The organism is Bradyrhizobium sp. CCBAU 45389, from assembly GCF_028128625.1.
GTDB lineage: Bacteria > Pseudomonadota > Alphaproteobacteria > Rhizobiales > Xanthobacteraceae > Bradyrhizobium > Bradyrhizobium liaoningense_B.
In genome coordinates this window covers 1-54347 of the sequence record NZ_LBIY01000097.1, presented here as the reverse complement: position 1 = coordinate 54347, position 54347 = coordinate 1, and the positions used below count along the sequence as shown (strand labels likewise).

The 54347-nt window shown below is 65.1% G+C and carries 60 protein-coding genes, 2 pseudogenes and 1 riboswitch (1 of these 63 running past the window's edge); of the genes and pseudogenes, 33 read left to right on the top strand and 29 right to left on the bottom strand.

Annotation, left to right across the window (positions count from 1 at the left end):
• Nucleotides 1–430: the 3' portion of a TetR/AcrR family transcriptional regulator gene (locus XH79_RS33065; protein ID WP_212343092.1), read on the top strand. Its footprint begins 233 nt before the window's first position; 430 of the gene's 663 nt are visible here — the last part of the coding sequence; the start codon falls outside the window, past its left edge; it ends in the stop codon at nucleotides 428–430.
• A gap of 104 nt (nucleotides 431–534) precedes the next feature.
• Nucleotides 535–1287 carry a hypothetical protein gene (locus XH79_RS33060; RefSeq protein ID WP_271584394.1) on the top strand — a complete coding sequence of 251 codons (753 nt, stop codon included), beginning with the start codon at nucleotides 535–537 and terminating at the stop codon, nucleotides 1285–1287.
• 260 nt (nucleotides 1288–1547) lie between these two features.
• On the opposite strand, the gene XH79_RS33055 is transcribed toward XH79_RS33060, so the two are convergent.
• Entirely contained in the window at nucleotides 1548–3230 is a 1683-nt protein-coding gene (locus XH79_RS33055) for a tetratricopeptide repeat protein (RefSeq protein WP_271584393.1), read from the bottom strand.
• A gap of 270 nt (nucleotides 3231–3500) precedes the next feature.
• The gene (locus tag XH79_RS33050; RefSeq protein WP_271584392.1) at nucleotides 3501–4700 is read right to left on the bottom strand and encodes a TrmJ/YjtD family RNA methyltransferase; all 1200 of its coding nucleotides are present in this window, start codon (nucleotides 4698–4700) and stop codon (nucleotides 3501–3503) included.
• Between the two features lie 351 nt (nucleotides 4701–5051).
• On the opposite strand from XH79_RS33050, the gene XH79_RS33045 reads away from it, so the two are divergent.
• Both XH79_RS33045 and XH79_RS33040 read left to right on the top strand, forming a co-directional pair.
• A complete protein-coding gene (locus XH79_RS33045) occupies nucleotides 5052–6266 on the top strand; it encodes an NADP-dependent isocitrate dehydrogenase (RefSeq protein WP_212343084.1) in 1215 nt (404 codons plus the stop codon).
• A gap of 97 nt (nucleotides 6267–6363) precedes the next feature.
• Complete coding sequence (locus tag XH79_RS33040) at nucleotides 6364–6864, top strand: DUF3455 domain-containing protein (RefSeq protein ID WP_271584391.1); 501 nt, start codon at nucleotides 6364–6366, stop codon at nucleotides 6862–6864.
• A gap of 4 nt (nucleotides 6865–6868) precedes the next feature.
• On the opposite strand, the gene XH79_RS33035 is transcribed toward XH79_RS33040, so the two are convergent.
• Together XH79_RS33035 and alaS are read right to left on the bottom strand one after the other, a co-directional pair.
• On the bottom strand, nucleotides 6869–8095 hold the full coding sequence (locus tag XH79_RS33035) for a cyclic nucleotide-gated ion channel (RefSeq protein ID WP_271584390.1): 1227 nt from the start codon (nucleotides 8093–8095) through the stop codon (nucleotides 6869–6871).
• Nucleotides 8096–8102: 7 nt separating this feature from the next.
• Nucleotides 8103–10781, bottom strand: coding sequence for an alanine--tRNA ligase (gene alaS, locus XH79_RS33030; protein ID WP_271584389.1), 2679 nt, complete (start codon nucleotides 10779–10781; stop codon nucleotides 8103–8105).
• A 220-nt stretch (nucleotides 10782–11001) separates the two neighbouring features.
• Nucleotides 11002–11092, top strand: a riboswitch (glycine riboswitch).
• A gap of 147 nt (nucleotides 11093–11239) precedes the next feature.
• On the opposite strand from alaS, the gene gcvT reads away from it, so the two are divergent.
• Genes gcvT through gcvP form a run of 3 tightly spaced genes read left to right on the top strand, consistent with a single transcriptional unit; the run spans nucleotide 11240 to nucleotide 15649 of the window.
• Nucleotides 11240–12385 carry a glycine cleavage system aminomethyltransferase GcvT gene (gene gcvT, locus XH79_RS33025; RefSeq protein ID WP_271584388.1) on the top strand — a complete coding sequence of 382 codons (1146 nt, stop codon included), beginning with the start codon at nucleotides 11240–11242 and terminating at the stop codon, nucleotides 12383–12385.
• A gap of 10 nt (nucleotides 12386–12395) precedes the next feature.
• Nucleotides 12396–12764: a glycine cleavage system protein GcvH gene (gcvH, locus tag XH79_RS33020; RefSeq protein ID WP_271584387.1), complete on the top strand. Its 369-nt coding sequence runs from the start codon at nucleotides 12396–12398 to the stop codon at nucleotides 12762–12764.
• Nucleotides 12765–12781: 17 nt separating this feature from the next.
• Entirely contained in the window at nucleotides 12782–15649 is a 2868-nt protein-coding gene (gene gcvP, locus XH79_RS33015; protein WP_271584386.1) for an aminomethyl-transferring glycine dehydrogenase, read from the top strand.
• 153 nt (nucleotides 15650–15802) lie between these two features.
• Here gcvP and XH79_RS33010 read toward each other — a convergent pair whose 3' ends face one another.
• Both XH79_RS33010 and recA read right to left on the bottom strand, forming a co-directional pair.
• The gene (locus XH79_RS33010) at nucleotides 15803–16795 is read right to left on the bottom strand and encodes a hypothetical protein (protein WP_271584385.1); all 993 of its coding nucleotides are present in this window, start codon (nucleotides 16793–16795) and stop codon (nucleotides 15803–15805) included.
• 103 nt (nucleotides 16796–16898) lie between these two features.
• Nucleotides 16899–17987: a recombinase RecA gene (recA, locus tag XH79_RS33005; RefSeq protein WP_166815157.1), complete on the bottom strand. Its 1089-nt coding sequence runs from the start codon at nucleotides 17985–17987 to the stop codon at nucleotides 16899–16901.
• An 827-nt stretch (nucleotides 17988–18814) separates the two neighbouring features.
• On the opposite strand from recA, the gene XH79_RS33000 reads away from it, so the two are divergent.
• The 5 genes from XH79_RS33000 to XH79_RS32975 all read left to right on the top strand — a co-directional run bounded on the left by XH79_RS33000 (nucleotide 18815) and on the right by XH79_RS32975 (nucleotide 21605).
• Nucleotides 18815–18964 carry a hypothetical protein gene (locus XH79_RS33000; protein WP_212343068.1) on the top strand — a complete coding sequence of 50 codons (150 nt, stop codon included), beginning with the start codon at nucleotides 18815–18817 and terminating at the stop codon, nucleotides 18962–18964.
• Nucleotides 18965–19840: 876 nt separating this feature from the next.
• Nucleotides 19841–20023 carry a hypothetical protein gene (locus XH79_RS32995; protein ID WP_271584384.1) on the top strand — a complete coding sequence of 61 codons (183 nt, stop codon included), beginning with the start codon at nucleotides 19841–19843 and terminating at the stop codon, nucleotides 20021–20023.
• Between the two features lie 137 nt (nucleotides 20024–20160).
• Nucleotides 20161–20361 (top strand): hypothetical protein, encoded by a 201-nt coding sequence (locus tag XH79_RS32990; RefSeq protein ID WP_245003799.1) that lies wholly within the window; start codon nucleotides 20161–20163, stop codon nucleotides 20359–20361.
• A 140-nt stretch (nucleotides 20362–20501) separates the two neighbouring features.
• Nucleotides 20502–20681 carry a hypothetical protein gene (locus XH79_RS32985; RefSeq protein ID WP_271584383.1) on the top strand — a complete coding sequence of 60 codons (180 nt, stop codon included), beginning with the start codon at nucleotides 20502–20504 and terminating at the stop codon, nucleotides 20679–20681.
• A gap of 756 nt (nucleotides 20682–21437) precedes the next feature.
• The gene (locus tag XH79_RS32975; protein ID WP_271584381.1) at nucleotides 21438–21605 is read left to right on the top strand and encodes a hypothetical protein; all 168 of its coding nucleotides are present in this window, start codon (nucleotides 21438–21440) and stop codon (nucleotides 21603–21605) included.
• An 820-nt stretch (nucleotides 21606–22425) separates the two neighbouring features.
• Here the strand turns inward: XH79_RS32975 and XH79_RS32970 are convergent.
• Complete coding sequence (locus XH79_RS32970; RefSeq protein WP_212343063.1) at nucleotides 22426–22665, bottom strand: DUF2798 domain-containing protein; 240 nt, start codon at nucleotides 22663–22665, stop codon at nucleotides 22426–22428.
• A gap of 313 nt (nucleotides 22666–22978) precedes the next feature.
• On the opposite strand from XH79_RS32970, the gene XH79_RS32965 reads away from it, so the two are divergent.
• Entirely contained in the window at nucleotides 22979–23167 is a 189-nt protein-coding gene (locus tag XH79_RS32965; protein WP_271584380.1) for a hypothetical protein, read from the top strand.
• Nucleotides 23168–23330: 163 nt separating this feature from the next.
• The gene (locus XH79_RS32960; RefSeq protein ID WP_018642771.1) at nucleotides 23331–23564 is read left to right on the top strand and encodes a DUF6894 family protein; all 234 of its coding nucleotides are present in this window, start codon (nucleotides 23331–23333) and stop codon (nucleotides 23562–23564) included.
• Between the two features lie 20 nt (nucleotides 23565–23584).
• Here XH79_RS32960 and XH79_RS32955 read toward each other — a convergent pair whose 3' ends face one another.
• Together XH79_RS32955 and XH79_RS32950 are read right to left on the bottom strand one after the other, a co-directional pair.
• On the bottom strand, nucleotides 23585–23842 hold the full coding sequence (locus tag XH79_RS32955) for a hypothetical protein (RefSeq protein ID WP_212343061.1): 258 nt from the start codon (nucleotides 23840–23842) through the stop codon (nucleotides 23585–23587).
• Between the two features lie 102 nt (nucleotides 23843–23944).
• Nucleotides 23945–24241 (bottom strand): hypothetical protein, encoded by a 297-nt coding sequence (locus tag XH79_RS32950; protein ID WP_212343060.1) that lies wholly within the window; start codon nucleotides 24239–24241, stop codon nucleotides 23945–23947.
• Between the two features lie 340 nt (nucleotides 24242–24581).
• Between XH79_RS32950 and XH79_RS32945 the strand changes: the two genes are divergently transcribed.
• Together XH79_RS32945 and XH79_RS32940 are read left to right on the top strand one after the other, a co-directional pair.
• On the top strand, nucleotides 24582–25046 hold the full coding sequence (locus XH79_RS32945) for a PaaI family thioesterase (RefSeq protein WP_212343059.1): 465 nt from the start codon (nucleotides 24582–24584) through the stop codon (nucleotides 25044–25046).
• 140 nt (nucleotides 25047–25186) lie between these two features.
• On the top strand, nucleotides 25187–25429 hold the full coding sequence (locus XH79_RS32940) for a PilZ domain-containing protein (RefSeq protein ID WP_212343056.1): 243 nt from the start codon (nucleotides 25187–25189) through the stop codon (nucleotides 25427–25429).
• A 390-nt stretch (nucleotides 25430–25819) separates the two neighbouring features.
• On the opposite strand, the gene XH79_RS32935 is transcribed toward XH79_RS32940, so the two are convergent.
• Nucleotides 25820–26044, bottom strand: a complete 225-nt coding sequence (locus XH79_RS32935; RefSeq protein ID WP_212343054.1) for a hypothetical protein — start codon at nucleotides 26042–26044, stop codon at nucleotides 25820–25822.
• Between the two features lie 152 nt (nucleotides 26045–26196).
• Between XH79_RS32935 and XH79_RS32930 the strand changes: the two genes are divergently transcribed.
• A complete protein-coding gene (locus XH79_RS32930) occupies nucleotides 26197–26601 on the top strand; it encodes a hypothetical protein (protein ID WP_212343052.1) in 405 nt (134 codons plus the stop codon).
• Between the two features lie 109 nt (nucleotides 26602–26710).
• Complete coding sequence (locus tag XH79_RS32925; protein WP_271584379.1) at nucleotides 26711–27040, top strand: hypothetical protein; 330 nt, start codon at nucleotides 26711–26713, stop codon at nucleotides 27038–27040.
• A gap of 149 nt (nucleotides 27041–27189) precedes the next feature.
• Here the strand turns inward: XH79_RS32925 and XH79_RS32920 are convergent, their stop codons facing one another.
• On the bottom strand, nucleotides 27190–27657 hold the full coding sequence (locus XH79_RS32920; RefSeq protein WP_271584378.1) for a DUF6691 family protein: 468 nt from the start codon (nucleotides 27655–27657) through the stop codon (nucleotides 27190–27192).
• Between the two features lie 5 nt (nucleotides 27658–27662).
• Nucleotides 27663–28136, bottom strand: a complete 474-nt coding sequence (locus XH79_RS32915) for a YeeE/YedE family protein (protein WP_271584377.1) — start codon at nucleotides 28134–28136, stop codon at nucleotides 27663–27665.
• A 145-nt stretch (nucleotides 28137–28281) separates the two neighbouring features.
• Here XH79_RS32915 and XH79_RS32910 point away from each other — a divergent pair, with 145 nt between their 5' ends.
• A complete protein-coding gene (locus XH79_RS32910; protein WP_271584376.1) occupies nucleotides 28282–29469 on the top strand; it encodes a GNAT family N-acetyltransferase in 1188 nt (395 codons plus the stop codon).
• Nucleotides 29470–29620: 151 nt separating this feature from the next.
• Here XH79_RS32910 and XH79_RS32905 read toward each other — a convergent pair whose 3' ends face one another.
• Nucleotides 29621–30286 carry a DsbA family oxidoreductase gene (locus tag XH79_RS32905; RefSeq protein ID WP_018642782.1) on the bottom strand — a complete coding sequence of 222 codons (666 nt, stop codon included), beginning with the start codon at nucleotides 30284–30286 and terminating at the stop codon, nucleotides 29621–29623.
• Nucleotides 30287–30455: 169 nt separating this feature from the next.
• On the opposite strand from XH79_RS32905, the gene XH79_RS32900 reads away from it, so the two are divergent.
• Nucleotides 30456–31256, top strand: a complete 801-nt coding sequence (locus XH79_RS32900; protein ID WP_271584375.1) for a thioesterase family protein — start codon at nucleotides 30456–30458, stop codon at nucleotides 31254–31256.
• Here the strand turns inward: XH79_RS32900 and XH79_RS32895 are convergent.
• Together XH79_RS32895 and XH79_RS32890 are read right to left on the bottom strand one after the other, a co-directional pair.
• Nucleotides 31244–32068 (bottom strand): helix-turn-helix domain-containing protein, encoded by an 825-nt coding sequence (locus XH79_RS32895; RefSeq protein ID WP_271584374.1) that lies wholly within the window; start codon nucleotides 32066–32068, stop codon nucleotides 31244–31246. The two genes, XH79_RS32900 and XH79_RS32895, sit on opposite strands and share 13 nt — an antisense overlap.
• A gap of 40 nt (nucleotides 32069–32108) precedes the next feature.
• The gene (locus XH79_RS32890; RefSeq protein WP_271584373.1) at nucleotides 32109–32930 is read right to left on the bottom strand and encodes a helix-turn-helix domain-containing protein; all 822 of its coding nucleotides are present in this window, start codon (nucleotides 32928–32930) and stop codon (nucleotides 32109–32111) included.
• A 101-nt stretch (nucleotides 32931–33031) separates the two neighbouring features.
• On the opposite strand from XH79_RS32890, the gene XH79_RS32885 reads away from it, so the two are divergent.
• Both XH79_RS32885 and XH79_RS32880 read left to right on the top strand, forming a co-directional pair.
• A complete protein-coding gene (locus XH79_RS32885; RefSeq protein WP_271584372.1) occupies nucleotides 33032–33262 on the top strand; it encodes a hypothetical protein in 231 nt (76 codons plus the stop codon).
• A 31-nt stretch (nucleotides 33263–33293) separates the two neighbouring features.
• On the top strand, nucleotides 33294–33692 hold the full coding sequence (locus XH79_RS32880) for a hypothetical protein (RefSeq protein WP_271584371.1): 399 nt from the start codon (nucleotides 33294–33296) through the stop codon (nucleotides 33690–33692).
• A gap of 162 nt (nucleotides 33693–33854) precedes the next feature.
• Here XH79_RS32880 and XH79_RS32875 read toward each other — a convergent pair whose 3' ends face one another.
• Nucleotides 33855–34418 (bottom strand): SET domain-containing protein, encoded by a 564-nt coding sequence (locus XH79_RS32875; RefSeq protein WP_271584370.1) that lies wholly within the window; start codon nucleotides 34416–34418, stop codon nucleotides 33855–33857.
• A gap of 194 nt (nucleotides 34419–34612) precedes the next feature.
• On the opposite strand from XH79_RS32875, the gene XH79_RS32870 reads away from it, so the two are divergent.
• Nucleotides 34613–35182, top strand: a complete 570-nt coding sequence (locus XH79_RS32870) for a hypothetical protein (protein ID WP_271584369.1) — start codon at nucleotides 34613–34615, stop codon at nucleotides 35180–35182.
• Between the two features lie 15 nt (nucleotides 35183–35197).
• Here the strand turns inward: XH79_RS32870 and XH79_RS32865 are convergent, their stop codons facing one another.
• Nucleotides 35198–35926 carry a TetR/AcrR family transcriptional regulator gene (locus XH79_RS32865; RefSeq protein ID WP_271584368.1) on the bottom strand — a complete coding sequence of 243 codons (729 nt, stop codon included), beginning with the start codon at nucleotides 35924–35926 and terminating at the stop codon, nucleotides 35198–35200.
• Between the two features lie 105 nt (nucleotides 35927–36031).
• On the opposite strand from XH79_RS32865, the gene XH79_RS32860 reads away from it, so the two are divergent.
• From XH79_RS32860 to XH79_RS32835, 6 genes and pseudogenes are all read left to right on the top strand, one after another.
• Nucleotides 36032–37429 (top strand): carotenoid oxygenase family protein, encoded by a 1398-nt coding sequence (locus XH79_RS32860; protein ID WP_271584367.1) that lies wholly within the window; start codon nucleotides 36032–36034, stop codon nucleotides 37427–37429.
• A 63-nt stretch (nucleotides 37430–37492) separates the two neighbouring features.
• Nucleotides 37493–37747 carry a hypothetical protein gene (locus XH79_RS32855; RefSeq protein ID WP_212343030.1) on the top strand — a complete coding sequence of 85 codons (255 nt, stop codon included), beginning with the start codon at nucleotides 37493–37495 and terminating at the stop codon, nucleotides 37745–37747.
• A gap of 76 nt (nucleotides 37748–37823) precedes the next feature.
• Nucleotides 37824–38398 (top strand): annotated as a pseudogene (locus tag XH79_RS32850) (hypothetical protein).
• 12 nt (nucleotides 38399–38410) lie between these two features.
• Entirely contained in the window at nucleotides 38411–38965 is a 555-nt protein-coding gene (locus XH79_RS32845) for an inner membrane-spanning protein YciB (protein ID WP_080139138.1), read from the top strand.
• Between the two features lie 106 nt (nucleotides 38966–39071).
• A complete protein-coding gene (locus tag XH79_RS32840; RefSeq protein WP_212343027.1) occupies nucleotides 39072–39368 on the top strand; it encodes a hypothetical protein in 297 nt (98 codons plus the stop codon).
• A 15-nt stretch (nucleotides 39369–39383) separates the two neighbouring features.
• Entirely contained in the window at nucleotides 39384–40304 is a 921-nt protein-coding gene (locus XH79_RS32835; RefSeq protein WP_271584366.1) for an SH3 domain-containing protein, read from the top strand.
• A gap of 110 nt (nucleotides 40305–40414) precedes the next feature.
• Here the strand turns inward: XH79_RS32835 and XH79_RS32830 are convergent, their stop codons facing one another.
• Nucleotides 40415–42070, bottom strand: coding sequence for a fumarate hydratase (locus XH79_RS32830; protein ID WP_271584365.1), 1656 nt, complete (start codon nucleotides 42068–42070; stop codon nucleotides 40415–40417).
• Between the two features lie 242 nt (nucleotides 42071–42312).
• On the opposite strand from XH79_RS32830, the gene XH79_RS32825 reads away from it, so the two are divergent.
• A complete protein-coding gene (locus tag XH79_RS32825; RefSeq protein WP_212343024.1) occupies nucleotides 42313–42786 on the top strand; it encodes a hypothetical protein in 474 nt (157 codons plus the stop codon).
• A 339-nt stretch (nucleotides 42787–43125) separates the two neighbouring features.
• Nucleotides 43126–43299: a hypothetical protein gene (locus XH79_RS32820; RefSeq protein WP_212343023.1), complete on the top strand. Its 174-nt coding sequence runs from the start codon at nucleotides 43126–43128 to the stop codon at nucleotides 43297–43299.
• Here the strand turns inward: XH79_RS32820 and XH79_RS32815 are convergent.
• Nucleotides 43287–43529 (bottom strand): hypothetical protein, encoded by a 243-nt coding sequence (locus XH79_RS32815; RefSeq protein ID WP_271584765.1) that lies wholly within the window; start codon nucleotides 43527–43529, stop codon nucleotides 43287–43289. The two genes, XH79_RS32820 and XH79_RS32815, sit on opposite strands and share 13 nt — an antisense overlap.
• Here XH79_RS32815 and XH79_RS32810 point away from each other — a divergent pair.
• Nucleotides 43417–44089 (top strand): annotated as a pseudogene (locus tag XH79_RS32810) (methyltransferase family protein). The gene XH79_RS32815 and the pseudogene XH79_RS32810 overlap by 113 nt on opposite strands.
• A 44-nt stretch (nucleotides 44090–44133) precedes the next feature.
• Here XH79_RS32810 and XH79_RS32805 read toward each other — a convergent pair.
• From XH79_RS32805 to flgB, 10 genes are all read right to left on the bottom strand, one after another.
• Nucleotides 44134–44841: a glutathione S-transferase gene (locus XH79_RS32805; protein ID WP_271584364.1), complete on the bottom strand. Its 708-nt coding sequence runs from the start codon at nucleotides 44839–44841 to the stop codon at nucleotides 44134–44136.
• 205 nt (nucleotides 44842–45046) lie between these two features.
• Complete coding sequence (locus XH79_RS32800; protein ID WP_271584363.1) at nucleotides 45047–45727, bottom strand: lectin; 681 nt, start codon at nucleotides 45725–45727, stop codon at nucleotides 45047–45049.
• Between the two features lie 145 nt (nucleotides 45728–45872).
• A complete protein-coding gene (locus tag XH79_RS32795) occupies nucleotides 45873–46889 on the bottom strand; it encodes a Tim44 domain-containing protein (protein WP_271584362.1) in 1017 nt (338 codons plus the stop codon).
• Nucleotides 46890–47332: 443 nt separating this feature from the next.
• Nucleotides 47333–49915, bottom strand: coding sequence for a cell cycle histidine kinase CckA (gene cckA / locus XH79_RS32790; RefSeq protein WP_212343014.1), 2583 nt, complete (start codon nucleotides 49913–49915; stop codon nucleotides 47333–47335).
• A gap of 156 nt (nucleotides 49916–50071) precedes the next feature.
• Nucleotides 50072–51151 (bottom strand): flagellar biosynthesis protein FlhB, encoded by a 1080-nt coding sequence (gene flhB / locus XH79_RS32785; RefSeq protein WP_212343012.1) that lies wholly within the window; start codon nucleotides 51149–51151, stop codon nucleotides 50072–50074.
• A gap of 10 nt (nucleotides 51152–51161) precedes the next feature.
• Nucleotides 51162–51932: a flagellar biosynthetic protein FliR gene (fliR, locus tag XH79_RS32780; RefSeq protein WP_212343010.1), complete on the bottom strand. Its 771-nt coding sequence runs from the start codon at nucleotides 51930–51932 to the stop codon at nucleotides 51162–51164.
• 17 nt (nucleotides 51933–51949) lie between these two features.
• Nucleotides 51950–52213, bottom strand: a complete 264-nt coding sequence (fliQ, locus tag XH79_RS32775; protein WP_011088555.1) for a flagellar biosynthesis protein FliQ — start codon at nucleotides 52211–52213, stop codon at nucleotides 51950–51952.
• A gap of 112 nt (nucleotides 52214–52325) precedes the next feature.
• Nucleotides 52326–52634, bottom strand: a complete 309-nt coding sequence (gene fliE, locus XH79_RS32770) for a flagellar hook-basal body complex protein FliE (protein WP_212343009.1) — start codon at nucleotides 52632–52634, stop codon at nucleotides 52326–52328.
• Between the two features lie 16 nt (nucleotides 52635–52650).
• Nucleotides 52651–53076 (bottom strand): flagellar basal body rod protein FlgC, encoded by a 426-nt coding sequence (gene flgC / locus XH79_RS32765; RefSeq protein WP_212343005.1) that lies wholly within the window; start codon nucleotides 53074–53076, stop codon nucleotides 52651–52653.
• Between the two features lie 19 nt (nucleotides 53077–53095).
• On the bottom strand, nucleotides 53096–53500 hold the full coding sequence (gene flgB / locus XH79_RS32760) for a flagellar basal body rod protein FlgB (protein ID WP_271584361.1): 405 nt from the start codon (nucleotides 53498–53500) through the stop codon (nucleotides 53096–53098).
• A 347-nt stretch (nucleotides 53501–53847) separates the two neighbouring features.
• Here flgB and XH79_RS32755 point away from each other — a divergent pair.
• Nucleotides 53848–54347 (top strand): flagellar biosynthetic protein FliO (locus XH79_RS32755; protein WP_271584360.1); only part of this gene is annotated, 500 nt, incomplete at its 3' end.

Sequence of the window (54347 nt, the reverse complement as noted above, 5' to 3'; positions counted from 1 at the left end):
GAGCGAAGGCAAGCAGTGGCGCGAATGGTTCATCGGCGCCATGGAAGCGGGCGGCGGCGACGCGCAGGCGAAGCTGACGCGGATCTTTCCGGCGCTGAAGAGTTGGTTCGCGGAGGAGCGCTTCTACGGCTGCCCCTTCATCAACGCCGTCGGCGAGCACGACAAGGACGCCAAGCAATTCCGCAACATCGCGCTGAAGCACAAGAAGATCGTGCTCGGTCATATCGAGAAGCTCGCCGGCGAGCTCGGCTCCAGCGACCCCGCGGTGCTGGCGCACCAGCTCGGCCTCATCATCGACGGCGCCATCGTCGCGGCGATGATCTCGCGCGACCCGGGCGTGGCCGATACGGCCGCGCTCACGGCAGGCCCCCTGCTCGGGCAATCCAGGGCGAAGAAGAAGCGCGCAGCGGATCAGCTCGAGGCGGTGTAACGGTTCTTACTTCGTAGCCCGCATGAGCGCAGCGACATGCGGGACACCGTCCCGGATTGCGCTCCGCTCCATCCGGGCTATGAGGACCGAGGAGAACAAATCCGATGCCTCAGATCATCATCGCCAGGCGCTTCTGCGGCCCTCCGAACTCCGGCAACGGCGGTTATGTCTGCGGCCGGCTCGCCCGTCACATTCCCGGGGCCACGGAGGTGACGCTGCGCGCGCCGCCTCCCCTGGACACGCCGCTCGATGCGGTCGCTGCAACCGACGGCTCATGGGAGCTTCGCGATGGCGCCAAGGTCGTTGCGACCGGGCAAACAGCGCATGTCGAGCTCGCGCAGCTCGAGACAGCCAGCTTGCAGGAAGCACGCGCCGCCGAGTTGCTGACGCTGTTCGAGCCGCACGAGCATCCGCTGCCGAACTGTTTCGTCTGCGGTCCCGCGCGTGCGCAAGGCGACGGCCTGCGCATCTTCACTGGGTCGCTCAAGCGTCGTGCGCAGAACGCCGTTCTCGCGGCGACCTGGACGCCCGATCCAAACTTGGCCGCCGAGGATGGCCGCGTCGCGCCGGAATTTCTCTGGTCGGCACTCGATTGTCCCACCGGCTTTGCCTGCAATTGCAATCAGCAGAGCGGCACCTACGACAAGACGCCGCTCCTGCTGGGACGGATGTCCGCCCGGATCGAGGCCCGCCCGCGCCCTGGTGAACCCTGCATCATCACGGCCTGGCCGACCGGCCGCGACGGCCGCAAGCGGACAGCCGACGCCGCGCTCCATGATGAAAGCGGCAGGTTGCTGGCGGTGGCGAAGACGACCTGGATTGCAGTCGACCGCGACGTGCTGCTCGGGCGCGGGTGAGAGGTGCGTAGGGTGGATTAGCCACGGCTGCGCGCAGCGCAGTCGCCGGCGTAATCCACCAACTTCGTCCGGCATTCGCTGAAGGGTGGTGGGTTACGCCTTCGGCTAACCCACCCTACAAACCACACACTCGGTCTCGTAGGGTGGGCAAAGGCGCGAAGCGCCGTGCCCACCATTTCTCACTCGGCGTCGTCGATAGACACGGTGGGCACGCTACGCTTTGCCCACCCTACGAGAGCTACGAGACCCCGCCCATTCGATCAGCGACTCGCTCGCAGCGCGCCAAGCTCGACGTCGGCGGCCGGCTTCTCGAGAAAGGTCTTCGGGCAATCGGCTGCAGCCTGCTCGAACAGCTTCAACGCCTCTTCCCTGGAGCCGCTCTGCAGGGCGCGCTCTGCGACATAGAAATTCGCCTCGCAGACCTGCCCCTTCTTCTTCGCCGGGTCGGCATCGTCCGCGGCGCCGCGCACTTGCTCCGGCGTCATCGTGCCAAGGAAGAGATTGACGACCGGCGCGGGCCATTTCGCCGCGTCGAGCTGTTTTGCCGCCTCGCCCAGCTGGCTCGGCTGGTCACTGCGCCTTGCAACAATTTCGCGCCATAAGACCGGGTAGGCATTCTTTGGATCGAGCTGGATCGCCTGATCGAGGTCAGCCAACGATTTGGCGAATGAAGCAATCTGCCAATAGAGCCTCGCACGATGAAAATAGGCGCGCGCATCCTTGGCATCGAGCTGCACGAGTTGATCGTAATCCGCGAGCGAACGGTCGAAGTCTCCCTTGGCCTTGTGCGCGTTGGCGCGGAGCCCGAGTGCGTCCTTGTCCTTGGGATTGATGCGGATCGCCTCATCATAGTCCGTGATAGCCAGATCAAGGTCTCCTCGTGCGGAGTACGCAGTTCCCCGAGCGCGGAATGCAGGACCGTCCCCCCAGCCGGGTGCAGTTGTGCCACCATCAAAAGACGCTGAAGCGAGATCGGCGTCTTGACCTTGAATCTGATGCGTCCCCTCGCCTGGGCTTCCCTGATCCCGATGGGCGAGCTGAACTGCCTGTGTGAAATCGGCAATGGCGTGGTCGTAGTCGCCTTTTCGAGCATAGGCGACACCCCGGCAGAGGTAGACAGCGCGACCTCGTGGGTTGAGCTCGATGATCCGGTCATAATCGGCGAACGCGCGGGTGAACTCGTCCAATTGAAGGAAGGATTCTGCGCGAAAGAAATAGAATTCCTCGCTCCTTGGCTTGATCTGCATGGTTTGATCGAGTGCGGCCAATGCGAGCTCTTTGTTGCCCCTGGCGAAGTAGACCCGACCGCGACACAACTGGCCCCCGCCGGTTTGCGGGCTCAGCTCGACCGCTCGGTCACAGTCAGCCATGGCACGATCCAGGTCTCCCTTGCGGATGAAAGCGAGACCTCGGTCGACAAGCGCTATGACATTGTCCGGATGGACCAGGAGGGCTTGATCATAGTCAGCGATAGCGCGGACCATATCTCCTTTGGCTTGGTAGATTCGAGCGCGCCCCAGGCGGGCATAGACAGCCTTGGGATCAAGCTCGATGACCTTGTCGTAGTCGGCAAGCGCAGCGTCGGTTTGTCGCCTCGCGGTTTGTGCAGCAGCTCTCTGAAGACGCGCGTTCAGATTGCCCGGATCGCGTTCGATGATCACGTTGTAGTCCGCGATCGCAAGGCCGACCTCACCTTTCTGGCGGTAAAGCATGGCACGGCGAAAGTGCGCCGCGATCACGCTCTGTTGCATGGCCTTCCCAGCCTCAATGATGGCGGTGCAGCCCGCAATGCGATCATCGAGCGTGATGTTGCCGAGCGCGTTGCATTTTGCGGCCAGGGGCATTTCCGCTCGGGCAGGCAATACTTCGATCAAGATTGTGAGCGCCAACGCGCTTAAGCTTGCTGCCGCACCAACGAGTGCGCGGCCCACCATTCCAAACATGCAGTCCCCATTTCAATTCCCAGGGACATCATAGCAACCGATTGCGCCTCTGCACAGCCCTTGGTTGCGGCGTTGGCGTGCAGCTCGGGTAATAGTGCGTGGCGTGGATCAGCCACAAGCGCGGTGCCGTAGGGTGGGCAAAGCGACTTGTCCGCCGTAGCTCGAAGAGCGAAGGCGGAAGCGTGCCCACCATCTCTCTCCGACACAAAGAGTGGTGGGCACGGCGCGATGCGCCTTTGCCCACCCTACGAGAGCTGCGCCCGACGAGACCTAACTGCCCTGCTCGATCATCCCCTGCAGCCGCACCAACTCCGCCTCAAGATCCCGCTCCACATCCGCCGCGCGGATGTCGAGCACGCGATAATCCCGCGCCTCGAGCCAGGTCCGCCGCCCTGCGCGGTCGGCGGCGATGGCTTCGCCCTCGCCGGGGTTCACCAGCTCGATCGCGATCCGGTGCGGGAACGAGACGAAGTCCGGGATGTGGCGTCCCACAGGGGTCTGGCGCTTGAACCCACCTGCGAAGCGGCGATCGCGGGTCAGGGCCTGCCAGAGCAGGCGCTCGGCGTCGGTCGGGTTGCGGCGGAGCAGGCGGGCGAGGCCGCGCACGGTGGAGCCGCTGTCGGGCACGCCGCCGCCCTGGCCGTGCTCGGCCAGCAGCGCGCGCAGGCGCGTCGCCTGCTCGCCGTCGAGCACGCCGCCCTTGGCCGGGCCCTTGCGCCCCTCCGCGATCGCCATGATGACTCCATGGAGGGTGTGCATGTCCTGCTTGGTCGGCTCCATGCGGCTAAAAATGTTGCGCAGGTTCACCAGCATGGTGTCGCGTTTCTCGGCCGGCCGCAGGAACTCGACCTTGTCGAGCTCGCGCACGAGATTGTCGAAGAAGGCCTGCATCTGGTGCTGCGAGGCGCGCTCGGAGCGCTCCGGCATGGCGTGCGGCAGTTCGCCGGATGTGGCCCGCTTGAACCATTCATAGCCGATCAGCAGCACGGCCTGAGCGAGGTTGAGCGAGGCAAAGCCGGGATTGACCGGAAAGGTGATGATGCGGTTGGAGAGCCCGACCTCCTCGTTGGTCAGGCCCCAGCGCTCGCGGCCGAACAGGATACCGGCCTTTCCTCCGGTCGCGACGTGCCCGGCGATCTCGCTGGCTGCGGCCTCCGGCCCGACCACGGGCTTGGCCTGGTCGTGGGGGCGCGCCGTGGTGGCGAACAAGAGGTCGAGGTCGGCGACCGCCTGCTCCACCGTGTCGAACAATTCGACCTTTTCCAGAATGTGGTCGGCACCGGCCGCCGCCCGCTGGGCCGCGATGTTGGGCCAGCCGTCCCTGGGGTTGACGATGCGCAAGGCGCCGAGGGCGAAATTGCCCATGGCGCGCGCAGCCATGCCGATGTTTTCACCCAGCTGCGGCTCGACCAGGATGACGATGGGACCGTCGAGGGAAAGGCCCGTCTTGCTCTTGTCAGTCCCCGACATCTCGCTTCGCTTTCACACTGTCTCTCAAGGCCTTGGCAAGGCCGCCTTAGGAAATGATTCAAGGCGGCCTTTTCGAGTCGGTCTTGGGCCGGCCGGCGCTGCCCGCCTGTCGTTTGCCTGTCCTGACAAAATTCTCAAGGGAAATAACGGGTTGGATTCGACTTTTGAATCTCGCTTGAAACCTCACCCCCGCCCCAGCCGTGGTGTCAGGCCCCGCTCCCCATCTGGGGAAGCTGGATGAGCTAAAAGTGCATAATCACTTGGCTTTCGCCCGCTGCTATCAGGTGCTAAGAGGCGGCGGATATTCACGTTGGCGCGACCAGCGCCGTTCCCAAGAGGGCTTCCCCGAACATGGCAAAAATCAAGGTATCCAATCCCGTCGTCGAACTCGATGGCGACGAGATGACCCGGATCATCTGGCAGTACATCAAGGACAAGCTGATCAACCCGTTCCTGGATGTCGAACTGCAGTATTTCGACCTGGGCATGGAGTACCGCGACCACACCAACGATCAGGTGACCATCGACGCCGCCGAGGCGATCAAGAAGGTCGGCGTCGGCGTCAAGTGCGCCACCATCACCCCGGACGAGGCCCGGGTGAAGGAATTCAACCTCAAGCAGATGTGGAAGTCGCCGAACGGCACCATCCGCAACATCCTCGGCGGCGTGATCTTCCGCGAGCCGATCATCTGCAAGAACGTGCCGCGCCTCGTTCCCGGCTGGACCAAGCCGATCATCATCGGCCGCCATGCCTATGGTGACCAGTACCGCGCCACCGACATCAAGTTCCCTGGCAAGGGCACCCTCTCGCTGAAGTTCGTCGGCGAGGACGGCACCGTGATCGAGAAGGAAGTGTTCAAGGCTCCGGGCGCCGGCGTCGCCATGGAGATGTACAACCTCGACGACTCCATCATCGACTTCGCCCGCGCCTCGCTCAATTACGGCCTGCTGCGCAACTATCCGGTCTATCTCTCGACCAAGAACACGATTCTGAAGGTCTATGACGGCCGCTTCAAGGACATCTTCCAGGACATCTACGACCGCGAGTTCAAGAAGGAATTCGAGGCCAAGGGCCTGACCTACGAGCACCGCCTGATCGACGACATGGTGGCCTCGGCGCTGAAGTGGTCCGGCGGCTATGTCTGGGCCTGTAAGAACTACGACGGTGACGTGCAGTCCGACACGGTCGCGCAGGGCTACGGCTCGCTCGGCCTGATGACCTCGGTGCTGCTGACCCCCGACGGCAAGACCGTCGAGGCCGAAGCCGCCCACGGCACGGTGACCCGCCACTACCGCGAGCACCAGAAGGGCAAGGAGACCTCGACCAACTCGATCGCCTCGATCTTCGCCTGGACCCGTGGCCTGTCGCATCGCGCCAAGCTCGATAACAACCCGCAGCTCGCGAAGTTCGCGGCCACGCTGGAGAAGGTCTGCGTCGACACGGTTGAAGAAGGCTACATGACCAAGGACCTCGCGCTCCTGGTCGGCGCCGACCAGCGCTGGCTCTCGACCACCGGCTTCCTCGACAAGGTCGCCGAGAACCTGGTCAAGGCGATGGCGGCGTAAGCCGACCGCAATTTTGCCCGACTGGGCCAGACATCATCACGGGCCGCGCCTTTGGGCGCGGCCCTTTTTTTGAGACCCCTCGCGCGGAGATGCGACCATGTCGACCAAGCTTGCCGTCCCCTGCCTGATGCTGCTCACAGTAATGGCCGGGCCGGCCGCCGCCGATCCGCTCCCCGAGGCCATCGCCGCACCTGGCGAGACCGCCGTGCTCAGCGTCCACGCCGAGGGCGCGCAGGTCTATGAGTGCAAGGCCGCCGCCGACGGCAAGCTCGCCTGGGCCTTCCGCGAACCGGTCGCAACGCTTCTCTCCGAGGGCAAGACCGTCGGCCGCCACTATGCCGGCCCGAACTGGGAGCTCGCCGACGGCAGCGCCGTCGTCGGCAAGGCCATCGGCAACGCGCCCGGCGCAACGGCTGCCGATATCCCCTGGCTGAAGCTTGAAGTCGCCTCCCGCCGCGGCAGCGGCACCCTGACGCCCGTCACCACCGTCCAGCGCATCAACACCCATGGCGGCAAGCTCGAGGGTTCTTGCGACAAGGCCGGCGAGTTCAAGAGCGCGCCCTACTCGGCTGATTATGTGTTTCTGAAGAAGGGCTGACCGCTCAGCGGTCCGTGTCGTCCCTCTCAGCCTGCGCCAGCTCCGCCGCCGCGAGATCGCCGCTGTCGGCGAGCCGCGCCTTCGCGGTGGTATGGACGTGATCGGCGAGCGTCGGCATGCGCGCGATCAAAGCGTGGAAATCCTGGGCGTCGAGCACGAGCAGGCGCGTCTTGCGCGTCGCCGTGACGGTGCCGCTGCGCTTGGTCTTGTGCAGCAGTGCGATCTCGCCGAAGAAGGTGCCGTCGGCGAGGCGCACCTGCTGGCTCGGCAGCGCGATCTCGACCTCGCCGGCGGTGATGAAATACATCGACGAGGCCGCATCGCCCCGCCGCACCAGGATCTCGCCCTGCTCGATGGTGCGGGCGCGCAGGAGGCGCATGATGTCGGCGATCTCCGCCGCGGACAGATGCGAGAACAGCGGCACCCGCGCCAGCATGCCCCAGGTGACGACGAAATCGCGCCGCTTCACCTCTTCGGCGAACGCCGAGGAGATGATCGCGACCGGCAGCGCGATCATGGCGAAGCCGCTGATGATGGCGAAGGTCGAGATGAATTTTCCGAGCGGCGTCACCGGCACGACGTCGCCATAGCCGACGGTGCCGAGCGTCACGATCGCCCACCACATTGCCTGCGGGATGGTGCCGAGCTTGTCCGGCTGCACGTCGCGCTCGATGGCATAGAGCAGCGAGGCAAAGGTCAGGACCGCGCCGATCAGGATGACGATGCAGCCGATCAGCGCGCGCCGCTCGGCATGCACCGCGGCGAGCAGCGAGCGCATCGCCGGCGAATAGCGGATCAGCTTGAAGAACGGCAGCACGCCGAGCCCGGCCAGCGTCGCGTGCCGGCCCGTGGCGAGCACGATCGCAGCCGGCAGGAACGCCATGAGGTCGATGATGCCGAGCGCGGAGAAGGCATAAGAGAGCCGGTCGGACAGCGCCGAGCCCCTGCGCTGGGTGTGCCCCGCCACCGTCCACAGCCGCGCCAGATATTCCAGCGCGAACACGATGACGGCGAGGACCGCGATTGCGCTGAACAGCGCATCGAACCGCGCGTCTAACTCCGGCACCGAGGCGAGGATCATCGCGACCACGTTGAGCACGATGACGGCGATGATCAGCTGGATGAAGCGCGACCCGACCGAATAGGCCAGGGGGTCGTGCTCCAGCAATTCGTAGAGGCGATCCCGCAAGTCGGGATCGCCAGGCCCACGTCCTCGCGGAACGAGGCCCATGGTGGCCTTAAGCGCCTGCCATCGCTTTTTCGATCGCCGCCAGCGCCGCGGTCGCGTTGGCGCCGTCGGGACCGCCGGCCTGCGCCATGTCGGGCCGGCCGCCGCCGCCCTTGCCGCCCAGCGCCTCGGAAGCGACGCGGACGAGGTTCACGGCGTTGAAGCGCGCGGTGAGGTCCGGCGTGACGCCGACCACGACGCCGGCCTTGCCGTCCTCGGTGACGCCGACGATCGCGACGACGCCCGAGCCGATCTGCTTCTTGCCGTCGTCGGCAAGGCCCTTGAGATCCTTCATCTCGATGCCTTCGACCGCGCGCGCCATCAGCTTGACGTCGCCGACCTCGCGCACGCCGCTCGCAGCGCCGTTGCCGCCGGATGCGCCGCCGCCCATGGCGAGCTTCTTGCGCGCGTCGGACAGCTCGCGCTCGAGCTTCTTGCGCTCCTCCATCAGCGCGGCGATGCGCGCCGGCACGTCGTCGATCGAGGTGCGCAGCTCGTTCGCGGCGGTCTTCGCCAGCGCCATGGTCTCGTTGGCGTGTTTTCGCGCGTAGTTGCCCGTCAGCGCCTCGATGCGGCGCACGCCCGAGGCGACCGCACTCTCGCCCGTGAGCGTGATCAGGCCGATGTCGCCGGTGCGCTTGACATGGGTGCCGCCGCAGAGCTCGACCGACCAGCCGAGCGCATTGGCGCCGCGCTCGCGCGCGGTCCTGCCCATGGAGACGACGCGGACCTCGTCGCCGTACTTCTCGCCGAACAGCGCGCGCGCCCCGGCCTCGCGGGCCTCATCCACGCCCATCACGCGCGTCGTGACCTCGTCGTTCTCCAGCACCACGTCGTTGGCGATGTCCTCGACGCGGGCAAGCTCCTCCGCCGTGATCGGCTTCGGATGCACGAAGTCGAAGCGCAGGCGGTCGGGCGCGACCATCGAGCCGCGCTGGGCGATGTGGTCGCCGAGCACCTGGCGCAGCGCCTCATGAATGAGATGCGTCGCCGAGTGATGCGCGCGGATCGACGATCGCCTGGAATGATCGACCTCGAGCTGCAGCGCGGTGCCGAGCTTGAGCTCGCCGCTCTCGACCGTGCCGACGTGGACGAAGAAATCGCCGAGCTTCTTCTGCGTGTCGGTGACGCGGAACTTGATGCCGCCCTCACCCGTCAGCACGCCGGTGTCGCCGACCTGGCCGCCGGACTCCGCATAGAACGGCGTCTGGTTCAGCAGAAGCGCGCCGGTCTCGCCCGCCTTGAGGCTGGCGACTTCCTGGCCGTCCTTGACCAGCGCGGAGACCACGCCTTCGGCGCTCTCGGTCTCGTAGCCCAGGAATTCGGTCGCACCCAGCTTCTCGCGCAGTGGGAACCAGATCGCTTCGGAGGCAGCTTCCCCCGAGCCCTTCCAGGACTCGCGCGCCTTGGCCTTCTGGCGCTCCATCGCGTCGGTGAACGCGGCCTGGTCGACGCCGATGCCGCGCGACTTCAGCGCGTCCTGCGTCAGGTCGAGCGGGAAGCCGTAGGTGTCGTACAGCGTGAAGGCGACGTCGCCGTCGAACATGTCGCCCTTCTTCAGGGACGCGCTCTTCTCGTCGAGGATGGCAAGGCCGCGCGCCAGCGTCTTGCGGAAGCGGGTCTCTTCCAGCCGCAGCGTTTCCTCGATCAGCTTCTCGGCGCGCATCAGGTCGGGATAGGCCTGGCCCATCTCGCGCACCAGCGCCGGGACCAGGCGATGCATCAAGGGCTCCTTGGCCCCGAGCAGCTGCGCATGGCGCATCGCGCGGCGCATGATCCGGCGCAGCACATAGCCGCGGCCCTCGTTCGAGGGCAGCACGCCGTCGGTGACGAGGAAGGCGGAGGAGCGCAAATGGTCGGCGATGACGCGGAACGAGGCAACCGTCTGCTCCTGCGGCCCGCTGCCGAGCGCCGACGACGTCGCGTCGATCAGGTGGCGGAACAGGTCGGTCTCGAACACGCTCTCGACGCCCTGGAGGATGCAGGCCATGCGCTCCAGGCCCATGCCGGTGTCGATCGAGGGACGCGGCAGATCCACGCGCTCCTCCTTCGTCACCTGCTCGTATTGCATGAACACGAGATTCCAGAATTCGAGGAAGCGGTCGCCGTCCTCTTCCGGCGAGCCCGGAGGTCCGCCCCAGATGTGCTCGCCGCGGTCGATGAAGATCTCCGAGCACGGGCCGCACGGGCCGGTGTCGCCCATCGCCCAGAAATTGTCCGAGGTCGGGATGCGGATGATGCGGTCGTCGGAGAAGCCGGCGATCTTCTTCCACAGGCCCGCCGCCTCGTCGTCGGTGTGATAGACCGTGACGAGCAGCTTGTCCTTCTTCAGCCCGAACTCCTTGGTGATCAGCGTCCAGGCGAGCTCGATCGCGCGCTCCTTGAAGTAATCGCCGAACGAGAAGTTGCCGAGCATCTCGAAGAAGGTGAGATGGCGTGCGGTGTAGCCGACATTGTCGAGGTCGTTGTGCTTGCCGCCCGCGCGCACGCATTTCTGCGACGTGGTGGCGCGCTGATACGGCCGCTTCTCAACGCCGGTGAAGACGTTCTTGAACTGCACCATGCCGGCATTGGTGAACATCAACGTCGGGTCGTTGCGCGGCACCAATGGCGAGGACGGCACGATCTCGTGGCCGTTCTCGGCAAAGAAGTTCAGAAAGGTCGACCTGATCTCGTTGACGCCGCTCATGTTCATCCAATCGGGTGTGCTTGGGCCCGCTCCCGCCGTCCAAACCGGAAATTAAGGCTGATATCTGCGGGCCAAAGCGCTTTTAGACAAGGCCAGCTTCGCTGTCCAGAAACTGTGCAAGCAGATCAGAGGGTTGCCGCAGGCGCTCAATCCCGTTGAAAGCCGCTGAAGTCGCGTTGACAGGCTTGGCTACCCTGTGGTCTGTACCCATCTGTATCGTACGGCCACGTCGGGAGAGACCGGCTTTAGGCAGCCGGCGCCGAAGGAGCAACCGCCCCGGAAACTCTCAGGCAAAAGGACCGCGTGGCTTTGACAGCATCTGGAAAGAGGCGCCGACGGGCTTGAGGCCCGGACTGCGTCCGCCGACGGGATAATACTCTCAGGCACAGCGACAGATGGGGCTTCGACTGGTGTCCATCGGGGAATCGTCCCCGGGGAACCGCCGAGGGCCCCTTAAGATGCTAGCGCACAACCAAGACTCCCCTAGACGTACGCCCCTCCACAGCCTCCATGTCTCCCTTGGCGGCAAGATGGTGCCGTTCGCGGGCTATGACATGCCCGTGCAGTACCCCGCGGGCGTGCTGAAGGAGCACCTTCATACCCGGGCCGCCGCGGGCCTGTTCGACGTCTCCCACATGGGCCAGATCGCGCTTCGGCCGAAATCGGGCAAGGTCGAGGACGCCGCCCGCGCGCTGGAACGGCTGGTGCCGCAGGATATCGTCGCGATTGCGTCGGGACGGCAGCGCTACGCCCAGTTCACCAATGCCGATGGCGGCATCCTCGACGACCTGATGGTCGCCAATTTCGGCGATCACCTGTTCCTGGTTGTCAACGCCGCCTGCAAGGCCGAGGACGAGGCGCATCTGCGCGCGAATCTCTCGGACGACTGCATCATCGATTCGCTCGCCGACCGCGCGCTGATCGCATTGCAGGGCCCGAAGGCCGAAGCGGTGCTGGCGAAATTCTGTGCGGCGGCCCCGGCCATGAAGTTCATGGACGCCGGCCCGCATGAGGTCGCCGGCATCAAGTGCTTCGTCTCGCGCTCCGGCTACACCGGCGAGGACGGCTTTGAGATCTCGGTTCCCGCTGCCGATGCCGAACGCCTTGCCAAGATGCTGCTGGACAATCCGGACGTGCTGCCGATCGGCTTAGGTGCCCGCGACAGCCTGCGGCTGGAAGCTGGCCTGTGCCTCTACGGCCACGACATCGACACCGCCACCACGCCGGTCGAGGCCGCCCTGGAATGGTCGGTGCAGAAGAGCCGCCGCAGCGGTGGCGCCCGTGCCGGCGGTTTCCCCGGCGCGGAAAAGATTCTGGCGCATTTCGATCACGGCGCATCCCGCCGCCGCGTCGGCCTGCGTGCCGAGGGCCGCGCGCCGGTGCGCGAGGGCGCGCTGCTGTTTGCCGATAGCGCGGGCGGCGAGCCGGTCGGACAGGTTACCTCGGGCGGGTTCGGCCCGAGCCTGAGTGCGCCGGTCGCGATGGGCTACGTGCCTGTGAGCCTGAGCGCGCTCGGCACAAAACTCTTCGCCGAGGTGCGCGGACAGCGCCTGCCGCTCGCAGTCGCCGCCATGCCCTTCGTGAAAAACACCTACAAACGCTGAGGACGAGACAATGACCACGACGCTGTACACTTCCGACCATGAATGGCTCGCCATCGACGGCGATACCGCCACGGTCGGCATCACCGACTACGCGCAGCAGCAACTCGGCGACGTCGTGTTCGTCGAATTGCCCAAGGTCGGCCGCACCTTGAAGAAGGCGGAAGCCGCAGCGGTGGTCGAGTCCGTGAAGGCGGCCTCCGACGTCTACGCCCCTATGACCGGCGAAGTGCTCGCGGCCAACGAGGCGCTGGCCGCCGAGCCGGCGCTGATCAATTCGGACGCGCAGGGCGCGGCCTGGTTCTTCAAGATCAAGATTGCCGACAAGAGCGAGCTCGGCGGCCTCATGGATGAAGCCGCCTACAAGGCCCACACGGCTTAAGGACGATGGAGCAGGCGATGACCGCGCACCGTAAATCCAGCGGCGAGACCGCCGCCAGTTTCGTTCGCCGCCACATCGGCCCATCAGTGCGCGATGTCACCGCAATGCTCGAAACGGTCGGCGCCAAAAGCGTCGACGCGCTGATGGCGGAGACGCTGCCGGCCTCGATCCGGCAGGCATCGCCGCTCGATCTCGGCAAGCCGCTCAGCGAGACCGAGGCGATCGCGCATATGGCCGAGCTCGCCGCGCAGAACCAGGTCTTCACCTCGCTGATCGGCCAAGGCTATTCCGGCACGATCCTCCCCGCGGTGATCCAGCGCAACATCCTGGAGAACCCGGCCTGGTACACGGCGTATACGCCCTACCAGCCCGAGATCAGCCAGGGCCGGCTGGAGGCGCTGTTCAACTTCCAGACCATGATCTGCGACCTCACCGGGCTCGACGTCGCCAACGCCTCGCTGCTCGATGAAGCCACCGCCGCTGCCGAAGCCATGGCGCTCGCGGAGCGCCACTCGCAGGTCAAGGCAAAGGCCTTCTTCGTCGACAAGGACGTGCATCCGCAGACGCTGGCGGTGATGCGCACCCGCGCCGAGCCGCTCGGCTGGACCCTGGTGGTCGGCGATCCCCTCACCGATCTCGCTAACGCCGACGTGCTCGGCGCATTGCTGCAATATCCGGGTTCTTCCGGCGCATTGCGCGACCTCAGGCCCGCGATCGCCGCACTGAAGGCCAAGGGCGCGCTCGCGATCGTTGCCGCCGACCTGCTGGCACTGACGCTGCTCGCCTCGCCCGGCGAGCTCGGCGCCGACATCGCGATCGGATCCGCGCAGCGCTTTGGCGTGCCGATGGGCTATGGCGGGCCGCACGCGGCCTATATGGCGGTGCGCGATGCGCTGAAGCGCTCGCTGCCCGGCCGCCTCGTCGGCCTCTCCGTGGATTCGCGCGGGGCGCCTGCCTATCGCCTCGCGCTGCAGACCCGCGAGCAGCACATCCGCCGCGAGAAGGCGACCTCCAACATCTGCACCGCGCAGGTGCTGCTCGCCGTGATTGCTTCGATGTACGCGGTCTATCACGGCCCTGAGGGCCTCACGCAGATCGCGCGCAACGTGCATCGCCGCGCCGCTGTGCTCGCGGCCGGCCTGCGCAAGCTCGGCTTTGCGCCTGATAGCGAGACCTTCTTCGACACGCTTAGCGTCGATGCCGACGCCAAGCGCGCCGAGATCCTCGCGCGTGCCGCTGCCGAGAAGATCAATCTCGGCGTTGGCGAAACGAACTTGCGCATCGCACTCGACGAAGCGACGACGCCAGCGACGGTGGAAGCGGTCTGGCGTGCCTTCGGCGGCACGCTTGCCTATGCCGAGATCGACGCCACTACGCGCGAGGCGCTGCCGGAGGCGTTGAAGCGCACCACCGCCTTCCTGACCCATCCCGTCTTCCACGCGCATCGCTCGGAAACCGAGATGCTGCGCTACATGCGCAAGCTCAGCGACCGCGACCTGGCGCTCGACCGCGCGATGATTCCGCTCGGCTCCTGCACCATGAAGCTGAACGCGACCACCGAGATGATGCCGCTGACCTGGCCGGAATTCGGCAGCTTGCATCCGTTCGTGCCGCGCGAGCAGGCCAAGGGCTATCACGCGCTGTTCGCGCGGCTGGAAAAATGGCTGTGCGACATCACCGGCTATGACGCGATCTCGCTGCAGCCGAATTCAGGCGCGCAGGGCGAATATGCCGGGCTGCTTGCGATCCGCGGCTATCATGCGGCGCGTGGGCAGAGCCACCGAAAAATCTGCCTGATCCCCTCCTCCGCCCACGGCACCAACCCGGCCTCGGCCGCGATGGTCGGCATGGACGTGGTGGTGGTGGCCTGCGAGAAGAACGGCGACGTCGACGTCAACGATCTCCGCGCCAAGGCGGAAAAGCATTCGAAGGACCTTGCCGCGGTCATGATCACCTATCCCTCGACGCATGGCGTGTTCGAGGAGCACATCCGCGAGATTTGCGACATCGTGCATGACCATGGCGGCCAGGTGTATCTGGACGGCGCCAATCTCAATGCGCAGGTCGGCCTTAGCAGGCCCGGCGATTACGGCGCCGATGTCAGCCATCTCAATCTGCACAAGACCTTCTGCATCCCGCATGGCGGCGGCGGCCCCGGCATGGGCCCGATCGGCGTCAAGGCGCATCTTGCGCCGTTCCTGCCTGGCCACCCGGCGACGCAAGCCGATGCTCCGGTCGGCCCGGTCTCGGCCGCACCGTTCGGCTCGGCCTCGATCCTGACCATCTCCTACATCTACATCCTGATGATGGGCGGCGAAGGCTTGAAGCGTGCCACCGAGATCGCGATCCTCAACGCCAACTACATCGCAGCGCGCCTCGATGCGCACTTCCCGGTGCTCTACAAGAACGCCAGGGGCCGCGTCGCGCATGAGTGCATCGTCGATCCCCGTCCGCTCAAGACGACGAGCGGCGTCACCGTCGACGACATCGCCAAGCGCTTGATCGACTATGGCTTCCATGCCCCGACCATGAGCTTCCCGGTGCCGGGCACGCTGATGATCGAGCCGACCGAGTCGGAATCGAAGGCGGAGCTGGATCGCTTCTGCGATGCCATGATCGCGATCCGGAAAGAAATCGCCGAGGTCGAGGCCGGCCGCTTCAAGATCGAAGCGTCGCCGCTGCGTCACGCCCCGCACACCGTGCACGACATCGCGGACGATGCGTGGAATCGTGCCTACTCCCGCAGCGAGGGCTGCTTCCCCGATGGCGTCTCGCGTACCGACAAATACTGGTGCCCGGTCGGCCGCGTCGACAACGTCTATGGCGACCGCAACCTGGTGTGCTCGTGCCCGCCCGTGAGCGATTACGCGGAAGCCGCGGAGTAACGGATTCGTAGGGTGGGTTAGCACGCGGCTGCGCGAAGCGCAGTCCGCTGGCGTAACCCACCTCTTCTGTCTCTACGGATACGAACCGTGGTGGATTACGCCGAGCGATGGCGCTTCGCGCATCGCACGGCTAATCCACCCTACAGTTTCGACTTAGGGCGCAACCAGCGAACGCCCCTGCGCATCCCAGCGCCAAAGCCGCTCGTTGGTAAGAAGCGTACCACCCCACCAGCGCCGAATCGGATTGAGCCGACGAAAATCCTCGCGGGCTTCAAGCACCGCTTTGCCAAACTCCGTCAGCGACAGCCGGCTGCTGCGAAAGGCAGCGTTGCGGCTTCTTGCATTATCCCGATCGAGTGTCGCCAGCTTGCCGTCCAGACCCGCAACGGCGGGCGCCGGGCCGAATGCGAGTCCTTCGAGCAGCGTACCCAACTCCCACGGATCGAACACGCGCGCTCCAAGCGTGCCAGGCCGAAACAGCTCATCGGTGCGATTGTGTCCACTTGCGATCAGCTCGAGAAGCCGCATCTCGGTCGCCCCCAGTCCCATCACCGGCGAGGGCAGTTCCGATAGCAGGTCTTCCATGGCCGGCTTCAGGAAAGACAGCTTGCCGAGCGGCCTGTCGAGCAGCCCGGCGCAAAGCTCGGGCGTCGGCGCGCGGTAGGCCTCCCAGGCCATTCCGGCGATCGCAAAATCACTTTCTGCGATATTGAACTGCCGCACGTCACGGTGACGAAGCTCTGCGGGATCTGCTCCGCGCAGATCGAAATCGACAAAGCGCAACTTCAGACGCTCGGCGACCGTCGGATGAGAACGCAGGTAATCGAGCATCCAGATCAACTGCAACTGACTGTTCGGCTCAGGATCGAACCACAGCTCGATGAGGTCTACACCGTAGGTCTTGCAGAACCAGACCAGTCCGGCACCCTTGTGCGCAAGGCCCGTCTGGGAAGACCGGCCGACAAGATCGAACCACATTACTGCCGGATTGCCTCTTACAGAGTCTCCTTCCAGGTAGGCGTCCAGGTGGTGCGCGTTGGGTAACACTCCCAAGACGAACCGAAAAATAAGCGGGACGACCATGTCGGCGCGGTTCGCATGAGCAAGACCAACGCCGGACGAACTGGTCAGGATCACACGCTTCATCGTCGGCGCGCCCCCCTCACGCAAGACGAAACGGGCACCGAAGACGTCGGCAACTCAACGTCCTCAGTGCCCGCTCCTCGCGAAAACTTTCCCGCGTTAAGGCTTATTCGTCCGCCGGCTCCTCGCCGTCGGCGTCGCTCTCGGGCGTGCCGGCCAAAATCTGCTCGGAGATCAGGCCGGAGTTCTGGCGGATCGAGGTCTCGATCTTGGCGGTGATGTCGGGGTTGGCCTTCAGGAAGGCCTTCGAGTTCTCGCGACCCTGGCCGAGGCGCTGGCTGTCATAGGAGAACCAGGCTCCCGATTTCTCGACGATGCCGGCCTTGACGCCGAGATCGAGGATCTCGCCCATCTTGGAGACGCCCTCGCCGTACATGATGTCGAACTCGACCTGCTTGAAGGGCGGCGCCAGCTTGTTCTTGACGACCTTGACGCGGGTGGTGTTGCCGACCACTTCGTCGCGCTCCTTGATCGCGCCGATACGGCGGATGTCGAGGCGTACGGAGGCATAGAATTTCAGCGCGTTACCGCCGGTCGTGGTTTCGGGCGAGCCGTACATCACACCGATCTTCATGCGGATCTGGTTGATGAAGATCACCATGGTGTTGGACTTGTTGATCGAGGCCGTCAGCTTGCGCAGCGCCTGGCTCATCAGACGCGCCTGCAGACCCGGCAGCGCATCGCCCATCTCGCCCTCGAGCTCGGCCTTCGGCACCAGCGCCGCAACCGAGTCGACCACCAGAACGTCCACCGCACCCGAGCGCACCAGCGTGTCGCAGATTTCCAGCGCCTGCTCGCCGGTGTCGGGCTGCGAGATCAGGAGCTCGTCGATGTTGACCCCGAGCTTGCGGGCATAGACCGGGTCGAGCGCGTGCTCGGCGTCGATGAAGGCGCAGATGCCGCCCTTCTTCTGCGCTTCCGCCACCGTGTGCAGCGCCAGCGTGGTCTTGCCCGAGGATTCCGGCCCGTAGATTTCGACGATGCGCCCCTTGGGCAGGCCGCCAATACCGAGCGCGATATCGAGCCCGAGCGAACCGGAGGACACTGCCTCGATGTCCATGGACCTGTCGCTCTTGCCCAGCTTCATCACCGAGCCCTTGCCGAACTGGCGCTCGATCTGGGAGAGCGCGGCAGCCAGAGCTTTACTCTTGTCCATGGAAGATCCTTCGACGATACGCAGGGCAGTTGCGGACATTGGGTCGTGCTCCTTATGGCGAGGATTCGCTAGGGGGACAAACGATTGAGAGGCGGGCCGGCGATAAAAACAGCGTACCCCATTTGTTCTCAGTTCGCAATATGTTCTTTTGCGATTTTGGGTACTGTCCGCCTCCGTGGGGTACCAGTCTAAGCGGCTGAGGAACTATCAGCCTAGCAGCGCATCTCTACGATGCCCCCAGCACGAAAGGTGCCCCCCCGACTGCTGGAGGAAAACCCCCCAGAGGGTTGGCGGCCCCCAGTTGGGGCCGTTTATATTCAAAGATGAGGCCGCCTCAGTTGGCGGCCTAATTAGGACAGCACCGATTTTGGGGACACCGGCAGAGGCAGATCAGGACACCCCACAAACAACAACGTCGCCCGCTTGCAATATGGCGGGCGACGTTGTTCCAGCCCCGGGAGGGAATCGCAAAATCCCGGATGTCGTCAATCTGGCTGAAAAGTCTGGAACGGTCTGTTCGATATCCGACACCCGCAGAGGGGAATTAGGACAACGTCGATTTTGGGGACTGTCCGTATTTGACCCCGAGTATCCTAGTTTAATGAAGCGGGTGTCCCAATTTGCTCTAGTGCGGGGATGCCCACCGACAAGCACCTCGACAAACCACCCATCCCTGCGCCCGATCCGGAGCGCACGGAAGCGGCTCGGAAAGTGGCTCAAGAGAACATCGACGACCAGATTGGCATCCTCAAAAAGCTTCGCGGTCCCTTGAGCTAAGGTCGTACCCAGCGGCTCGGAACGAATGTTCACTTTGGTACTTATGCCGCTAGCTTCCGCTGCAGGAGGTGGAGCTGCGGGGAAACGAAGTGCCGACCGCCGACCATTTGAAGCAAGCAGAGATCGCGGCGCGGATGGCTCTGACCGAGCCGGCCGCGGAGAAGGCCCGGCCGATGCACGTCATGGCGCTGGAATCAAAAGAAGCCCCAGCGCCGCCACCAATCATAGAGCGGCAGTAGATCGAATGCTGGGGATGGTGCTTCTACTAACGCTTGGGGGCGGTGCAGGCATAGCGATCATCATTGTCCTGTTTGAAGTCTTCGCCGCATTGGAGCGGCGCCGCTCCAATGGACAATAGGGCCGCAGCGAGGGCCCTGATCTTCCCCCTCCGCGGGGTGTCCAAAAGGCGGCCCCAACTCCGGGCAGGCTGAGTTGAGGCCAAAGGTACTGGGCCAGCCAAGGCTGACGCTAACCCAGGTCCAGCAACTTGCATCGGCGCCGGGTACCTGGCGATTGGGCAACCGACGTACCCCGGATTTGCAGCGTCCTGATCCGGCCAGTGTCCCAAGTTGAATCCGCCGTGTCCTCATTCGCTGGAGCCCCGTATCGGGAAAATCTGGCACAAACCGCATAGCCAGCCCGAACCGACCTAAGTTAAGATCAGGGCATGGGCAAAGAACTACTCGTGGGCGTGCTTGCAATTGGCGCCGGTGTTTTCACCGTGGCCGCCGCAACGGCGCTAGTCCTTAGCCTTTGATCTATCTCAAGTAGCGCACGCGATCCGCCTGCATCCTCCCATCTGTCGGGAGGCGACAATGCGGCCTTGGATGTTGCATGCGCTGGCGTGGGGCACGGCTGCTGCGGGCTTGATAGCCATCATCTCGATGAGCGTTTAGGACGACCGTTGAGTGCTGTTTGAAATCCGGCAGTCCCCGAGTATCCCGATGTATAGGTAGCGGCACGGTGCAACGCATGAAACCATGCGCACCATGAGAAACGAGACTGCCTGGATTGTGGTACCGGCCATGTTCGTAGCGGTGTTACTCGCGGCGATCCTGTTGCTGATGGAGCATGGATGATCGCGTCAGGAACGCGCGGCGGAGCTTCACCTTCCCTTGATCCAGCGCAAACATCATTCCCTCGTGCGGCAGACCATCCGGCCCATGACCGACCCTGGTAAGCCGACTGAGGGTAAGGACGCCAAGCCGTCGCGCTTGGACGCGGCGCTCCGGATCATTGAGGAATACGCCGCCGACCTCCGCGAGATCGTCAGGCAATTGCGCCGCAAGATGAATTGAGGCCGCCTTTCAGCCGCTCGCACCGACCGCATTTCCCTTATGACCGGGCATCTCCGGGAACTGGAACGCCAGCTACGGCATATTGGATTCGTGAAATTCAAGCCCAACGGTTAGGACCCGTCAGACGAGGTTGTGTCATGCAGCGACGCCGCCGTTTCACGCAAACCGTGTTCTTGGAAGAACGCCTTGCCGAAGAAGCAAAACGCCTCCGAGAAGAAGCCAGATCCCTCCCTCCCGGTCCGCTACAGGACGACGCCCTCCGCAAGGCCCGCCAGGCCGAGACCGGCTCGCATATGAGCCAGTGGCTGAGATCGCCCGGCCTACAGCCGCCCGACTAAGGCAGCACCCCCTAAGTTCAATAGTGAACCAAAGCGGCCCGTGGCAGTTTACCTGACATCACCGGCCGAGGCTCTGCCCGTAGGCGTCGGTGGCTGAGAGACCGAGCGCGCTCCCGCCTGCAAAGCGAGGGAGCGCCGCCATGGCCGACCACAATCACATTTCGCGCGTGCATTATGTGGCCGTCGAACTTGCCGCGCAGAACGCCCTCATGCGCGAGCTGGTGGCCGAGGCGGCGAAAGTGTTGCAACTGCCCATGCCGGACACGTTCCTCGGCCGCAAGACACAGGAGCCCTTTCCCTGGGAGAAGCCCCGCGCCTGAACCCACTCCCCTGTTTCTGCGTTATGGGGTCCATGGAAACAGACCCGCTTTTCCGGCGCGCCAACGACGCGCAAGAGACCGCTCGCAAGCTGGTCGAGGAAGCGCGACGAGTGCGGCAGGCGCGCGAACATGCCGAACGGCTACGACAACAGAGGCGGCGCGCAGCCGAACCGCTCTCGTGGTTCAACGAGGACGGGTGAGGCCGCCCAAGAACGTCGCCGAGAACGCTCTGTACACAATTGGACCGAACCGGATCCGACAATCTGGTTCAATGGGTCATCGCCGCACGGACCCTGGCAACTATCGGTGATGAGAACGCCGATTTGCGCTCCCGCCTTCCGCGCATGGAAAGGAGCGTGCCATGCCCACGCGACGACGTTTCAAGCAACAGCTGAGCCTTCAGGACCGGCTTGCTGCATGGGTGGAGCAGGTCCGGGATCAGGCCTTGCGCCTTCCCCCCGGTCCCAAGCGGGACGCCCTCCTCGAGAAGGCTCGCCAAGCCGACGTGGCCTCTCATCTGCACGACTGGATCGAGTCCACCGGGCTGCGACCTCCGAAGTAACGCGACATCGAATGCGCGCGATCGGCACGATACCCAACGACCGCGTCCAGCGACCGTTCGTCTTCAACCGAAGCTGACGCGCATCAAAGACGCAGCCGCCGCGTGCCGTCATGCTTACACAATCCTGCGGCATCGAACCTTTCGGTGCCCTGTGGCCTTCTCTGGGTTGGACCGCAACAATGGGGATCTCGGTCATGACGGAAAATACGCTGCACGATGCCACCAGGCGCAACCACCTGCTGGAGGCGGCGCTCAAGGAGATGATCAAGTTCGAGCGCAAGGAAAACGAGTTCCGTAAGAAGGACCGCGAGGAGCGTGCCGCCGAGCTCCGCCTCCCGCTGGACGCGATCAAGGTCCATTAGTCCCCGAGGACAAGGCTGCCGGCCGGGACCGAAGGTCACGCAGGCCTTGCGTATCCCGCGCCGGCTGAAACGCCCGCCCTAGCGACGATATCGGCAGTTGGAGGTATCTAGATACTACATCCAAGCCCTTGATTGCGCGAGACAATCGCACGGAGACCTACTGTGCATGGGGTTGTTTTGCAGCTTTTGCAGGACGTAAGGCGCCGCCATGGCGCGCCGGCCCGCGCGCGGGGCCATGCTGGCCCGGAGCCGGCCCGCCGTCTGCCTCTGCTGCGTGATCCTACAACAGCATCAGCAGCGCGATGCCGATCACCAACACCACGAAGCCAGCCGCTGTCGCGGCGGCAAACGACCGCTCTACGTTATCCATGATGCCACCCCGTTGCCGGCGTGCCACGTTCCCCCATGGCAGCACCGGACCCTGCGGAATCTTGCCTGCAGCTGTGGCTTGAGTGGTGCGATCGGGTGGCCAAATTGGGACCGGTGCGGGGCCAGTGTGCGGCCTGCTCAACATTGCTTTCGCTTGCCGCCGTCAGGCCTCTGTAAGCGAACTCGCCTAGTGTCGCTGAGCCCGGTGGACCAACACCGGGCCTCCATACCCAGTCGACGACCCCGCTCTCCCCGAGCGGGGTTTTCTGTTTGCGGGCCCGTGTGCTGTGACGCGGGGGGCCGATTCCAATCGCGAGCCTGTCAGGCTGCCGTAAGCTCAGCCGGATAGGCTCGCCTGGCTTATGGTGTTGCAGCCCAGCACCTCAGCCTCCAATAACCTTCTCCCCGCTTGGCTCTCCCCAAGCGGGGTTTTTTCATGCGCACCGCCGGTTCACGCGCCGCTCTCCTCCCGCGTCAGCCGCAGCGAGAAGGCGCGGATCGCGGGCGCCGCCAGCAGCACCATGGGCAGCATCGCGGCCCATGCGATCAGCCACGACATCATCCAGTGCCGAACGAACAGCATGGCGCCGTCAGCCGGAAAGCTGGCGATTCCCGCCGCGATCAGCGAGGTCAATCCGGACTGGATGACGCCGAACACGAAATGACTGTAGCGACGGGGAATGCCAAGCATGATGCGCCCTTGTTGCTTGCCGTCAGCGGCCAAGCAAGGCACGTGCCGACAGGCGCCTGATCGCTTGCGTCTCCGCGCCGCGCCTTTCCGAAGCCGGAGGCTGATCTGGATCAAGAGTCTTCGACCAGCATGAGCATTGAATGGGCTCCGTGGTTCTCCGGCCATGAACAGAGTTCCTGGCCGGTCGATGGCGCGTGCGCATCCGGGATTTCCATGAACCATCCAAGGCTTACCGCCGATTTTGCTTCTGCATGGGAATATTGTGACGGCCAACATGTTTGATGTGATCGAGGGTGAATCGTGGGAGGTGACCATGAATCACAGGGGCGTCGAGTTCACCGTCGCCAAGACGGCAAGTCCCGGAGTCTGGCAGTGGCAGTTCCGCATCGGGGAGCAGGTCAAGTCCGGCAAGACTGAGACCAAGATCGACCTCCTGGCGATCCGGCGGGTGCAGCTGCGCATCGATCGGGAACTGAAGGCCATCGAGCGCAAGACTGCCTGATCAAGACAGCCTGAGCCGGAATGATGTTGCAGGCATCCCTGCGCAGCGCGACATGCCCTGAGCATGTCCTCCGTAGACACCCGGAATTGATCTGCCGGGGGTTTGGGATTGCACTGCGCGCCCATGGCCTTGGGGTGGGCCCTTCACGCGACCGGTGCCAGCCATGCCGCTCTATTTCTTCCGAATCCGCAACGGCCGCTATTCCGGCTGTGCGGACCAGGCGACGGAATTTTCCGATCGCGATTCCGCCTGGAAGGAGATGACCAGCGTCTGCGCCGACATGGCCGCCGGGATCGCCCGCAAGCTCCAGGAAAATTCCGAGTGGCACATGGAGCTGCTGGACGAGGCCAAGGAGCCGGTGTTCCGCATCCGCATCGTCGCCGAGACGCTCGACTAGACGCGGGGCGCGCGGGCCCCTCAATCGGCGCTGGGCAGCCGACGCATGGTGAATTCGATATCGCCGCCGGGCAGTTCGCGCCAGGTCTCGACCGCGCTCATATAGCCGGCCTTGGGATAGCGGGCGAAGAAGGCCTCCGCCCTCGCCCGCGCCGCCGCACGCGGCAGCGTGAAGGTCTCGCGCAGATAGCCGTCACCGGAGCCCCCGCCCGGCGTGTTGCCGCCGGTCCTGCGCCGGCGCGCCATCCGCTCGGCGAGATCCCGCGGACGATCGGCCATGACCTACCCTCCTCTACGCAATACCTGCGCTTTAATGTAGGGAGTGGCCGGACCAAGGAGGAGTCCCGGCCGGAAGGCGCCTGCCGCCTCCGGCCGAAACGCTTAGTTCGCGGCCGTGCCGGTCTTGGTCTTCTTCGGCGCACTGGTGGCGGCCGCCTTCGGCGCCGCCGGCTGTTTCGGCGGATCGGAGCGCATGCCGCCCCAGGGATCGTTGGACGTCTTGGCGTCCGGAATCTTCTTCAGCGTTTCCTTGTAGGCCTTGTCGCGCTCGGCTTCCGCGGCCTTCTCCTCCGGGGTCTTGCCCGGACCTTCCTGCAGCAGATTGAGATTGGGCATTTGCGCGTAGGCCGGTGCCGCCAGCACGGCCAGCATCACCGCCGCCATACGGAAAAGCTTCATCTTTCACTCCTCAGATCATTTCATGGAAGCACGGATCGCCCGGCGCCTTGTCATCCCGGTGCGGCCGCTGCGGACCGCTACGAGCGGCACGATTTCGGCGCGTGCAGCCAATCGTCCCAGATCGGACCGCACCTGGTGCACCCGTTCAGCGCAAGACCGAGCGCCACCAGACAAAAGACGAGGACATACCGACGCAACATCGCCCACCCGTACCCAACCACGGCATCATATCGGGCCAAGTCGGGCATTTTCAAGCCGACGGGACCAGCCGGGTGACTTTGCCGCGCCGATGCGGGCAGAATGGCCGAAACATCCGGCAACAATGGAGGAAACGACAGCAATGCCATCGCAGCCAGAAGCCGAGTTCGGCATCGATGATGCCCGACGCATCCTCGGCGAGGTCTTCGCGCCCTGGGTCCAGGATCTCAACCTCTCGGTCGAGCGCATCGAGCACGCACCGCCGGCAGATGAGCCCGACTGGCAGCCGGGCGCAGTGTTGCGCATGGCCTTTTCGGAGCGGCTGTGCCGGAGCGGCGGGGTGGTCTGCGGCCAGGCGCTGATGGCCCTTGCCGACACGGCGATGGTGATCGCCATCCTTGCGGCCAATCGCGGCTACCGTCCGATGACGACGGTCGACCAGACCACGCATTTCATGCGCGCGGCCTCATCGTCCGACGTGCTCGCCGACGCCCGCGTGGTGCGACTCGGACGCACCATGAGCTTCGGTCGCGTCACGCTGCTGTCGGCCGCCGACAACAAGCCGGTGGCGATGGTGTCGAGCGCGTTCGCGATGTTGCCGGGCTGAGCTGATCCGAAAAGAAGAGAGCCGCGTGAGCGCAAGGCGCACCGCGGGTCTGAAGCGTGGTGCAAGTAGCGCCAGTATTGAGTTCATTTCAACGTAATTTCTATGCACTATCTCACAATCGTCACTTTGGATTAATGCCGATGATCGAGAAGCGCGCAGCACAGCGTCACCGTGTTTTCAAGGGCGGAACGATCAGCTTCGAAGACGGCGGCATTGCGTGCACGGTGCGAAACATGTCGGAAAGCGGCGCGGCGATCGACCTCGATGGCTCCGTCACATTGCCGCAATCGTTCACACTCTCGATCGCGCGCGACAATTTCGTACGGAATTGCCGCCCCGTGTGGCGCAACGACAAACGCATCGGCCTCGCTTTCGTGCAATAGCACACGCGATGTGAACGAACGTTCGCATCACATGCACAACACGATCATGACTGCTTGCTATGGTGGCACCGCGCCGGCGTAAGCTTGCGCGTATGCAAGCTTGCGAGCATGAGTGCGATGATCGCGAGTGTGACGGCAAATCGTCCGCGCGGACGATCGATCGCGCGCGACTCTAGCGATGACCGTGGCCCCGCCAAACGCAACATTGCTGTCGCCGATCGAGATGTTGGCCTCAGAATGACCGCGGCGTCCATCGCGATGTCGTGTGATGGCGAGAAGCGCGTCGCGCCATTGCCCCGAACTTTCCCCGGGGGGGGGGGCGCATGGCCGCACTGTAATCGGAACGAGGCTGGCGGAATTCGCGGACCAGTCAGCGAGGCCCGCCGTACTTCATTTCGGCTTCTTGGCGGGTTCGCTCGGGCGGGCCCCGCCCCACGGGTCGTACTTCTCCTTCGGCTCGGGAATGCGCTCGAGCGCGGCCTTGTAAGCTTTCTCGTCGACCTTCGGCTTGTTGTCCGCCGGCTTGGCGCCGTCGTTGGGTTGCCGCCGACCCTGCGCCTCGGCCGCGCCGCACGCCAGCGCCAGCACCGCAGCCGCTATGACCAAAATCTTCATTGATGCAATCCCCCTCGCGTGGGGTACAAACTAACCTGCAATCCCGTAATAGCAAATGCCGGGGGTTCCGCGCCTTCAGCAAATTTTGATCGGGGCGGACTTCGCCCGATCGCATTCGTGCCTATCTGTTCGCCGCAGGGGACCTTTCACGGATGTTGCGGATCATTGCCAATGCGGCGCTGCTGGCCGGCGCGCTCGCGCTCGGTGCTTGCGGCTTTGCCGACAGCCGGGCGCCGGTGCCCGAATTCATGCGCATCAAGGAAGCCGAGCAACCGCCGCCGGAGCCGCCCCCCGACGTCAAGCGCGTGGTGCGCGAGCAGATCGACGTGGTGTTTCTCACCACGTCCTATCCGCGTGAGGTGCATGTCGCCCCGCCCCATCACGAGGTGCGAGGACCGGGCTGGACCGCCTGCGTTCGCGCGCAGCTCACCTCCGCAACCGGCACGCCGCTCGGCGCGCAGACCTACATCGTGACCATCAATGGCGGAAAGGTCGTCGATCGCCGACGCGCCGAAGCCGACGACATTTGCGGGACCGAGACTTACGAGCCGATCTAGGAACAAACCTAACGAAGGTGCGGTTCCGAGAAAAACCAGTATTGCGGGTGGGAACGATCACCGCCTCCCCTTCTTGTTACCGCCGAGGGCAGTTTCGGAGGAGGACAGGATGAGGACGTTGACTATTGCGCTATTGGCGGGCGTGGGTGCTTTGGCCGGCGCATCGGGCGTGAAGGCTTCGGATATCTACACGAGCAGCGAATACACCAATCCGGATCTCGTCCAGCAGGTGCGACTTGTCTGCGACGACGCCGGCCGGTGCTATCGCACGCGCGGCGGTTCGCGTGTCATCGTGCGCGATTCCTATAACTACATGCCGCGCGAACGCTATTACGAGCGCCGGACCTATCACCGCGACTGGGATGACGGCCCGCGCGCCGGCGTCGGCATTCGCGCACCCGGCGTCAGCGTGGGCGTCGGTGTCGACGACCGCTGGTGACCGATGAACGCTTAACCGCTGGTCGTACATGAAGATTGGTGGGGCGGGACCGGACGAGATAACTCGCCCGGTCCTGCCGCTTCAGCGTGCCCGGTGAACGGGATCAGGCGGCGACCGATTGCTGCTGGAACTGCTCGTAGGCCGCGACGTCAGGTTTCGAGCGGATCGGCCGGCGTGACAAAGCGCGTCAATGACGGCAGGTGAGCGGTGAAGCGGGCGAGCACCATGCCGGCGCACATCGCCGCAACGAAGATGACCGCCGAGACCGAGCCGAATCCGAGCGCGGTCAGCGCCGGTCCCGGGCAGAACCCCGCCAGTCCCCAGCCGATACCGAAGATCGCGGGACCTGCAACGATCCTGGGATCGATGTCGCGTCGTGTTGGCAGATAAAATCGATCGGCGAAGAACGGACGCGGGAGCTTCAGGACGCGGCTGAAGCCGATGAAGGTCACGGCCACCGCGCCCGCCATCACGAAGGCGAGGCTCGCATCCCATGTCCCTGCCGGAATGCCGCCAACGTCCAGGAAGTTCAGCACCTTGGCCGGGTTCGACATGCCGGAGACGATAAGGCCGATGCCGAAGATCAAGCCGATCGCGAATTGAACGAGGATTGCCATTGCCATCAGCTCCAATGCCGCATCACGAAGACGGTCGCCATGCCGGCCGCCATGAAGGTCATGGTCGCGACCAGCGAGCGCACCGATAGTCGCGACAAGCCGCAAACGCCGTGGCCGGAGGTGCAGCCACTGCCCCACACCGAACCGAATCCCGTGAGCAATCCGGCGACGATCAGCACGACCGGCCCTGCCGCGATCGTCTGGGCCGGCAGGCTTCCGGTGACGAGCAACACCAGCACGGGTGCGGCGACGAGACCGGCGACGAAGACGAGGCGCCCGGCGAATTCGCGGTCCTCATAGGGCGGAAACAGCCGCGCCACGATGCCGCTGACGCCGGCAATCCGCCCGGTCGCCCACATCAGCAGAACGGCAGACAATCCAATCAGCGCTCCACCCAGCAGCGAGGTCATCGGCGTGAAAGGCGTGGTGATCATTGCGATTCTCCTGGTCGAGAGCGATTCTTGCGCATCCGCCGGCACAAGCGATTGGCGGTCGCCGGCATGGTCAATGAAACGTTAACATTACCACTCGAATTGACGCGGCGTCCCAACGGTATTTTCCAATCTTTGCGCTAAGCATGAGCGGTAGCACGGGCTCAGCTCGCGTGAACGGGGACGACGGGACGTGGTCGACATCGCGCACCAGGCAGCGATCAATCCGGCATCGGCAGAAGATGTCGCGCCAGCGCGCGCGCGCGTTCCAATTGCTGCGATCGACCCCGGCCAATGGCGCGCGCTCGCGCAGCGCGCGGTCGAGCCGAACGGATATTACCTGCCCGCCTGGGAGCTCGCCGTCAGCGCGACCGCACGCGGCCGCACGGATGCCTCGGCGCTGCCGGCATTCGACGGATCTTCGACCCGGCTGATCGGGCTGATGCCGGTGATCTCGCTCTGGCGCGCCTGGAAGATTCCCCTGCCCGCGCTGGTGAGCGCGCATCCCTATGGCACGCTGTGCAGCCCGCTGATCGACCGCGACGCTCCGCTCGAGGCGGCCGCGCGTCTGTTGCATCAAGCACGCGAAGCCGGCACGCATGCGCTGGTGCTGAACGACGTCGCGCTCGACGGCGCGGCGATGAAATCGCTCAATCAGGTTTTGAGCCGCGACGGCCTGAAACCACGCGTGCTCTCCTCCTACATCCGCGCCAGCCTCGACGCGACACAGGATGGCGAAACGCTGTTGCGCGACGCGCTTGGCACAAAAAAGTTCAAGGAGTTGCGTCGCCAGCGCCATCGTCTGGAGGAGCACGGCCCTGTCGTGTTCGAGGTCGCGCGCAGCGCCGACGAGATCAGGCCGGCGCTCGAAACATTCCTGCACCTCGAAGCCAGCGGCTGGAAAGGCAAACGCGGCACCGCACTGGTCCAGCATGCGGGCGATGCGACCTTCATCCGCAGAGCCGTACCGGCGCTGGCGGAAACCGCGCAGTGCGAGATCGTCACGCTTCGCGCCGGCACGATTCCGGTCGCCGCCGGCATCGTGCTGCGGCACCAGGACCGCGCCTTCTTCTTCAAGCTCGGCATCGACGAGCGCTTTGCAAGATATTCTCCAGGCGTGCAGCTCACGCTGGACCTCACCTGCCACCTCTGCGCCGATCCCGCCATCGCCAGCGCGGACTCCACCGCGAGTGCCGATCACCCCATGATCAATCCGATCTGGCGCGGACGCTTTGCGATCGGCGACGTGCTGATCCCGCTGCGGCGGCACGATCCGGTAGTGGCGCTTATCCACCGAGCGCTGGCTGCGTGCTATGTCGCACGCAACAAAGCCCGACGTGCCGTACACTCAATAAGACGAGTAAGTCGCCCCGCCAACTAGTTCGGAGCGCACCCTTCGACTGCCTCTACGAGATTCTGGAGCAACTCCTCGAGGCTTTCAGCCTGAGTGGCGCAACCAGGAAGAGAAGGGACCTCGGCCCAATACCCGCCCTCCTCTGCCTCGTGCACGATAATCTCGACCTTCAAGCTGCCTACTCCGCCGCCTGCGCGTTGATCTCTTCCGAGACCTGGCGGATGGCGCGGGCGAGCAGGTTCGGATCCTGCGCGCCGGAGACGGCGTATTTCTGCGCAAAGACGTAGGTCGGCACGCCGGAGATGCCCTTCTCGGCCGCCTCCTGCGCGTCGGCCGAAACGCGCGCGACGTCCTCGTCGGTGGCAAGGCGCTTGCGCACGTCGTCGGCATCGAGGCCGACATCGGCGGCCGCCTGCACCAGCACGTTCACATCGGTGAGATCGCCGCCGTCACGGAAATAGAGCTCCATCAGGCGCTGCTTCATCTCGGGCGCCTTGCCGATCGCTTCCGCCCACAGGATGAGGCGATGGCAGTCGGTCGTGTTGGGCTGGCGCGCGACCAGCTCGGGCTTGTAGACGAGACCCTCCTCGCTTGCGGCCGCGACGACGCGTCCCGCAATGCCCTTATAGGCCTCGACCGAACCGAACTTCTGGGTGAGATAGGCCTCGCGGCTGATGCCCTCGCGCGGCACCCAGGGATTGAGGAAGAAGGGGCGGAAATTCAGTTTCACCGGAACGTCGGGCACCAGCGCCAGCGCGCTCTCGATCCGATGCTTGCCGATGTAGCACCAGGGGCACACCACGTCGGAGACGACGTCGATCTGGAGCGGTTTGAGCGTGCTCATGTCAGGCGCCTCCTTCGGGCACTTCGAGGGTTCGCCCGAAGATAAGCCGAACCGGGGGCGGCGCAAGGCACCCCTCCTGCATGGCTCACGACTTCACCTCTGCGGTTATTGTGACCGGTCGCACCCGCCTCGATACTTGCGAGCACGATCAAGCCCGAGGGAGACCGCGATGACCGCCATTTTCAAGCCGGAAGGCCATCTGTTCCGGGCCACCGAGCATGCTGGCGGCCCTTGGTCGCCGGACATGTTGCAGGGAAGCGCCACCACCGCGCTGATGACCCGCGGCGTCGCGCGGATCGCGGCCGAGTCCGGCTTTGCGGTGCGGCGCTTGACCTTCGACCTGTGGCGACCGGCGGGCCTGGGCCTGTTCAGGACCGTCACCGAATTGCTGCGCGACGGCCGCAAGGCCAAAACGTTGCAGGTGCGGCTGATGGACGGCGAGACCGAGATCGGCCGCTGCACGGCGCTGCTGACGGCACCGAGTGGGGAGTCTCCCATCGATCCCTTCGCGAGTCCCGCGGCGGTCGACACGCCGCCCGAGGCCGGCAGCCCGCCGCCGGCCTTCGCGCAGAAATGGAGCCGCTATTTCCAGAACGTCTCGGTGCGCCTCATCGAGGGCGCGCTGGAGAAGCCGGGACCGGCGGCGGCCTGGATGCGGCTCGACGCGCCGCTGGTCGAGGGCGAGCCGAACACGCCGCTGCTCCAGGCCGTGCAGGCCGCGGACTTCGCCAGCGGCGTCGCACAGATCGTCGACATGCGCGACTGGACCTTCATCAATCCCGAGATCAGCCTCTATTTCTTCCGTCCGCCGGAGGGCGAATGGATATTGATCCGTGCCGCGACACGCGTCGGCGCCAGCGGCGCGGGCCTGACCATGGCGACGCTGAGCGACCTCAAGGGGCCGTTCGCGGAGGTGATGCAGGCCATGAGCTTCGAGCGGCGCGAAGCCGTGCAGGCTCAAGCGTCCTGAGCCGCAAGCGCGGTCAGGGCGGCCTCGGATGCGGCATCAACAGGCATGAACATCTCGACGCGAAGCTCCTGCAGCGTCACGTCCTGCGGCGTGCCGAGCGTCAGCACCGCACCGATCAGACCGATGCCGACGTCATCCTTGCGCAGGCGCACCTCGCAGAGCGGTCCGGGCACGGAATTGTCCTCGGTCGCAGCCGCAGGAAGCTCCTGCAGCCGCATCAATTCGCGCCAGGTCGATTGCAGGGCCTCGTCGAGCGGCGCCGCCATCGCCTCATGCCGCGCACGCGCCAGCAGCGCGGCTGCAACGGTCGGCCAGTTCTCGACGAACGGCTTGAGCTCGTCCGGCGCGAGGAACATGCGCATGTGATTGAGCGGCCGTTGCATGCGCGCCGGGCCAAGCAGCATGGTTATCAGGCGCGAGGCGGCGCGATTGGCCTGCATCACGTTCCAGCGCCGGTCGGTGACGATTGCGGGGAACGGCTCGTGACGGCTGAGCAGAAGATCAATGGCACGCCGCGCCTCGGCAAGCTCCGGCGCAGACAGATCGCGCTCGCCATATTGCCGCGCAAACCCGCCGGCCTCGAGCAGCGCATTGCGATCACGCAGCGACAGATCGAGAGCGGACGCAAGCTGCAGCAGGATGTCCCGGCTTGCCGCCGCCTTGCCGGTCTCGACATAGCTCAGATGCTTGATCGAGATCCCGGCCTCGAACGCCAGCTCCGCCTGGCTCAATGCACGGCGGGTGCGCCAGCCGCGCAGGAGATCACCGACGGGATTGGCCGGCCGCGATCGCCGGAACGCGCGTGGGTCCATCCGCCGATTATGCGAGCGCCGCTTCCTCCTGTAAACGGCGCTAGCGCAGGCTGGCCGCCATCTGCTTCAGCCGTTCGGCGGTGCGCTCGTCCGCCGGAAAGAACGTCTCCAAAGCCAGCTCCGACAGCGTGATGTCAACGGGCGTGCCGAACACCATGGTGGTGGAGAAGAAGCTGAGGATCTCGCCATTGTGGCGCAGCTTGAAGGGGATCGCGACATTGTCGGCGGGCAGCGGCGCCGAACGCGCCGGGATGGGATAGCTCTTCAGGTCGTTGTAGAGCTTGATCAGCTCCGGATCGGCCGTCGCCTCGCATTGGCGGTGCAGCCGCTCCAAGAGATGCCCGCACCATTCCGCGAGATTGACCGTGCGCGGCGCCAGCGCCTCCGGATGGAACGCGAGCCTGAGCACGTTGAAGGGCTGGCCGAGCAGCCGCTGCGGGATGCCGTCGAGCAACGGCGCCACCATGCGGTTGGCCGAGACCAGGTTCCAGTGCCTGTCCACCGCGAGCGCCGGATTGGGCTCATGCGCCCTCAGCACGAGGTCGATCGCCTGGCGGGCTGATTTCAAGGCGGGATCCTCCAGCGGGCGCTGCGGAAAGGCCGGTGCGAAACCGGCCGCGACCAGCAGCACGTTGCGTTCGCGCAGGGGCACGTCGAGACGCTCGGCGAGCCGGAGCACCATGTCGCGCGAGGGCGCGGCGCGGCCGGTCTCGACGAAGCTCAGATGCCGCGCCGAGATCTCCGCCTCGCCCGCGAGATCGAGCTGGCTCATGCGGCGGCGCTGCCGCCATTCGCGCAAATGGTCGCCGATATGGACCGGCTGGCTGCGTTCGGCCTGTGCCGTGGATGCATGTGCGTTCATGACCAGAAACCTAGCATGCGGATTTCGGCCCTTCCATTACCCGCGAGGTAATCGAAATGGGGCGCGGGCGCGCGCATTTTCGGTCGCAACAGGAGATGACCATGATCGCGCTGCTGCTCTACCGGACCGTCGCAGACCACGTCTTGCCCTGGGCCATGGCGTTCGCAAGCCGGATGCTGGCACGCGGCCTCAACATGCCCGAGCCGCTGGTGCATTCGACCGGCGACTATGTCCTCGCGCAGGTCATCGCCTTCGAGCACGGCGTCGCGAAGAGCCTCTGTCCGTTCCGTCTCGCCCGCCTGCTCCGCGCCTGGTGGCGCGGACTGCATTGAATTCTACCCAGCCCAAGCAAGGAGACCTACGATGATCGACGCATCCACCTTCCTGCGCCGTGCCCTGCTCGCCGACGCCATCTTCAGCGGCATCGCCGCTCTCGGCTTCACCTTCGGCGCGAGCGCGTTCGCAGCGCTGCTCAACCTGCCCGAAGCGCTGCTGCGCGAGACCGGCCTGTTCCTGATCGCCTACACCGCCCTGGTCGGCTGGCTCGCCTCGCGGGCTACGGTAGCGAAACCGCTCGTCCTGCTGGTCGTGATCGGCAACGCGGCCTGGACCGTCGGCAGCATCGCGCTGCTGCTCTCGGGCGCGGTGTCGCCGAACCTCGCCGGCGAGCTGATGGTCGTCGCGCAGGCGATCGCGACCGGCGTGTTTGCCGAGCTGCAATTTCTGGGGTTGCGGAAGAGTGCGGGTGCGGTGACGGCGTGAGGCCGCATCCGCAGCTGTCGTCGCCCGGCCTTGTGCGCAATTGCGCACTGGACCGGGCGACCCAGTATTCCAGAGACGCTGAGGAATACGGAGAAGCCGCGGCGTACCGGATGCCCCGCCCCCCGTGCGCAATTACGCACTAGGCGGGGCATGACAGTGTCGCTACGCCTGCGCGCGGCCGTTGGCCTTGCCGAACGCGTGGCCGTTGAGCTTCTTCTTTTTGGCGGCCTTGGGGCCCGCCTTCTTGGCCGTCTTGCGCTCGCTACGCGCCTTCACCTTGGCGCGTTCGGCCCGGGCCTCGGCACGCAGCTTCTTGCGCTTCTTCTCGCAGGAGGCGCACTTGCAGCCGATCGGCTTCAGATAGGCTTTGAAATAGTCGGTGCCGTAATCGTAGTTGATCTCGTCGCCCGGCTCGATGTTCCTGATGGCGCGGATGAACACCTTGCGCTCGCGCGGGCGGACGTCCGACTCGGCATTCGGCCTGCAGGAATGGTTGATGTAGCGCGCGAGGTTCTTGCGCACCGAGCCGTCGATGGTCCAGCGGCCGTTGAGCTCGAACAGATATTTGTTCTCGATCTCGTCATGCGCCGGGATGCGCGAGTCCAGGATCGGCCCGAAATAGCGGATGATCCTTGTACCCTTCTTGATCGGCATGGTGGCGAAGAGGCCAAGGCCGGTCTTGGAACGGCCGACGCGATAAGCTTTGCTGGAAGCGGTGATGGGCATGATCGAATGAGATGACGCGAACGAGGCGCGCTAAGCGCGGGCGGAAGCCGCCCTTCTAGAACGATTCCGCGCCGCTGTCAGGCCTATCCCGCCCTTGTTTGAACCTTGCCCACAATGAAGACGTCTGATGAAGGGAGTTCCCGCGACTTCAAGGCGTCATGATGAACCATGCCCGCACAAGCCTGGCCGTTCTGATGAGCTGCATCGCCCTGAACGGTGCCGCCGCCCAATCCATGGGCAGCAGCTACACCTCCACCGCGCCCAAGAACTGCCGACAGGTCGGCAAGCCCAGCGAGCTCGACGGCAGCACGACGCGCATCTGTCCAGGCAAGGACGGCCTCATGGTGCTGATCGCCGAGGACGATCTGCGCGAGATCGTCTCGGTCGGGCGCAATCGCAAGGTCGCGGCCGAGGAACCCGCGGCAAAGGTCTGGTTCGCCCCGTTCAATTCATCGGAGACGACCGTCGAATGGCGCGCGGCGGGCACTAAGCCGTTCGCGATCATCCAGCGCTGGCACATCGCTGACAACGCCGATCCCGACAAGCAGGGACGGCCGAACACCAGGGACATGCTGGTCGTGACCCGGCTGCCGCCGGGCCCGGTCTGCCACGTCGCCTATGTCGATGCGATCGCCAACCCGAACGCCAACGAGCTCGCGCGCAAGGCCGCGGACGATGACGCGCGCAGCTTCACCTGCGGCAAGGACGAGGTGAAGATCGTCGGCACGCGTGGCCGCGCCGTCGAACTCGCGACCATGCGCTAAAGCGCCGAACAGCCGCTACACGGGAGGTTTCGTGGTGATGGGCGCGGTCAGCATCGACTCGAGCAGGCGTTCGGCCGTCGTCCCCTCGGGCAGCCGCTCCAAAATATCCTTCAGCCGGCCGTCGAGCAGCAGCGTGGTAAAGCCGTGCACCATCGACCAGGCCCGCGCGATCGCGGCGCCCTGGCTCAGCGTCAGCGCATCGCCGCTGATCTGCTCCTGCCGCATCATGCCGACAGCGTTGGCAAGTCCGGCGAAAGAGGCCTCGGCCGCCTCGTGGAGCGACGGTCTGGAATAATCCAGCCGCTCGGTGCGGAACATGATGCCGTACATGCCGGGATGGGCCTGCGCATAGGCGACATAGGCCTTCGGCCGCGCCAGTGCACGTTCGAGCGGCGTGGTCGCGCTGTCGCAAGCCGACGCCATCGCGGCGTTGAACTGGCGAAAACCGACGGCGGCAAGCTCACTGAGAAGTCCGGTGAGATCACCGAAATGATGCGTCGGCGCCGCATGCGAGACGCCCGCCTCGCGCGCCACCGCGCGCAATGTCAGGCCGGCGAGCCCGTCGCGCTCGAGCACGCGTTCGGCGGCCTGAAGCAGCGCTTCGCGCAGGGCACCGTGATGATACGGCGTCTCGGTCTTCGCACTCATCGCGCGGCGTGCCGGACGCGATGCAGCGGTCGACGTCGTTTTTCTGGGGGCACGCGAGCTTCGCGCCGTTTCGCCCTTGGTGTCGGTCTTGGCCATTTGCAAGCTATATGACGCAATATTGACAGTGTAAAGATTTCACTTGACGAAAGCCGAGATCGGGCCTATTCGATCTTTACGATGTAAAGATATGGGAGGATAGCCGTGCAACACGACGCCGTCGCCGAGCGCCGCAACAATATCGCGCCGATCCCGTTCGAGGCCGACGCCCCCTTCCTCAAGATCATCGGCGAATTGCCGCGCGAGCTGAACGGCACGCTCTATCGCAACGGCCCCAATCCGCAGTTCGATTCTCCCGGCGCGCACTGGTTCGTCGGCGACGGCATGCTGCACGCCTTTCATCTCGAAAACGGCCGCGCCAGCCATCGCAACCGCTGGGTCCGCACGCCGAAATGGCTGGCCGAGCACGACGCCGGCCGCGCGCTGTTCGGCGGCTTCGGCCGCAAGCTGCCGGATGCGCCTGCAAACCTCACCGATGGCGGCGTCGCCAACACGAACATCATCTTTCATGCCGGCAAGCTGCTGGCGCTGGAAGAAGCGCATCTGCCGACCGAGATCGAGCCGGGCACGCTGGCAACGCGCGGCTATCACAACTATCAGGGCCGCGTCGCCGGCAGCTTCACGGCGCACCCGAAGGTCGATCCCGTCACGGGCGAGCTGATGTTCTTCGGCTACAACGCCGCGGGTCCGCTGACGCCTGCCCTCTCCTACGGATCGATCGACGCCACCGGCAAGGCGACGCGCTTCGAACGTTTCGAGGCGCCCTATGCCAGCATGGTGCACGACTTCATCGTCACCGCGAACCACGTGCTGTTTCCGATCCTGCCCATCACCGGCAGCATGGAGCGCGCGATGAGCGGACGGCCGCCCTATGCCTGGGAGCCGGACAAGGGCGCCTATGTCGGCGTGATGAAGCGCAGCGGCACGGCGAAGGACATCGTCTGGTTTCGCGGTGAAGCCTGCTACGTCTTCCACATCATGAATGCGTGGGAGGACGAGAACCGCATAGTCGCCGACGTCATGCAGTTCGAGGAGGCGCCGCTGTTTCCGCACCCCGACGGCCGGCCGACAGATCCGGAGAAATCGCGCGCCCGCCATTGCCGCTGGACGTTCGATCTCTCCGGGAATACCGACCGCTTCCAGCAGACATACCTGGACGATCTCACCGGCGAATTCCCGCGCATCGACGATCGCCGCGCCGGACTGAAGAGCCGTCACGGCTGGTACGCCTGCGCCAATCCAAAACTGCCGATGTTTGGCGCGCTGTCCGGTATCGTCCATGTCGACGGCAACGGCAGGCGGCTCGGGCATTACCTGCTCCCTGCCGGCGACACCATCTCCGAGCCTGTCTTCGTCGAGCGATCGACGGATGCGCCCGAGGGCGACGGCTGGCTGCTCGCGGTGGTCTGGCGCGCGCGGGAAAACCGCAGCGATCTCGCCGTGTTCAATGCCACCGACATCGAAGCCGGCCCCGCCGCATTAGTGCAGCTCGGCCACCGCGTGCCGGACGGCTTTCACGGCAATTGGGTGGGCGCGGCGTAGCTCTCGTCATTCCGGGGCGCACCACGTGGCGCGAGCCCCGGAATGACGACAGGGGAGTTTTCCATGCACATGCCCTCAATCACCGCGGATTGCGCTGCCCTCCTCGCCCTGACCGGTGCTGCGCTCGCATTCCAGATGATCCGGTTGCGGCGGAGCCGCCATACCATCTTCAACGGCGGCATCTTGCTCTGCCTCGTTCTGTCGGTCGCTGCCGCGCTCCCGCTCCTTCCATGGGCGGAATTGGCCGCGGAGGCCTCCGACCAAGCCGTTGCAGCCCTTCATTTTTTAGAGGTCGCCTACGTTATTTTGACACTGTAAAGATTTTGCTTGACCCGGGCCTGGTCCGGAAGTAGGAATCTTTCCATTGTAAAGATCGGTCCGACCGAGGCGGCCCATGGCGATTTTCCTGATCCTCGCGCCCTATGGCGCCTACACCTTCCTGATGCTGGTGACGTCGGCCATGATCAGCGTGTTTGCGGCATCGGCGATCTGCCTCGCCACCGTCGCGATCGATGTCGCGCGCGGTCGCTCGGTGAAGGTCCTGGCCGCGGGCTCCGCGATCGTGTTCGCCGAATCGGCCTTTACCTTGCGCTGATCGACCCCGCCCTCGGCCCGCTCGGCGTCAAGCTGTCGGTCGACATCGGCATCTTCGTCATCTCGCTCGGCTCGATGCTGCTGCGCCGCCCCTTCACGCTGCAATATGCGGTCGAATCCGTCCCGGCCGAGACCGCGGCGATGCCCGGCTTTCTCACTGCCAATTACGTCATCACCGCCGCATGGACCGTCGCCGCGCTGTTGATGGCGGCAGCCAATCTCGTGCTGCTCTACATCCCCGGCCTGCCGCTCTGGTCGAGCCTGGCGGTCGCCTTCGCCGCCCGCAACTGCGCGATCTACTTCACAAAATGGTATCCCGAGTATCGCCAGATCAAGTACGGTACGCCCGCCCGCGCTCTTCCCGGCGCCCGCTGAACAGGATCGACGATGAAGGACGTATTCGCCCGCCTCGCCTCCGATTTCCTCTCCGCCATCGTCTTCCTGGCCGTCTACCTCATCACCGACAACGTCGTGCTGGCAACGTCGGTGGCGATTGCAGGCGCGATCGCGCAGGTGATCTATGCCCGGGTCAAGGGGCAGCAGCTCAACTACATGACCTATGCGAGCCTCGCGCTCGTCGTCGTGCTCGGCACGGTCACGCTGCTGACCAACGATCCCCGCTTCATGCTGGCAAAACCTTCGATCGCACATTTTGCAATCGGTGCCATCATGCTCAAGCGCGGCTGGATGCTGCGCTACATGCCGCCGATCGTCACCGAGACCGTCCCGGAATATGTGACCGCTGCGGGCTATGCCTGGGCCGCGCTGATGTTCGTGATCGGCGCCGGCATGATCGCGGTCGCCGCCACCGGCGATCTGAAGCTGTGGGCGTTCTACATCACGGTGGTCGCAGGCGGCGCCAAGATCCTGGCCTTCGCCGTGCAGTACGTGGTTCTCAGGCTCATCGTCACGAGCCGCCGGCGCGCCGCTGCCCGCGCCTAAATGCCTCCAATGCAGGGTTAGGCAGGAGCTGCGAGTTGGGCTATAGGCTCGCTCAGGACTGGCCGCGGATCGTCGCAGCCCGCCGGGATTTGTTCGGGAGACGGGAATGGCCGTAGACGGCAACTGGAATCTGACCATGACGACGCCGATGGGCGACCGCCAGGCGACGCTGAGCGTGAAGGCTGCAGACGGCACGCTCACGGGCACGCAGGGCGCGGAAGGTAATACCGCCGAGATTTTCGACGGCACCGTCTCTGGCGACAACGTCTCCTGGAAGGTCTCGATCACCAACCCGATGCCGCTCACGCTCGAATTCACCGGCACGGTCTCCGGCGACAGCATCAGCGGCGAGATGGGCATCGGCCCTATGGGCAGCTTCCCGTTCACGGGCGCTCGCGCGTAAGCGCGCGCTGCACCGATGCGTACGCTCCGTCTCATCGCGGCGACGATCCTGTGTGTCGCGACACAGGCAGCGCGCGCGGATGACACCGAACCGGCGTGGCGCGCAAGCGCGCTCGCCATGGTGCCGGCAGGCTATGTCGCAGGCCTCGCCTACCACACCGAAGGTACGACCGGCTATCTCGCCGTCTATCCGGCGACGTCCAACGATCCGAAGACACCTGCAAGCGTGTTCGCCGCGCGCCAGGCTCTCGTCGTGACGCTGACGGCTGATGCGGCGCACGCGATATCGGCCGAGTTGAAGCCGCGCAGCGAACCGGCCCCTGACAACGACGACAACGATTTCACAAAGCTGCACACTGAACTTGCCGCGAAACGCGCAAGCCTGCCTGATGGTACCGAGCCCTGCGATCTCGGCGCCTGGTCCATCGACAAGGACCCGAACGGCCTCAACGTGCGCGCTGAGCCCTCAGTGAAAGCGCGCGTGCTCGGCGCGCTGCCGCCGCCCTACAAGCTCAAGCTCGGCGGCGCCGAGAACACGCCTGACGGCGGCTGGCTCACCGAATTCCGCATCATCGGCTTTAGGGACGGCTGGTTCCTGATCGAAGGCGCGAGGCCCCCGGGCAAGGATTACGAGGACGAGAAGCGATACCCACGGAGCGCGCCAAAACCCTACTCGGGACGCGGCTGGGTTGCGTCGAACAAAGTCGGCGCGAATTACGCCAATGGCTACACGCGCGCGGGTGGACTGTTCCAGGCGCCATTCACCGACGCCAAATGGATGCCGGCGCAGCACGAGTACGGCGGCCCGATTGACGGTGACGGCGGACCAAAGCGGCTATTGGCGTGCAGCGGCTTCTGGGCTCTGGTCGAAAGCCACGACGGCGTGCGTGGCTGGTGGCGTTCGCTGTGCTCCAACCAGGTCACGAATTGCAGCTAGGGCGGATCAAGACTTCGCCGATGACTCCCCTTGTCATACGCGGGCTAGACCCGCGTATCCATCTTTCTTGAAGAGTGATGGATGGCCGGGTCAAGCCCGGCCACGACATCTCAGCCCAAATTCAACTCCTTGAAGAAGTCATTCCCCTTGTCGTCGACGATGATGAACGCGGGGAAATCGACGACCTCGATGCGCCAGATCGCTTCCATGCCGAGCTCGGGATATTCGAGCACCTCGACCTTCTTGATGCAGTGCTCGGCGAGGTTCGCCGCCGCACCGCCGATCGAGCCGAGATAGAAGCCGCCGTATTTCTTGCAGGCCTCGCGCACGGCCGGCGCGCGGTTGCCCTTGGCGACCATCACCATCGAGCCGCCGGCAGCCTGGAACTGGTCGACGAAGGAATCCATGCGGCCCGCGGTGGTCGGACCGAACGCGCCTGAGGCGTAGCCGTCGGGCGTCTTGGCGGGGCCGGCGTAATAGACCGGGTGGTTCTTGAAGTAGTCCGGCAGCGGCTCGCCCTTCTCCAGCCGCTCGCGCAGCTTGGCGTGGGCAGAGTCGCGCGCGACGATCATGGTGCCGGTCATCGAGACGCGCGTCTTGATCGGGTACTTCGAGAACGTCGCCAGAATGTCCTTCATCGGCTGGTTGAGATCGATCTTGACGACCTCGCCGCCGAGCGACTGCTCGACCTGCGGCAGGTACTGCGCCGGGTTATGCTCGAGCTCCTCGAGATAGATGCCGTCCTTGGTGATCTTGCCCAGCACCTGGCGGTCGGCCGAGCAGGACACGCCAAGCCCGATCGGGAGCGAGGCGCCGTGGCGCGGCATGCGGATCACGCGCACGTCGTGGCAGAAATATTTTCCGCCGAACTGCGCGCCGACACCGAGCGACTGCGTCATCTTGTGGATTTCCTTCTCCATCTCGACGTCGCGGAAGGCGTTGCCGTCGGGCGAGCCGTGGGTCGGCAGCGCATCGAGATAGCGGGCGGAGGCGAGCTTCACCGTCTTCATGCAGAGCTCGGCCGAGGTGCCGCCGATCACGATGGCGAGGTGATAGGGCGGGCACGCGGCGGTGCCGAGCGTGAGGATCTTCTCCTTGAGGAACGCGAGCAGCCGGTCCTTGGTCAGGACGGACGGCGTCGCCTGGAACAGAAAGCTCTTGTTGGCGCTACCGCCGCCCTTGGCCATGAACATGAACTTGTAGGCGTCGTCGCCTTCGGCGTAGATCTCGCACTGCGCCGGCATGTTGTTGGCGGTGTTCTTCTCCTCGTACATCGACAAAGGCGCGACCTGCGAGTAGCGCAGATTGCGGCGCAGGTAAGCATCGCGCGCGCCTTCCGACAGCGCCGCCTCGTCGTCGCCGTCGGTGATGACGTTGCAGCCCTTCTTGCCCATGATGATCGCGGTGCCGGTGTCCTGGCACATCGGCAGCACGCCGCCGGCCGCGATGTTGGCGTTCTTCAAGAAGTCCAGCGCGACGAACTTGTCGTTCGGGCTCGCCTCACTGTCCTCCAGGATCGAGCGGAGCTGCTTCAGATGGCCGGGGCGCAGATAATGGTTGATGTCGCCAAAAGCCGCCTCCGACAGCGCCCGCAGCGCCTCGCGCGAAACGACCAGCATGTCCTTGCCGAGGACCTTCTCGACCCTGACGCCCTCGGACGAGATCTTCTTGTAGGGCGTCTCGTCCTTGCCCAGCGGGAACAGCGGGGTGTGCTTGTAGGGCGGAACGGGCTTGGACTGGTCGGGGAAAGCGGTGGGAGCGTTCATGGGGCGAATCTCGGGGTTTTGGAGCCCTGGCGGGCCGCTAGCATAGAAGCGTTCTAAGCTTTTTTGCCGCAAAGTGAAGGCGTTCTGGCGCGGCCGTGGCATCCCGAATCGGCGACAAGACGGCCCTTTTCCGGGCCGATCTCCGCGGAGATGCGTCGCCGTCATTGTCCCCGGGAAGGCCCGGCCCCCTTGCACTCCGAGCGCGACGAAGGTTGAATGCGCGCCCTCAGGGGCTTTTCATCATGATTTTCAAACTGAACGTCCGCGGCGCGATCCTGGTCGCCGCCGCCATCACCGGACTTGTGGCTCTCGCCTCGCCTGCGCGCGCCGATCGCTGCGACGACAGCGCCAAGGAGCTAGCGAACCAGGTCGACCGCCTCAAGGTGAATTTCCGCGCCGGCAACGTCGTTTACCTGACGCACCCGGCCGCCAAGGAGCTGTCGGTGGGTTGCCGCGGCGACAAATATTCCATCGAGCTCTATGCCAAGGGCGACCGCAAGCCGACGCCGGAGTTTTACGCGCTCGTGGGATCGATGGCGGCGATCGTCTTCACCGTGACCAAGGACGACACCACGACCGGCGCGACGCGCTGCCTGAAGCGGATGGGCCTCTTGCGCGGCGACAAGATCAGCATGCGCTACCGGCGGCTCAACATGGAATGCACCCGCACCAAGACGGACGCGTCCATCGCGATCACGCGCGGCAAGGACGAATAGGGACACTCGCTCTCTCCGCGCACCGACAGACGCATGTAGCGCAACGCCATTCGCCGCGCACTCCGTCAAGCGAGCCAACGGGTCCGCGCGAAGCGCGGCCCGATGACAAGCTCCGCGAAGCAATCCAGAGTCCCTCGGTAGTGACAGTCTGGATTGCTTCGTCGCAAGGGCTCCTCGCAACGACGGGCAGAGGTCTCGTCGTCTCACGAAATGGCGCAGTAGCAGCGCGAAAGCTGCCTGCTCCACCGCACCAATCCCTCGCATTTTAACGATTGCCTTGAAGGAAATTTCGCTCCTCCCGAGGCAGGTTGAATTGTTTCCATGTGTGAGGATTTGTGGATGAGCGTTTCTACCGTTGCGCCGCCGCCGATCGCGATCGTGGTGCCGAGCTACGACACGACCAAGCAGCAGGACGACCAGACCAAGACTGAGGACGCTGAGGCGACCTACAAGCCGCAGCCACCCGCGCCGCTGCCGCCGGGTCAGGGCACGCGGATCGATCAGCTCGCCTGATCCGCCTTCCAAAGGATGAAGCGCCCGATCCGGTCGATCGGGCTTTTCGCGTGTCCGGCCGCATCTTTGCCGGATAGCCGGACCACACTCGTGCGCGCCCGAGTCTGGGAGCCGCGCATGATCGCACGCCTCTTGCTGCAGAACACGATCTTCGTCGTCGCGACGGGCGCACTGTTGTTCGCTTCTGCCGGCACGCTGCATTGGCCGTCAGCCTGGGTCTTCCTCGTCATCTCCGCCCTGCTCGGTCCGCTCTGCGGCTGGTGGCTCTACCGGCTCGATCCGGCACTTTTGGCAGAGCGTCTGCGTCCAGTCATCCAGAGGGACCAGCCTCCGGCCGACAAGGCCTTCATCACCGCCTTGATCGTGGCGATGTTGGCCTGGCTGGTCGTGATGGGGCTGGACCGGCGCTGGCATGCATCCGACATGCCGCTTGCCTTGCTGGTTCTCGGCTTCGTGCTGTTCCTGCTCTGCATGCTGTTCACGATGTCAGTGTTCCGCGAGAACTCGTTTGCAGCGCCCGTGGTGAAGCTGCAAGCCGAGCGCGCGCAGCGCGTGATCTCGACCGGCCCCTATGCTCATGTGCGCCATCCCATGTACAGCGGCATGATCCTGTTCTTCGCCGGCCTGCCGCTGGCGCTGGGCTCGTGGTGGGGACTGGCGATGGCGCCACTGTTCCTTGCTGTTTGTCGTCCGCATCGGCATCGAGGAGCGCACGCTGCGCGAGGGCCTGCCGGGTTATGCCGCCTATGCTGCGCGGGTGCGCTACCGTCTGGTGCCGGGCGTGTGGTGAGTGCGCATACGCGCCCTGCGACAGGCGAGCGTTTTCCGGACCGACTAATTGTCCAGCTCGCGATAGCGGCGGAAGATGCCCTGCTCGTTGAAGGGAATGCGGCGTTCACTGGCAAGGTAGGCCTTGACGTTCGGCCGCGCCGCGATGCGATCGTGCAGGCCGATGAGGCCGGGGACATCTTTCTCGAACGCCTTCATGCGCTTGGGAAACGCGTAGCGCAGCCCGGCGACGATCTGGAACAGCGAGAGATCGACGTAAGTGAGACGGCGGCCGATGACGTAAGCGCCGCCATTGTCGTCCAGAAGCTGCTCGAAATAGCCGAGATATTTCGGCACGCGCTCGTCCCAGAACTCGGCCGAGCGCTTCTTCGCAGGCGCCTTCTGGTCCTCGTAATACATCGAAGGTCCGAGCGGATGATGGGTGTCGTGAATCTCGACCACGAGATCGGTAATGGTGAGCTGAAGCTGGTGCACCCAGAGTTTTCCGGCCTCCGTCTTCGGCGCGAGCCCGTGGCGGCTACCGAGATAGAGCAGGATATTGGCGGTCTGGCCGATGACGAGCTTGCCGGCTTTCAGGAACGGCGGAGCGAAGGGCGGCGTGCCCTTGTGCGCATCCATCATCTTCATCATTGCACCGGAGCCGCGCGGCCCCCGCGCGACGTCGACGTAAGCGGCACCCGCCTCCTCCAGCGCCAGCCGCACATATTCGCCGCGGCCCTGGATCTCGGGCCAGTAGTAGAGCTCGTATTTCATGGGAGGGGTCCGTGAACGTGGGAGCAACCGGACCAATGTAACATGCAGCTCAGGGTTCCGTCAGGGTGAGACAGAACAGCCACGCGACATACTCGGTCATTGCGAGCACAGCGAAGCAATCCAGACTGTCTCCCCGGACAGACTCTGGATTGCTTCGTCGCAAGAGCTCCTCGCAATGACGGAGGAGAGAGCTTCGCGCCTCAATTCAATTCGACGCGAAACAGTAGAACAGGCCGTCGCCGCCGGTGCTCTTCAGATCGGCCTGCGAGCAGCCGCCATCGGGGCCGCGCGAGGGGTGAGAGCTGTTCCAGGACTTTGACGGTTCGTCGTCGCGCAGGCCCTTACGATCGGCATGGCCGACGACCGCAGCACCTTGCGTACTCGACGTCCAGTTCTTGCAGGTCTTGTCGTCACCCGCGGCAAAAGCGGTGCCGTCGGCCTGCGATCCCGTGAGGATGTCGTGCCGGTTCGGCGTGTCGCCGGCGCCGTTGTTGACCTCGCCCTTCTCGCTGAGTGCCGTCTGCTTGGTGAGGTTGTTGGCGGGACCGTGCAGGTCGGCAACGTCCTTGGCGATGACGGCGCCCTTGGCATTCTGCCACGGTCCCTTGCCGATGCGATCGCGCGCGTTGACGGCCGGCTTGCCGTCGGCGGCCTGAGTCGAGAGATAGGCGCGCCAGGTCTTGGTCGCGGCGCCGGCGGCCTGGGCGAGCTTCTGGCACTGCGCGTCGGCTCCCTCCAGGCCGCCGAGATCGGCGCCCTTGCCCGGGCCGTTGGAGGTCACGAAGAACGTCATGTCAGCCGACTGCGCGTGCGCGGATGGCGCCGCGAGCAAGGCCAACGTAAGCGCGAACCCTGAAATCGTCACGGATCTTCCGATACGGATCATTTCGTCCTCCCAAACGTGTTTTTCGTTCGCCGTCTGACTTCAACCCGAGGCGCGCCCGCTTATTCCGATGCCGCGCTGCGGGACGCCCAAAAGAAAAAGGCGCCGTGCCGAAGCACGACGCCCTGGTTTCTCATCTCGTCTGCGATCAGTTGGTCTGCTGGATCGCCGACAATTCCCAGCCGCCGTTCGGGCGACGGGCGAAGGTCCAGATCTCGGTGGCCTCGCCCGGCTGCTCGCTGCCGGCGACGATCGCGCCGGTGTTGCGGTCCACCGTCTTGTCGGTGAGCGCGAAGCGCAGCGCCACCGTGGCGTAGTCGGTCTCGCCTTCGCGCCAGGCTTCCGCGAGGTCGCCCTGCAGCAGCTTCACGTTGCTGGTCTTGTTGACGACGTTGCGCGCGCGGTTCTGGGCCAGGTCCTGCTCGAAATAGGAGACCATTTCCGGCGTCGCGAGCGTGTGCAGCTTGGCCACATCCTCGTTCGACCAGGCGGTCTGGATCTCGCCAAGCAGGCGCTCGAACGCTTCATAGTCGTCCGGCTTGATCTCAAGCGGCGCGTTGTTGGCGCCGAAGCCGAAGCCGCCAAGTCCACCGCCGAGGCCGCCGCCACCGAGGCCGCTGCGGTAGTTCGTCTGCGGTCCCGGACCGGCGCTGGCGTCAGCATTGGCATAGGCCGCCTGCGGCGAGTGGCGGCGCTGCCACCAGGACATCGCCAGCCGCACCACCAACACCACCAGCGCGATCTGGATGATCAGGCCAATGATCGACGACAGGCCGCCAAGGCCGCCAAACAGGCCGCCGCCGAACAGCATGCCGAGCAGGCCTGCACCCAGGAAGCCGGCCGCAAGGCCGCCCATGAAGCCGCCGGCGCGGCCGAACAGGCCGCCGCGCGCGGGCGCAGCGGCGGCCGAGTTCATGCCTGCACCCGGCTGGGTGTAGGTGCGGTTGAACTGCGAGGTCGAGCCCGGCGCGGTCGTGGTCGAGGGCGGCGCCGAATAGGTGCGCGAGCCGCGCGAACCCGACGACATGCCGCCACCGACGCGTGCGTCAGCGGACGAGATGGCGAGCGCGGTCGGCAGCGCAAGCGCCAGCACGACGGCGATCGTCTTGAAGAGAGAGCGGGATCGTTGCGAGAAAGTCATGTGCGTTTCCCAAATCCCCGGCATGGGGACGTGGCCCTAAGATGGGCAGACTTCCCGAAAAGTGAAGCCGGTTTCGGAACCGATGGCTGCGGCCCTCAGTCGCGGGGATGTGGCAAAAGCCCATATTTGACGGGGGTTTGGCCGGGCTGCACGGGGAACCGTGGTCGCCCGTTACCGGCGGGTCTACGCGGTTGGTTCCGGTTTTTCCTCGCGTCCTCGTCATCGCGAGGAGCCCCTGCGACGAAGCAATCCAGACGGCCGCCACGGAGAAGTTGCGCGCACATGCCTCGCCAATGTCGTCCTGGCGAACGCCAGGACCCATTACCCCAAGAGGCGGTTTGGCGAAGACTGGTCGTTCCGGATTTGGCGGCGCGCACGAACGCGAGATCACGCGGTATGGGTCCTGGCTTTCGCCAGGACGACGGCGGAGGTAGGTGCGCGTCGGCGCAATCTTTCGGGCCCGCGCCTCACCCCTGCTTCGTCATCGTCTCCTTCACCGCCGCCACGAGCTGGCTGAGCGTGAACGGCTTTGGCAGGAAGTCGAACTGCTGGCCTTCGGGCAGGCTCTTCTCGAAGGCGTCCTCGGCGTAGCCGGAGACGAAGATGAACTTGATGTCGGGATTCTGCTCGCGCATCGCCTTGAGCAGCGTCGGGCCGTCCATCTCCGGCATCACGACGTCGGAGACGACGAGATCGATCGCGCCGCTTTGCTCCTCCAGCACCTCCATCGCCTCGACGCCGTTCTCGGCCTCGACCACGGTATAACCGCGCGAGCGCAGGCCGCGGGCGTTGAGGGCGCGCAGGCCCTCCTCGTCCTCGACGAGAAGGATCGTGCCCTGCCCGGTGAGATCGGTGCGCGGCTTCCCCTCTGCCGGCGCGGCAGGCGCGGCTTCCTTCGCGGCGCCATTGGCCGCGCTGGCCGCGGGCTGCTCGACCTGCACCTCGGCCTCGGCGTGGTGGCGCGGCAGGAAGATGTGGAACGAGGTGCCCTGCCCCGGCTCGGAGTCCACATAGATGAAGCCGCCGGTCTGCTTGACGATGCCATAGACCGTCGAGAGACCGAGGCCGGTGCCCTTGCCGACCTCCTTGGTCGAGAAGAACGGCTCAAAGATCTTGTCGCGGATGTCGGCCGGAATGCCGGTGCCGGTGTCGGCGACCTCAATCCGGACATAGTCCGCCGCCGGCATGCCCTTGTAGGCGAGCTTGCCCGCGTCTTCCGTCGTGACATTGGCGGTGCGGATGATCAGCTTGCCGCCGTCGGGCATGGCGTCGCGCGCGTTGACCGCGAGGTTGACGATCACCTGCTCGAACTGGGAGACGTCGACCTTCACCGGCCAGAGGTCGCGGCCGTGGATCAGGTCGAGCTTGACCTTCTCGCCGATCAGCCGGCGCAGCAGCATGGTGAGATCGCTCAAGGCATCGCCGAGATCGAGCACCTGCGGCCGCAGCGTCTGGCGGCGCGAGAACGCCAGCAGCTGCCGCACCAGGGTCGCGGCGCGCGTTGCGTTCTGCTTGATCTGCATGATGTCCTGGAACGACGGGTCGGTCGGCTTGTGCGCGTTCAGCAGGAAATCGTTCGCCATCATGATGGCGGAGAGCACGTTGTTGAAGTCGTGGGCGATGCCGCCGGCGAGCTGGCCCACCGTCTCCATCTTCTGCGACTGGTTGATCTGGTTCTCCAGCGCGCGCCGCTCGGTGGTCTCGAGCATGTGCACGATGGCGGCTTCCGCCTCGTTCTCGGCTGCGTCCACCGGCGTGACGAAGAACTGGCCCCAGCGCTCCTTGGTCCCTTCCAGCGCCACCTCGACCGGGGCGACGTCGGCCTGTCCCTCGGCGGCCTGGTTGATGGCCGCGATCAGCAGTTGACGATCGCGCGAATTGACCGCGCGGAAGATCGACTTCGAGGCACTGTCGAGCCCGAGCGCCTGCCCGAGCTTGGCATAGCGCGCATTGGCACGCACGACGTTGCCGGCACGGTCGACGGTCGCGATCGCCATCGGGGTGTGGTCGAAGAAGCGCATGAAGCGGACTTCGGCGGCGCGATCGGGGTCGCTGCGCTCGTCGCGGGCGCGGCTGATGACGAGGGTGCGCGACGGCCCCGGCGCGCCGTCGGCGCCGAAGGCAAGCTTGTGATAGAGCCGCACCGGCATGGTCTTGCCGGTCCGCATGCGCAGGTCGATGTCGAAGACCTCGGTCTTCACCTCGCCCGGCACCGCCACGATCGCGGTGAGCAACGAGGCGCCGTCGCCGGAGACGATGTCGGTCAGCTTCAAGCCGCCCGAGCCGATCTCGGCGAGGTCATAATCGAGCCAGTTCGCCAGCGTCGCGTTGACATAGGCAAGCTCGCCGGCCGGGTTGACCGAGAAGAAGCCGCACGGCGCGTGGTCGAGGTATTCGATGGCGTGCTGGAGTTCCTGGAACACGTCCTCCTGGCGCTCTCGGTCGCGGGTAATGTCGGCGATCGACCACACCGCGTATTTCGCCTCGCGCTTGCCGGTGCCGAGCGGGCGCACGCGCATGCGCAGCCAGCGGCCCTGGCTGCCGTCATGGCCGGAGATACGCACCTCCTCCTGCTGGCGCTTGCCCTCGCGGGCGGCTTTCAGCAGGCGGAACACGGCTTCGGAGACGTCGGGGTTGCCGATGAAGACGCGCTCCACGGGGCGCACGTCCTGCGGGCCGCTGGCGCCGGTCAGCGTCAGATAGGCCGCGTTGGAATAGACCACGTGTCCGCGCGCATCGGTGACGGCAAGCCCGTCGAAGGCGTGATCGGAGATGCGGCCAATGATGGGATCATCGAGACTACGGTCGGCGAAGCGGATGATACCGGCGGCAAAGGCGAACAGGTTGAACAGGCCGACCATCGCCAGCACGGCGAGGATGCCGAGGATATAGGGCTGCGCCTGCGCGCGGCCGAGCGTCATCAGCCCGACGGCGACCGCGACGAGGCCGGCGGCCACCAGCAGCACCAGCGCAATGCTGCCCGAGCGCGGCGACGGCTCGTGCGCCGCAACGGGCTCGCGTGTGAGGTCGTGGTCGGTCTCAGCAGTCATCTCGAGCTGGCGCAGCCTGTTGGCAGAGAATCAACGCGCTGCCGCGCGCGCAGGGCCTTCCCTGCCTCAATCGGCCCCTGAGGTGCAAGGGCGGCAGGGCTGAAAGGTACGCTGATTCCCATATTACAGCCATTTCCGGTACTTTTCGGGGGGGTTTTAGCCGCGCCCGGCGCGGAATCCCTGTTTTAGCCGCATGACGTAGCCGATGACCTCGGCGACCGCATGGTAGTGCTCGGTCGGGATTTCTTGGTCGATGTCGACGGTGGCATAGAGCGCGCGGGCCAGCGGCACGTTCTCGACGATCGGGATGTCGTGCTCGCGCGCGATCTCCCGGATCTTGAAAGCGAGGTTGTCGACGCCCTTGGCGACGCAGATCGGCGCCGACATGCCGCGCTCGTAGGACAGCGCCACCGAATAATGGGTCGGGTTGGTGATGATCACCGAGGCCTTGGGAACCGCCGCCATCATGCGCTTCTTGGCGCGCTGCTGCCGGAGCTGCCTGATCTTGCCCTTGATGTGCGGGTCGCCTTCGGACTGCTTGAACTCTTCCTTGATCTCCTGGAGCGACATCTTCTGCCGCTGGAACCAGCTGCGGTACTGGAAGAAATAGTCGGCGATGGCGATGATCGCGAGCGCGGCGACCACCGCACCTAACAGATGGACGGTCATGCTGGTGCTGGCGCCGAGCATCGCGGCCGGATCGAGCCTGACCATCGCCTCCATGCGGTGACGTTCCGGCCACAGGATCATGGTCATGACCACGCCGAGCGCGATCAGCTTGCCGATGCCCTTAAGGAAGTTCGCCGCCGCCTGCTTGCCGAAGATGCGCTTGAAGCCGGCGCCGGGCGAGATCTTGCTGAACTTGGGCTTCAGGGATTCGGCCGACCACACCAGGCGGTGCTGGAGCATGTTGCCCGCGATCGCCGCCAGCACCAGCATCAGCAGGGGCACGCCGACCGCCGCGAGCACGGCGACTTCGATCTGCTGCATCAATTTGAGCAGGTTCCCGCCGTCGGTCTTGATCATCCAGGAATTGGCGAGCAGGTTGCGCATCGGCGTCACCAGCCCGCTGCCGACCGAGCCCGAGAAGGTCGAGACCACGAGCGTGCCGCCGGCGATCATGAACCAGGTGTTGATCTCCTGGCTCTTGGCAACGTCGCCGCGCTCGAGCGCATCGTCGAGACGTTTTTGCGTCGGGTCTTCTGTTTGACTTTCTGGATCGTTGTCTTCCGCCATCGATCCCTCGTTACCTGAGCGGCATCATCTGGTGCATGACACCGATGAAATAATCGAGATACGTGCCCATCATCGCGGTGAGCACCACGGCGAGCACCAGGAAGCCCGCGAAGATCGACAGCGGCACGCCGACGAAATAGACCTGCATCTGCGGCATCAGCCGCGCCAGCACGCCAAGACCGATGTTGAAGACGAGGCCGAACACCAAAAACGGCCCCGAGAGCTGCAGGCCGAGCCGGAACGCCGCGGCGAAGGCACGCGTCGCCAGCGAAGCGACATCGCCGCTCGACACCGTCTCGCCCGGCGAGAAGATGGTGTAGCTGTCGTTCAGCGCCGCGATGACCAGGTGATGGCTGTCGGTGGCGAACAGCAGCGTCACCCCCAGCATGGTCAGGAAGTTGCCGACCAGCACGCCCTGCTGTCCCTGGGTCGGATCGACCGAGGTGACGAAGCCGAGCCCCATCTGCTGCGCGATCACGGAGCCCGCGACCTGGAGCGCCGACAGCGTCACCCGCGCGGTCGCGCCCAGCACGATGCCGATCGCGATCTCATGCAGCATCAACACCAGCATCGGCGCCAGCGACCCCATGTCGACGTGGTAGGCGTCGCGATGCAGCGGCAGGATGATCAGCGTGAGCAGCAGCGCGATCGACAGCTTGATCCGCGTCGGGATGTTGGTCTCGCCGAGGCCCGGCAGCAGCATCACCATCGCGCCGACCCGGGCGAAGGCGAGCATGAAGGACGCGGCGAGCGCCGGCAGCAGCGAGACGTCGATGCGCATAGCGGGCGCATTGTGCCTCAGCCACCGATGATTCGCGACGAGATCCGCAGCATGTGGGCATGGAGCGAGTCGGCCATGAACGGCAGCGCCAATAGCATTGTGGCGAAGATGGCCAGGATCTTCGGCACGTAGATCAGCGTCTGCTCCTGGATCTGCGTCAGCGCCTGGAACAGCGAGACGATCACGCCGACCACGAGGCCGACCACCATCAGCGGCGAGGACACGATCACGATGGTCCAGATCGCGTCACGCGCGACGTCGAGGGTCTCGGGTCCGGTCATTTTCGATTTCTCACTTCCAGTAATTTCCGTCATTCCGGGGCGCGCGAAGCGAGAGCCCGGAATCTCGAGATTCCGGGTTCGCGCTTCGCGCGCCCCGGAATGACAGCATCCGTCAGATCGGCATCTTCATGATGTCTTCGTACGCCGAGATCACGCGGTCGCGGACCGAGACCAGGGTGGAGACGGCGACGTCGGTGTCGGCGACCGCCGTCACCACGTCCATCACGTTGGCCTTGCCGGCGGCCATCGCCACCGTCTGCGCGTCGGACTTGCGGCCGGATTCCATCACGCTGCCGACGGCGTCTTTCAGCAGCGAGGCGAAGGATTGCCCGCTCGGCTCGCTGCCCTTGCCGGCGCCGCTGTTCTCCAGCACGCGGGCGAGGTTGGCATAGGCGTTGGCGGCGATTGTCGGTGATGCCATGGCTCAAATGTCCTGTTCAGCTCTTGAGGATGTCGAGCGTGCGCTGGATCATCCGGCGCGTCGCACTGATGATGTTGAGATTGGCCTCGTAGGACCGCTGCGCATCGCGCATGTCGGTCATCTCGACCACCGAGTTCACGTTGGGATATTTGACGTTGCCGGTCGCGTCCGCCGCCGGATTGTTCGGCTCGTATCTGACGCGGAAGGCGGACTGGTCGGGCTTGATCCGGCCGAGTGTGACGACCTGCGCGTCGAGCGTGCGGTCGAGCGCCGAGGAGAAGGTCGGAACCTTGCGCCGGTAGGGATCGCCGCCCGCTGACTGCGAGGTCGAATCTGCGTTCGCGATGTTTTCCGAGATCACCCGCATACGTCCAGCCTGCGCGCGCAGGCCGGACGTCGCGATCGCCATCGAGCGGGCAAAGTCGCTGCTGTCATTCGCCATGATGCGGTTCCCCTAGCTCTTAACCCTTGCCGATCGCCGTCTTGAGCAGATGCAGGCTCTTGGAATAGAGCGAGGTCGCCGCCGCGTAGTCCATCTGGTTGCTGGCGGCCTTCGTCATCTCCTCTTCGAGATTGACGGCATTGCCCGCCGGGCGTGTCTCGAAGCCGGCATTCTTGTTCTGGTCGAAGCCCGAGGCCGCGCCTGACGGCTTCATGTGCGAGGCGCTGGTGACGGTCATCGCCAGGGGACCCATCGAGCCCGTGACGGCGCCGCTCTTGTCGAGCTTCGGCTCGACCAGGTCGCGCGGCCGGAATTTGGGCGTATCGGAGTTGGAGACGTTCTCGGACAGGACCCGCTGACGCTCCTGATGCCACTGCATCTTGGTGCGAAGCGCCGACAGCACCGGGAGGTCGTTGATGGACATCGTTGCGGCTCCTTCCGCCGTCGGACTTGTGTCCGAAGCTAGGCAGAATTTGCCGCCTGTATGGTTAACAGCTGGTTAAGGATCCTGCCGGGACATGTCCCCGGGCGGGACACGACCTTGCGATCCCGTGATTCTACGCACCAAAAAGCGGCATTAACCCAACCGCTTGGCCGCTCACGCACGGGCCAAGAAGTCGTTTTGGATCGAGCGATTCATGGGTTATTAAGAGTTGGGGACGGCAAAACTTGCCGTGGAACGTTAAGAGATCGCAGTTTGGGGCATCGTACGCCGGTGGTTGGCGCAGCTGACCACGGGCGCGAGAACAGCGCCATTTGTCGGGGACAAGTATGCAAGGCAGCCCTATCACCTTCATCGTCGCGTTCATCGTCGTTCTGGCGTTGATCGGCGTCGCTGCATGGCTGGTCCGCCGATTCGCCGGCAGCCGGATCGGCGCCAACACCCAGCGCGGCCGGATGCCCCGGCTTGCCGTGATCGATGCCGCCGCGGTCGATGGCCGGCGCCGCCTGGTGCTAGTCCGGCGCGACAATGTCGAGCATCTCCTGATGATCGGCGGCCCGACCGACATCGTCGTCGAGCCCAATATCGTGCGCGCCGCGCCCGGCCGCGACCAGCTCCCGCAGCGCCCCAACGCCGCCGAACCGCCGCGCCTCGCCCCCATGCCCGATGCCGGCGCCTGGGCCGACGAAGCGCCGCGGCCCGAACTGCTCGATCATCCCGAGCCGCAAATGCCCGAGCCGCCGCCGCCGCGGCCCGCGCGGCCGTCCTTCGCCGACGAAGTGCGCCGGCCCGCTCCCGCTCTGGCCGAACGCCGCGGCGAGCCGGCCCT

Coding starts and splice junctions, on each gene's coding strand:
- flgC (WP_212343005.1), bottom strand. CDS start 53,076: ATGGCGAATGACAGCAGCGACTTTGCCCGCTCGATGGCGATCGCGACG.
- XH79_RS32815 (WP_271584765.1), bottom strand. CDS start 43,529: ATGACGAGGAAGACCCAGGCTGACGGCCAATGCAGCGTGCCGGCAGAA.
- XH79_RS32840 (WP_212343027.1), top strand. CDS start 39,072: ATGGCCGTAGACGGCAACTGGAATCTGACCATGACGACGCCGATGGGC.
- fliQ (WP_011088555.1), bottom strand. CDS start 52,213: ATGACCGGACCCGAGACCCTCGACGTCGCGCGTGACGCGATCTGGACC.
- XH79_RS32880 (WP_271584371.1), top strand. CDS start 33,294: ATGATCGACGCATCCACCTTCCTGCGCCGTGCCCTGCTCGCCGACGCC.
- XH79_RS32905 (WP_018642782.1), bottom strand. CDS start 30,286: ATGAGCACGCTCAAACCGCTCCAGATCGACGTCGTCTCCGACGTGGTG.
- XH79_RS32855 (WP_212343030.1), top strand. CDS start 37,493: ATGCACATGCCCTCAATCACCGCGGATTGCGCTGCCCTCCTCGCCCTG.
- fliR (WP_212343010.1), bottom strand. CDS start 51,932: ATGCGCATCGACGTCTCGCTGCTGCCGGCGCTCGCCGCGTCCTTCATG.
- XH79_RS32935 (WP_212343054.1), bottom strand. CDS start 26,044: ATGAAGATTTTGGTCATAGCGGCTGCGGTGCTGGCGCTGGCGTGCGGC.
- XH79_RS32835 (WP_271584366.1), top strand. CDS start 39,384: ATGCGTACGCTCCGTCTCATCGCGGCGACGATCCTGTGTGTCGCGACA.
- fliE (WP_212343009.1), bottom strand. CDS start 52,634: ATGGCATCACCGACAATCGCCGCCAACGCCTATGCCAACCTCGCCCGC.
- XH79_RS32830 (WP_271584365.1), bottom strand. CDS start 42,070: ATGAACGCTCCCACCGCTTTCCCCGACCAGTCCAAGCCCGTTCCGCCC.
- XH79_RS32945 (WP_212343059.1), top strand. CDS start 24,582: ATGCCATCGCAGCCAGAAGCCGAGTTCGGCATCGATGATGCCCGACGC.
- alaS (WP_271584389.1), bottom strand. CDS start 10,781: ATGAGCGGCGTCAACGAGATCAGGTCGACCTTTCTGAACTTCTTTGCC.
- XH79_RS32895 (WP_271584374.1), bottom strand. CDS start 32,068: ATGGACCCACGCGCGTTCCGGCGATCGCGGCCGGCCAATCCCGTCGGT.
- XH79_RS32890 (WP_271584373.1), bottom strand. CDS start 32,930: ATGAACGCACATGCATCCACGGCACAGGCCGAACGCAGCCAGCCGGTC.
- flhB (WP_212343012.1), bottom strand. CDS start 51,151: ATGGCGGAAGACAACGATCCAGAAAGTCAAACAGAAGACCCGACGCAA.
- XH79_RS32900 (WP_271584375.1), top strand. CDS start 30,456: ATGACCGCCATTTTCAAGCCGGAAGGCCATCTGTTCCGGGCCACCGAG.
- gcvH (WP_271584387.1), top strand. CDS start 12,396: ATGACCACGACGCTGTACACTTCCGACCATGAATGGCTCGCCATCGAC.
- XH79_RS33045 (WP_212343084.1), top strand. CDS start 5,052: ATGGCAAAAATCAAGGTATCCAATCCCGTCGTCGAACTCGATGGCGAC.
- XH79_RS32955 (WP_212343061.1), bottom strand. CDS start 23,842: ATGGCCGATCGTCCGCGGGATCTCGCCGAGCGGATGGCGCGCCGGCGC.
- XH79_RS32960 (WP_018642771.1), top strand. CDS start 23,331: ATGCCGCTCTATTTCTTCCGAATCCGCAACGGCCGCTATTCCGGCTGT.
- XH79_RS33010 (WP_271584385.1), bottom strand. CDS start 16,795: ATGAAGCGTGTGATCCTGACCAGTTCGTCCGGCGTTGGTCTTGCTCAT.
- XH79_RS32920 (WP_271584378.1), bottom strand. CDS start 27,657: ATGGCAATCCTCGTTCAATTCGCGATCGGCTTGATCTTCGGCATCGGC.
- XH79_RS33035 (WP_271584390.1), bottom strand. CDS start 8,095: ATGGGCCTCGTTCCGCGAGGACGTGGGCCTGGCGATCCCGACTTGCGG.
- XH79_RS32820 (WP_212343023.1), top strand. CDS start 43,126: ATGAGCGTTTCTACCGTTGCGCCGCCGCCGATCGCGATCGTGGTGCCG.
- XH79_RS32865 (WP_271584368.1), bottom strand. CDS start 35,926: ATGGCCAAGACCGACACCAAGGGCGAAACGGCGCGAAGCTCGCGTGCC.
- XH79_RS32800 (WP_271584363.1), bottom strand. CDS start 45,727: ATGATCCGTATCGGAAGATCCGTGACGATTTCAGGGTTCGCGCTTACG.
- XH79_RS32875 (WP_271584370.1), bottom strand. CDS start 34,418: ATGCCCATCACCGCTTCCAGCAAAGCTTATCGCGTCGGCCGTTCCAAG.
- XH79_RS32825 (WP_212343024.1), top strand. CDS start 42,313: ATGATTTTCAAACTGAACGTCCGCGGCGCGATCCTGGTCGCCGCCGCC.
- XH79_RS32930 (WP_212343052.1), top strand. CDS start 26,197: ATGTTGCGGATCATTGCCAATGCGGCGCTGCTGGCCGGCGCGCTCGCG.
- gcvT (WP_271584388.1), top strand. CDS start 11,240: ATGCTAGCGCACAACCAAGACTCCCCTAGACGTACGCCCCTCCACAGC.
- XH79_RS32990 (WP_245003799.1), top strand. CDS start 20,161: ATGCAGCGACGCCGCCGTTTCACGCAAACCGTGTTCTTGGAAGAACGC.
- XH79_RS33040 (WP_271584391.1), top strand. CDS start 6,364: ATGTCGACCAAGCTTGCCGTCCCCTGCCTGATGCTGCTCACAGTAATG.
- recA (WP_166815157.1), bottom strand. CDS start 17,987: ATGTCCGCAACTGCCCTGCGTATCGTCGAAGGATCTTCCATGGACAAG.
- flgB (WP_271584361.1), bottom strand. CDS start 53,500: ATGTCCATCAACGACCTCCCGGTGCTGTCGGCGCTTCGCACCAAGATG.
- XH79_RS32975 (WP_271584381.1), top strand. CDS start 21,438: ATGACGGAAAATACGCTGCACGATGCCACCAGGCGCAACCACCTGCTG.
- XH79_RS32805 (WP_271584364.1), bottom strand. CDS start 44,841: ATGAAATACGAGCTCTACTACTGGCCCGAGATCCAGGGCCGCGGCGAA.
- XH79_RS32845 (WP_080139138.1), top strand. CDS start 38,411: ATGAAGGACGTATTCGCCCGCCTCGCCTCCGATTTCCTCTCCGCCATC.
- XH79_RS32885 (WP_271584372.1), top strand. CDS start 33,032: ATGATCGCGCTGCTGCTCTACCGGACCGTCGCAGACCACGTCTTGCCC.
- XH79_RS32985 (WP_271584383.1), top strand. CDS start 20,502: ATGGCCGACCACAATCACATTTCGCGCGTGCATTATGTGGCCGTCGAA.
- gcvP (WP_271584386.1), top strand. CDS start 12,782: ATGACCGCGCACCGTAAATCCAGCGGCGAGACCGCCGCCAGTTTCGTT.
- XH79_RS32970 (WP_212343063.1), bottom strand. CDS start 22,665: ATGCTTGGCATTCCCCGTCGCTACAGTCATTTCGTGTTCGGCGTCATC.
- XH79_RS33050 (WP_271584392.1), bottom strand. CDS start 4,700: ATGTCGGGGACTGACAAGAGCAAGACGGGCCTTTCCCTCGACGGTCCC.
- XH79_RS33055 (WP_271584393.1), bottom strand. CDS start 3,230: ATGTTTGGAATGGTGGGCCGCGCACTCGTTGGTGCGGCAGCAAGCTTA.
- XH79_RS33060 (WP_271584394.1), top strand. CDS start 535: ATGCCTCAGATCATCATCGCCAGGCGCTTCTGCGGCCCTCCGAACTCC.
- XH79_RS32940 (WP_212343056.1), top strand. CDS start 25,187: ATGATCGAGAAGCGCGCAGCACAGCGTCACCGTGTTTTCAAGGGCGGA.
- cckA (WP_212343014.1), bottom strand. CDS start 49,915: ATGACTGCTGAGACCGACCACGACCTCACACGCGAGCCCGTTGCGGCG.
- XH79_RS32925 (WP_271584379.1), top strand. CDS start 26,711: ATGAGGACGTTGACTATTGCGCTATTGGCGGGCGTGGGTGCTTTGGCC.
- XH79_RS32870 (WP_271584369.1), top strand. CDS start 34,613: ATGAGCTGCATCGCCCTGAACGGTGCCGCCGCCCAATCCATGGGCAGC.
- XH79_RS32965 (WP_271584380.1), top strand. CDS start 22,979: ATGAATCACAGGGGCGTCGAGTTCACCGTCGCCAAGACGGCAAGTCCC.
- XH79_RS32950 (WP_212343060.1), bottom strand. CDS start 24,241: ATGAAGCTTTTCCGTATGGCGGCGGTGATGCTGGCCGTGCTGGCGGCA.
- XH79_RS32795 (WP_271584362.1), bottom strand. CDS start 46,889: ATGCCGGGGATTTGGGAAACGCACATGACTTTCTCGCAACGATCCCGC.